Origin of the sequence: Streptomyces sp. NPDC056144, from assembly GCF_042264145.1 — a bacterium.
Taxonomy (GTDB): domain Bacteria; phylum Actinomycetota; class Actinomycetes; order Streptomycetales; family Streptomycetaceae; genus Streptomyces.
This window is the reverse complement of record NZ_JBHJVF010000004.1, coordinates 459,270-515,818: the sequence shown is the minus strand read 5'-3', so window position 1 is coordinate 515,818 and position 56,549 is coordinate 459,270. Positions and strand designations below refer to the sequence as shown.

Genomic DNA, 56,549 nt, shown 5'->3' with positions numbered 1-56,549 from the left:
ACCCGAAGAATCTCGACATCAACAAACCATTGAACTTCCACCATGAGGAAACTAGTATCCACTGTCCAGAAGCGCTTGTTTCTCGAAACGGCGCTCACGGCCGTATCTCGGCGCCTGCGGCACTCCGTGCCGTCCCGTGACGCCCGGCGGCCGTCTGGCACCGCCCGTGAAGTCCGCGAAGGAAGTGACAGTTCATGTCCGCACCCGCGCCGTCCCCCCTGGCCGTCGTCGATGCCGAGCCCCTCCCGCGTCAGGAGGAGGTGCTCACCGAGGCGGCCCTCGCCTTCGTCGCCGAACTGCACCGGCGGTTCACCCCGCGCCGGGACGAGCTCCTCGCCCGCCGGGCGGAGCGCCGCGCCGAGATCGCCCGCACGTCCACCCTGGACTTCCTGCCGGAGACCGCCGCGATCCGCGCCGACGACTCCTGGAAGGTCGCGCCGGCCCCGGCGGCCCTGAACGACCGCCGTGTCGAGATCACCGGCCCGACCGACCGCAAGATGACGATCAACGCGCTCAACTCCGGCGCGCGGGTCTGGCTCGCGGACTTCGAGGACGCCTCCGCGCCGACCTGGGAGAACGTGGTCCTGGGTCAGGTCAACCTGATCGACGCGTACACCCGGAACATCGACTTCACGGACCCGAGGTCCGGCAAGTCGTACGCCCTCAAGCCCGCCGACGAGCTCGCCACGGTCGTCATGCGGCCGCGCGGCTGGCACCTGGAGGAGCGTCACCTCACCTTCGACGGACGGCCGGTGCCCGGCGCGCTCGTCGACTTCGGCCTGTACTTCTTCCACAACGCGCAGCGCCTGATCGACCTCGGCAAGGGCCCGTACTTCTACCTCCCGAAGACCGAGTCGCACCTGGAGGCCCGCCTCTGGAACGACATCTTCGTCTTCGCCCAGGACTACGTCGGCATCCCGCAGGGCACCGTCCGCGCCACGGTCCTCATCGAGACGATCACGGCCGCGTACGAGATGGAGGAGATCCTCTACGAGCTCCGCGACCACGCCGCGGGCCTCAACGCGGGCCGCTGGGACTACCTCTTCTCCATCGTGAAGAACTTCCGTGACGGCGGCGCCAAGTTCGTCCTCCCGGACCGCAACGCGGTCACGATGACGGCCCCGTTCATGCGCGCGTACACCGAACTCCTCGTCCGCACCTGCCACAAGCGCGGCGCGCACGCGATCGGCGGCATGGCGGCCTTCATCCCGTCCCGCAAGGACGCCGAGGTCAACAAGGTCGCGTTCGAGAAGGTCAAGGCCGACAAGGACCGCGAGGCCGGCGACGGCTTCGACGGCTCCTGGGTCGCCCACCCCGACCTGGTCCCGATCGCGATGGCCTCCTTCGACGCCGTCCTCGGCGAGAAGCCGAACCAGAAGGACCGCCTCCGCGAGGACGTCTCGGTGGCCCCCGGCGACCTCATCGCCATCGACTCGCTCGACGCCAGGCCCACCTACGAGGGCCTCGTCAGCGCCGTCCAGGTCGGCATCCGCTACATCGAGGCGTGGCTCCGCGGCCTCGGCGCCGTCGCCATCTTCAACCTGATGGAGGACGCGGCCACCGCCGAGATCTCGCGCTCGCAGATCTGGCAGTGGATCAACGCCGGCGTCGTCTTCGAGAACGGCCAGGCGGCCACCCCGGAGCTGGCCCGCGAGGTCGCGGCCGAGGAGCTCGCGGCGATCCGCGCGGAGATCGGCGAGGAGGACTACGCGAACGGCAAGTGGCAGCAGGCCCACGACCTGCTCCTGCACGTCTCCCTCGACGCCGACTACGCGGACTTCCTGACGCTGCCCGCGTACGAGCAGCTGGTCGGCTGACCTTCCGCCGACCGACCCCTCTTGAGCCGTACGGGTGAACCGTGGGCTCGGCCGACCGGGTGAACCCCGACCGGCACGGCAGTACCCCGCGCGGCCCCGCCTCCCCGATGAAACGCACAGCTCCGGGGGGACGGGGCCGCTGCCGCGTACCTGTCACGTCACAGGCGAAGAGACCCAACCGAGACGCTCCTGTACCTAGCGGTAACAAGCTGCGGCAGATGGAATTCGGCCAAGCCACCGGCGCCGATGGCTGTACGTCCCCACGTCACTGCGCACTCCGCTGCGCATACCGCAGGAGCACAGCCATGCCTTCTTCCCCCCACCGTGCGCTGCGCGCACTCCTGGCTCTGTGTACCGCCGCCGGGATAGCCACCGTCGCCGCCGCGCCCGCCGCTCACGCCTCCCCGGGCACCGGGCCCGGCACCGTCGTCGCCATGGGCGACAGCTACATCTCCGGCGAGGCCGGACGCTGGTTCGGCAACAGCCTCACCAACTCCGGGAGCCGCAACGGCACCGACCGCGCCTGGACGGGCAGCGGATACGACCCCGCCAAGGTGTACGGAGCCACCGCCGGCGGCTGTCACCGCTCGGACACCGCCGAGGTCAGGAGCGCGGGAGCGATCGCGAGCTCGCTGGTCAACCTCGCCTGCTCGGGCGCGACCACGAAGAACGTCATCCGGGCCTCCCAGGGCGGCCAGAGCTACCGGGGCGAGGCCCCGCAGGCCGATCAGCTGGCCGCCCTCGCCGCCGCCAACGACGTGAAGCTCATCGCGCTCTCCATCGGCGGCAACGACCTCGGCTTCGCCGACATCATCACCACCTGCGCCACCGACTACATCGTCTGGTACTCGTACTGCCACGACGACCAGCAGGCCCTCGTCGACTCCCGGATCAACGGCGTGATGGCCGACGTCGGCCGGTCGATCGACGAGATCAGGGCCGTGATGACCGGCGCGGGATACGCGGCGGCCGACTACCGGATCGTGCTCCAGTCGTACCCCTCCCCCATCCCGCGCGCCGCCGAGAACCGGTACGCCGAGAGCGGCTGGTCCCGTACGAACACCGGTGGCTGCCCCTTCTGGGACAAGGACGCCGACTGGGCCCGCGACTCCCTGGTCCCGCAGCTCGCCAACCGGCTCAAGGGGGTCGCGGCGGCCAAGGGCGTGCAGTTCATGGACCTGCGGGACGCCCTCCAGGGCCGCGAGGTGTGCGCCAGGGCGAGCAAGCAGGTCTCGTCGACCGTGCCCGCGTCGGCGACGACCAGCGAGTGGGCGCGGTGGATCGACAGCCAGAGCACGCAGGGGCTCGTGCAGGAGTCCATGCACCCGAACGCGTACGGGCAGCAGGCCCTGGGCCGGTGCCTGGCGCTCGTCCACGCGGCGCCGACGGGCAACCACAGCTGCCGGAACACGGCGGGTGCGGGGGCGTCGGGGATGTACCTGACAGCGGGGTGATCCCCGTACCGCCCCTCAGGGCACGGTGATGCCGAGGGGGCCGAGGACCCGCGCGGTCTCGTGCGGGTCCGCCTCGGCCATCGTCCGTACGAGGGCGGCCGAGCCGCCGGGCCAGGCGGCCGCCGCCGCGTCGAAGGCGGCGCGCCGGGACTGCAGCGGCCCCTTCTTGCCGGGCAGTCCGTCGAGGACGTGCAGGGCACGCGCCGAGAGCGGGACCTGGAGGTGGTCGGCCGGTTCGCCCCGGGCGCGCAGCGCCTCGTGGGCGTACTCCCCGACCGCCGGGTCCCGCAGGGCCCCGCGCAGGGCGTCGGCGGGGGCGGCGCCCGTGTCCAGGACGCCGAACAGCGCCCGGGCGTCGGCCGCGTCGGAGCCGCCCCCGTGGGCGGTGCCGAGCGCGGCGAGGAGTGCGGACCAGGCCTCCGCGGTGTCCCCGCGCGCGTGGAGCCAGTCGGCGAGGACGCGCGCGGCGGACGCGGCCGGCCAGCCCGCGGCGGCGGCGACCAGGTCGTGCGCGGGCCAGGCCGCGGCCTCGGCCGCGTCGGGGGCGGCGATGCCCCGGACGCGGAGGAGATAGCGCAGGACACCGGCACCGCGCGGGGTGAGCCCGAACGCGTCGCCGGAGCGGAAGAGAAGCCCCGTGGTGGCGAGCCGGTCGACGACCCCGGCGAGGGAACGGGCCTGCCCGTCGAGCTCCTCCCGGTCGTCCTCGGTGAGTCCGCGCGAGCCCAGGAGGCGGCCGAGCTCGTCGAGCGACGGCAGCACGTACGCCTCCGACGCGCTCTCGGGGACGGCGACGGGCTGGTCCTCCAGGGCGGGGTCGACGGCCCAGTCCTCGTACTCGGCGGTCTTGCGGGCGACGGACTCGGCCGAGCAGCCGCGCTGGTAGACGACGTACAGCAGGTGGGGCGCCTCTCCGCCGTACGGGTCGAACGCGCCGTCCGTCAGGCTCTCGACGGCGGCGGCGAGCGCGTCGGCGCCCTCCTCGACGGCCCCGGGCGCGGCCGGGTTCTCGATCGCGGACGGCGGGGGTACGGGCACGGCGGGGTCGCCGTAGTAGTCGAGGTGTTCGTCGAGGAGCGCGTCGGCGAGGACCAGGTGGGGGAAGGCGTCGGGGCCGGGGGCGTAGCGGGCGTAAGGCCCGGCGAGCTGTTCGGCGAGACCGGCGGCGGTCCACCGGTCGAGGAGCGCGCCCGCGACCTGCCCGATGCCGGTCGCGACGGCGTGGTCGGTGAGGAGCGGTCCGGCGGCCGGGGCGTTCTCCGCGTCGCGTACGTAGGCCCGGGTGAGGGCCTCGGCGAGCAGGACGTCGGCGAGGGCCGTGCGGCCCATGAGGTCGGCCCGGCGCACCCCGTCGGGCAGCGGCGCGCCGTCGAGGGCGGCGAGCCGGCGGCGTACGTCCTCGGGATCGGCGAGATCGGTCCCGCAGGCGCGCAGGAGGGAGGCGTACCAGCGGTGCCAGGTGAGGTTGCCGGGGTCGTTCATGGCCCGCTCGAAGTCGGGCGCGGCCTCCACGACGACGGCGGCGACCCGCTCGCCCCGCCCGCCGTCGAACCGCGCGGCGAGCCGGCGCAGCACGGCGGGAAAGGCCCGCAGCTCGCCCGGCGGCGCGTACACGAACGTCGGCAGGTCCTCGACGAGCAGATGCCGTACGAGCTCGGGCGTCGGCTCCGGCACCCCGGACGCCCGGTCGGCACCGCGCAGCGCCAGCAGCCCGAGGACCGCTTCGGCCGCCCGCGCGAACGCGGGGTCGCCACGCTCGTCCGCTCCGTCGAGGAAGCCGTCGAGCCCGGTGTTGGTGAGAACGGTCCCGGCCACGCTTCCCAGGGTAATTCCGGGGACCCGAATCCGGCGGGCGGACGGCCGCCGTTAGGAGCGTCGTCGCAGGTCGCGGGCGGTCTTCGTGAGGTGCTGGAGGTGGGCGACGCGCCGCCAGACGGCCGGGTGGCCGGCCCCCTCGCTCCCCCGTCCGTGGGCGCAGGCGACGAGCCAGCGCTCGCCCGCGCCGAACCGGGAGCCCCGGAAGTCCTCGGCTTCCACGATCTCCCGGGCCGTCGCGCGGATCGCCTCCGCGCGGCCGTCGCCCCGGGTGGGGACGCGGCCCAGGAGGAAGGTGCGGTCGGTGGTGTAGCGGAGGACGCCCCAGGGCGAGCCGCCGCCGGCCTCGGCGGGCCGGTCGAGGGCGGCGGGGTGGTCGGCGCCGTAGTCCCCGTACGTGAGGGGGAAAGCGGGCCGTTCGGGGCCGTCGACGAGGAGGTGCCAGAGGTCCCAGTCGAGGCGCTCGGCCTCGGCGAGCGGAGCTCCGTACCCCTCGGGGACGCGGCGGGGAAACGCGCCGGCGAGCACGGCGACCGTGCGCCAGGGATGGAGCGGGCCGAGCAGGTCGAGGGCGCGCAACGCCCATTTCTCGGCGGGGAGATGCTCGTCGGCGACCGCGCCGAGGTCGAGGAGGAGGTCCAGCGGGGAGCCGGCGACCGCGGTTCGTTCGAGAAGGGTGCCGAGCGCGTCCCGTAATCGCTCGTCGGGGAGCTCGGGCAGCGGCACCCGTATGCCCAGGCCGTCTCCGCGCGCCCGGGCGGCCTCGGCACTGGCGAGCTGGTGCCGGAGGGGGCGGTCGACGCCGGTGACGGGGCGGAGCGGGGTGTCGGCGAGGGCCTGGGTGAACTCGCCGAGGAGGCCGGGTGCTTGCCTCTCGGCGTGGGGCGCGTCCAGCCAGGCGGGGGTTCCGCGCTGCGCGTGCGCCGCTCGCCGCAGGGCTTTGCGCAGGTGGTGGGCGAGGGCGGGCGGGTCGGGGTCGCGGGCGTCGGGGACGCGCGGGGGGATCGTCCAGAGGGGGGCGACGGCGGCGCGGAGGCGGGGGGCGAGGCCGGCGTACGCGAGGAACGCGCTGGAACGGGCTGGGAGGGCGGGGACGTAGAGCGGTGCGGACATCGGCACTCCCCCCGGTGGGCCTGACTTCCCTTGGTCGCAGGGTGAGGGGCGGGGCCGGGCGGCGAAAGAGGGCGATTTCGGCCAGGACCGCTCGTTGCGGGGTCTCGGCTCAGCGCACCACGACCGTGCGGGGTGCCGAGAAGTCGCCCCAGGTGCCGTCGGGGAGGCGGGCGCGGAGGGTGACGGTGTAGCGGGTGCCCGGGGGGTCCTGGACCGGGAAGGTGTAGGTGGCCCGGGCCGGGGGCGGGGTGGTGCCCCAGATGATGGTGGTGGCGAAGCGGCCGTTCAGGTGGAGTTCGTGGTGGGTGACCGGGGCGCCGGTGGTCGGCGGGGTCCAGGTGAGGGTGATCTCGCCGCGCCCGGCCGTGGCGGTGAGGTGGGTGGGGGCGGTGTTGGGCGGGGCCCCGGGGGCGGGGGCGGTGGTGAGTTCGACGCGGGGGCCGTCCGGGGAGGAGTTCTCGGCGGCGTCGCGGGCGCGGACGGTGAACGCGTAGGCGGTGCCGGGGCGCAGGCCGGTGACGTGGGCGGTGGTGGCGGTGCCGGGGGCGGTGTGGACGCGGACGTCGGCCTGGTAGACGTCGTACGCGGTGACGGCCCGGTCGTCGCGGGCGGGGGTCCAGGTGAGGGTGGCGGCGCGGCTGCCGTCGGCGGTGGCTCGGAGGGTGCTCGGGGTGGTGGGCGGTGTGCGGTCCTCGGTGGCGGCGGGGAGGGTGGTGGCGGTGACGGCGACGCTGACGGGTGAGACGTTTCCGGCGGCGTCGCGGGCGCGGACCGTGAAGGTGTGGCGGGTGGCGGGCGCGAGGCCGACGACGTCGGTCATGAGGGTGGTCGCGGGGAGGTCCTTGACTTTGCGGCCCTCGCGGAGGACCTCGTAGCCGGTGACCGCGCGGTCGTCGGTGGCGGCGCTCCACATGACGTGGACGGTGCTCGCGCTGCCGGCGGTGGCGGTGACGCCGGTGGGGGCGGTGGGGGCCCTGGTGTCCTTCGGGGGTGGTGCCGAGGTGCTCGCGCAGGCGGAGAGCGCGAGGGCGAGGGCGAGGGTGACGGCGGGCAACAGGCTTGCGGTGAAGCGGTGTTGCATGACGGTCCCTCCGTCCGGCGAAAAGGTCCAGACCTATATCCCACAGGCGGGGAGGAGTGGACAAGAGGGCCGGTCGCGGGGCGTTGTCAGTGGGGTGCGCTTCACTGGATCCATCACTCTCCGTAGTCGAATCCAGGGGGAAACATGACGGACCGTATGACCTATGTGACGCTCACCGGTGTCCGCCGCAGGGGCTGGACCGACTCGATGGTGCGGGACCTGCTCGGCTCGCCCGACGTGCAGGGGCGCGACCCGCGCCGCTGGTCCCTCGCGCCCGTCCGGCTGTATCTCCTGGCCCGGGTGGAGACGGTGGAGCGGACCGCCGAATTCGCCCTGGCCTCGCGGCTGTCGGCCGCCCGGTCCGCCGGGGTCGGCGTCCACGCCGGGCGGCGGCGGGCCGCCGTGCTCGCCGCGATCCGGGCCGAGCCGATCGAGGTGCCGATGCTGTCCGGGCCTGAGCTGGAGCGGCGCGCCGTCCGGCACCGGCGGCTGCTCGGCGCGCGGGGGCCGGGAGTGGCGGAAGGGCCGGGGGTGACGGGGAGCCCGGAGTCGCGGCGCCGGCAGGTGGACTATCTGCGGTACGCGCTCTCGCGGTACGAGTGGCTGCTCGACGGGCTGTACGGGGACACCGGCCGGGCCGAGGCCGAACGGCTGCTCAGGCGGCGGCTGTACGAGGCCGTCGCCGCCGCCTACCCGGACCTGGCCGAGGAGTGCGGGCGGCGCATCGCGGTGGAACGGTGAGCCGCGCCGGGCCCGGCCGGGGTCAGGCCGTGAGGAGGTGGGTGATCGCGGTGATCGCCGCCGGGATCGGGGCGATCACCGGGATCCGGCAGCGGGTGCGGAGCTCCTCGGCGGCTTCGCCGAGCGGGCCGCCGCCGATGACGACGACCTCCGCTCCGTCGCGTTCGACACAGGCGCGGACGGCTCGTTCGAGCCGGTCGAGGAGGAGGACGGGGTCGGCGGAGAGGCGTTCCGGGGCTCCGGCGGTCAGCCGGACCCCGGTGTACCGGTCGGCGTGGCCGAGGGCCTCGACGCGCTCGGCGAGGGCGTCGGCGAGGAGCGGCGTGGTGGTGGCGATGCCGAACGGGACGCCGTGGGCGGCCGCTTCGGCGAGGGCGGCCTCGCCGATCCCGACGACGGGGACGCCGACGGCGGCGCGGAGCTCCTCGACGCCCGGGTCGCCGAAGGCGGCGACGACGAGCCCGGCGCAGTCGCCGGCGGCGGCGGCGCGCAGGCCCGCGGCGAGGACCTCGGGCGCGGCGGCGCGGAGGGCCGCGGGGTCGGTGAGCATGCCGGGGCCGCGGGCGACGGTGACACCGCGGACGGAGAAGCCCGTCAGGGCCCTTCGGGCGATGGCGGTCATCATCGCGGTCGTCGCGGTGGAGGTGTTGGGGTTGACGAGGACGACCGCTGCCCCGGTCTCCGCGGCGTGCGCGGGGACCGGGGCGGGCGGGGGAACGAGGAGCGGGCTCAGTGGACGTGCGCCGCCTTCGCGTCGGCGCTGTCGGCGATCTCCTCGCCCGGCTCCATGGGCGCGGTGACCTGGTCGGCGTCCCTGCCCTTGCCGAGGTGGTTGAAGACCACGTTGAGCAGGACGGCGGCGACGCAGCCGGTGGAGATGCCGGAGTCCAGGATGATCTGGGCGGTCTCCGGGAAGGCGTGGTAGAAGTCCGGCTTCGTGATCGGGATGATGCCGACGGCCAGGGAGACGGCCACGATGAGGACGTTGTTGTCCTTCTCCAGGCCGGCCTTCACGAGGGTCTGGATACCGCTGGCGGCGACCGAGCCGAAGAGGACGACGCCCGCGCCGCCGAGGACCGGGCGGGGCACGACCGAGATCAGCGAGGCGGCGACCGGCGAGAGGCCCATCAGGACGAGGAAGCCGCCGCCGCAGGCGACGACGAAGCGGCTGCGGATCCGGGTCATGGCGACGAGGCCGATGTTCTGCGCGAACGCGCTGCACATGAAGCCGTTGAAGAGCGGGCTGAGGGCGGAGCCGAGGGTGTCGGCGCGGAGGCCCGCGGCGATGGTCTTCTCGTCGGCCGGGCGGTCGACGATCTCGCCGAGGGCGAGCATGTCGGCGGTCGACTCGGTCATGGAGACCAGCATGACCACGCACATCGAGATGATCGCGGCGAGGGCGAACTGCGGGGCGCCGAAGTGGAAGGGGGACGGGAAGCCGACGATGTCGGCCTCTCGCACCGGGCTGAAGTCGGTGACGCCGAAGGGTATGGCGATGAGCGTGCCGATGACGAGGCCGACGAGGACGGCGACCTGCTTGAGGAAGCCGCGGGTGAAGCGGCGGAGCAGCAGGACGACGAGGAGGGTGATGCCGGCGAGGGCCAGGTAGGTCGTCGAACCGTAGTCCTCGGCCTTGGGGTTGGGCCCCTGGGCCCAGCCGAAGGCGACGGGGAGGAGGGAGACGCCGATGAGGGTGATCACGGTGCCGGTGACGACCGGCGGGAAGAACCGCACGAGTCTGGAGAAGAAGGGGGCGGCGGCGAAGCCGAGGAGGCCCGCGACGATGATCGCGCCGAAGATGACGGGGAGGGCGTCGGCCTTGTTCTCCGTGGTGTCGACGATGGCGAGCATCGGGGCGACGCCGGCGAAGGTGACGCCGTTGACGAACGGGAGGCGGGCGCCGATCTTCCAGACCCCGAGCGTCTGGAGGAAGGTCGCGAGTCCCGCGGTGAAGAGGCTGGCGCCGGTGAGGAAGGTCAGTTCGGTGCCGGAGAGGCCGACGGCCGCTCCGACGATCAGCGGCGGGGCGACGACGCCCGCGTACATCGCGGCGACGTGCTGGAGGCCGCTGGTGGCCATCTTGAGGGGGGGCAGCGTCTCGTCGACCGGATGCTTCTCACGGTCTACGGGGGCGGAGCCTTCGTCTGGTGCATTGCGAACCTGGGGCGTGGCGGCCACGGCGGTTCCTCCGGTCGGTTACACGTCGGCGGCGACGAGGGGGTCAAGGAGGTGGTGCGATGCGATGCGGGTGCCGGACGGGGCGAGGTGCGGGGCAATGCGGGGTGCCGGACGGGGCGGGGTGCGGAGCGGACGTGCGGGGGGGCCGGACGGGGCGGATGCCCGGTGGGGGTGCGGGCAGGCGTCACCTTCCCGGGAGGTGCCGTACGTCTTCTGCGTACGGCACCTCCCGGTCGGGCTGCCGCGAACCCCGCTCGGGCTCGCGGCGACCGGCCGAGGGCCGTCCCCCTCGGTCGGACTCCGTGGGGAGGGTCAGCTCTGGGCCGTGATACGGGCCAGGCGCTGGGCCTCCGCGCGCGCGTCGCGCGCGATCTGCTCCTCGTCGGCGAAGAGAAGGCGGTTGTTCTCGACGATCTGCTTGCCGTTGACGAAGGAGGCGGTGACCGGGGCCGCGGCGCCGAAGACGATCGCGGTGACCGGGTCGGCGATCGAGGAGTGGCCGAGGCCGTCGATCTTCCAGAGGACGAAGTCGGCGAGCTTGCCGGCTTCGAGGGAGCCGATGTTGTCGGCGCGGCCGAGGACCTGCGCGCCGCCGTAGGTGCCGAGGCGCAGGGCCTGGCGGGCGTTGAGCGCGGCCTCGCGGTGGGCGCCGAGCCGGTTGATGAGGAGCGCGTTGCGCAGCTCGGTGTGGAGCTCGCCGGACTCGTTGGAGGCGGTGCCGTCGACGCCGAGGCCGACGGGGACGCCCGCCTTCAGCATGTCGGGTACGCGGGCGATGCCGGCGGCGAGGCGCGCGTTCGAGGAGGGGCAGTGGGCGACGCCGGTGCCGGTGCGGGCGAAGGCGGCGATGTCGGAGTCGTTCATGTGGACGCAGTGCGCCATCCACACGTCCTCGCCGAGGAAGCCGGTGGACTCGAAGTAGTCCGTCGGGCCCATGCCGAAGAGCTCGTGGCAGAACTTCTCCTCCTCCACGGTCTCCGAGCCGTGGGTGTGCATGCGCACGCCGAGACGGCGGGCCAGCTCGGCGCCCTGCTTGAGGAGCTGGGTGGAGATGGAGAAGGGGGAACAGGGGGCGACGGCGACCTGGGTCATCGCGTCGAAGGAGGCGTCGTGGAACTTCTTCACCGTCTCCTCGGTCGCGGCGAGCGCGCCCTCGGTGGTCTCGACGGCGAAGTCCGGCGGCAGGAAGCCGTCCTTCTCGCTCATGTCCATGGAGCCGCGGGCGAGGGTGAAGCGGACGCCCATGTCGGAGGCGGCGCCGATGATGGCGCCGGACAGGTCGCCGGAGTTCTTCGGGTAGACGTAGTGGTGGTCCATGGCGGTGGTGACGCCGCCGCGGGCCATCATCGCCAGGGAGCCCTGGGCGGCGACGCGGACCATCGACTCGTCGATCCGCGACCAGGTCGGGTAGAGCGCGACCAGCCAGTTGAACAGGTTGTGGTCGGTGGCGAGACCTCGGGTGATCCACTGGTAGAAGTGGTGGTGGGTGTTGACCAGACCGGGCGTCACCAGGTGACCGGTGGCGTCGATCCGGCGGACCACGTTCTCCAGGCCCTCGGGCGCCTTGCCGGCGCCGAGGGACTCGATCCTGTTGTCGGCGACGACGAGGTAGCCGGAGGCGTACTCGGTGTCGTTCGCGTCGACGGTCGCGATCGCCGCGTTCTCGATGACGATGCGCTGCGCTGCCGAAGGTGCTGCCATGGCGGTGCTTCCTTCATTCCTCGGGGGTGGTGTGGGCACGGCAGGACCCTAGGAGGATTTGAGTGCCGGGGCCGCGTGACGGCTCCGGGTGCCGAGATGGTGGAAGAACAGGTTGAGCAGGACGGCGACGAGCGCGCCCGCGCTGATGCCGGATCCGAGCACGGTCTGCGCCCAGGCCGGGAAGTCGGCGTAGAAGGTGGGCGCGGCGAGCGGGATGATGCCCGCTCCGAGCGCGACGGCCACCAGGATGATGTTGGAGCTGTCGTCGAGTCCGGCTTCCGAGAGGGTCCGGATGCCGCTGACCGCGATGGAGCCGAAGAGGACGATGCCGGCGCCGCCGAGGACGGGCATCGGGACCATGGAGACGACCGCGCCGAGGACGGGGAAGGCGCCGAGGACGATCAGGGCGCCGCCGGCGACGGCGACGACGTACCGGGAGCGGACCCGGGTCAGCGAGACGACGCCGACGTTCTGCGCGAAGGCCGAGGTCGGGAAGCCGCCGAAGACGGGGCCGAGGAGGGTCGCGATGCCGTCGGTGCGCAGGCCGCGGGTGATGGTCTTCCCGTCGCTGCGGCGCTCGCAGATCTCGCCGAGGGCGAGCATGCCGGCGCTGGACTCGGTCATCAGGACCAGCATGACGATGCAGAGCGAGAGGATCGCCGCGGGCTGGAACTCGGGGGCGCCGAAGGCGAAGGGGGCGGGGAGCGCGGCGACGGGCGCCTCGCGGAGGGCGGAGAAGTCGGCCATCCCGAAGGGGATCGCGGCGAGGGTGCCGATGAAGAGGCCGAGGAGCAGGGCGATCTGCTTGACGAAGCCCTTGCCGAAGCGCTGGAACAGCAGGACGACGACGAGGGTGAAGGCGGCGAGCGCGAGGTACTTCATGGCGCCGAAGTCGGCGGCGTTCTTGTCGCCTCCCTGGGCCCAGCTGACGGGCACGGGCATCAGGGTGACCCCGATGAGGGTGATGACGACGCCGGTGACGAGCGGCGGGAAGAAGCGCAGGAGCCTGCCGAAGAAGGGGCCGACGGCGAGGCAGAAGACACCGGCGACCATCACCGCGCCGTAGATGGCGGGGAGTTGGTGCCCAGGAGCGCTGGTCTCCGCGATGGCGAGCATCGGGGCGATGCCGGCCGAGGAGGCGGCGTTGACGAACGGGAGCCGGTTGCCGGCGAAGCGCCGGATGCCGAGCGTCTGCAGGATCGTGGCGCAGCCGGCGATGAGCAGTCCGGCGGCGATGAGCCGGGTCATCCCGGCGGCGTCCAGGCCGACGGCCTGGCCGATGATGAGCGGAGGGGTGACCACGCCGGCGTACATGGCGGCGATGTGCTGGAGTGCCGCCGGGACGAGCCGCGAGGCGGGGAGTTTCTCGTCCACCGGATGGACCTGCTGGGCCTGGTCCGGCGGGGTGGAACACGGGCCTTCGGCGTGCGCCGGCCCTGCGGGCTGTGCCATGGGAATCCCTCCGGTCCGGTGCGGGCCCCGCCCCACTGCGGGGTGGGCGGGGCCGGCACTCAGACGCCGCTTAGAGGTTGGTCATGTCGACCGGGATCAGCGCCGTGGCTCCGTCCCGGAGGACGGTGGCCTCGATGAGGCCGTACATGCGGTCGGCGGCGTAGTAGACCTCGTTGTCGTTCTTCAGCCCGAAGGGCTCGAGGTCGACCAGGAAGTGGTGCTTGTTCGGGAGCGAGAAGCGGACTTCGTCGATCTCCGAGCGGTGGTTGATGATGCGCGTGGCCATCTGGTACAGCGTCTGCTGGAGGGAGTACGAGTACGTCTCCGAGAACGCTTCGAGCATGTGCTTCTTGGTCTGCTCGTAGGACCGCTCCCAGTTGGGCATGCGCTGCTCGTCGTCGGTCCAGTTGAAGCGCCAGCGGGCGGACACCTGGGTGGCCAGGATGCGGTCGTACGCCTCCTGGAGGGTGGTGTACTGGTCCTTGATGTAGCCCCAGAACTCCGAGTTGGTGGAGTTCATGACGACGAGGTCCTTGAGGCCGGAGATGACCTCGAACTTCTCGCCGTCGTAGGTGATCTGGGTGACGCGGGTCTCCTGGCCCTTGCGGGCGAAGGAGTGGTTGACCTCGTCCGAGCCGATGAACTTGGAGTTGGCGTCCGAGGAGGCGATGCGCTCCCAGGAGTACTCCTCGATCCGGATGCGGGCCTTCTTGATCGGCTCCTGGCTCGTCACGAAGTGGCGGGCGAGGTGGATGCCGAACTGCTCGGCGGACTCGATGCCGTACTCCTTGGCGAACGCGAAGATGGTGTTCTTCGTCGTGTCGGTGGGGAGGCAGTGGGCGTTCGAGCCGGTGAGGTGGACGTCGTCGAGGTCGCCGGAGAGGGCGACGGAGACGTTCAGGTCCTTGATGTGGTGGGTGGCGCCGTCCCGCGTGATCTTGACGACGCGGTTCTCTGCTTTGCCGTACTGGTTCTGGCCGAGAATCGTGGGCATGTCTGCTAGCTCCCTCGGTAAACGGAGTAGCCGAACGGGTTGAGCAGCAGCGGTACGTGGTAGTGCTCGCCCGGCTTGACGGCGAACGTGATCGCCACCTCCGGGAAGAACGCACCGCTGTCCCTTACGCGGGGGGCGTCCTGCTGCGCCTCGGCTTGCTTCTTGGCGAAGTACGTCTCGGTCTCGAAGTCGAGACGTACGTGGGTGGTTTCTTCCGGCAGCGCCGGCAGGTCCTTGCAGCGCCCGTCCGCGTCGGTGGCGGAGCCGCCGAGCGTGACCCATGCGGCGTCGGAGCCGCTGCGGGCCGCGAGCGTGATGGCCACGCCCTCGGCCGGGCGGCCGATGCTGGTGTCCAGGATGTGCGTGGACACCGAAGCGGTGGTGTCGGTGCTCATGCGGAGCCTTCTTCCTCAGGAGTCTCGACGAGACGGGTCAGGCGGATGCGGTTGATCTTGCCCAGTTCGGTGCGGACGATCTCCCGCTCGACCTCGGGCGTGTTGCCGATCCGTTCCCGGACCGCGTCCCGCATCTGCTCGCCGGTCCTGCCGGTGGCGCAGATGAGGAAGACGTGTCCGAACTTCTCCTGGTAGGCCAGGTTCAGTTCGAGCATCTCGACCTTGAGCTCCGCTGAAGCTCCGGCCATCCCGCTCTGTTCGCGGGAGGAGGTGGGGTCCCCTGCCTTCGGACGACCGATCGGCGGGTGCCCCGCCATCGCCTCGGCCAGGTCCTCGGTGGTCAGCTCGGCCATGGCGGCGTCGCTGGCGAGGAAGAGGGCTTCGGCGGTGGTGTACGGGCGCTGGGCGAGCAGCTTGCTCCCCCACGCCGAGCTGGAACACACCTCGTGGAGCGAGGCGAGCGCCTCGCTGTCCGCCGAGGTGTTGAACCGGGCGAGGCCCGGTGTCGTACCTGAAGTCACGGGAAGCCTCCGTGGCTGTTTTTCGCTGTGCGTCGGACGGGCTGCGGATAGCTAACGCCCTCCGCAACACAACGTCAACACTTTGTTGAAAACTCGGCCACACGAAAGCCGCCGTCCCGACATCTGGACGACGGCTTGCCCGCGAAGGTGATCAACTAGCTGTTCTCGGCGGCCTTTTCCCTGTTCAGGGCGGTTTCGCGGTTCAGGTAGTTGTACACGGTGAACCGGCTGACACCCAATGCCCCGGCCACCGTCTCCACCCCGTGCCGCACCGAGAAGGCCCCGCGCGCCTCCAGCAGACGGACGACCTCCTGCTTTGCCTTGCGATCGAGTTCGGCCAGTGGCATCCCGTGCCGCCGCTCCATCGCCACGAGGATGTGGTCGAGGGACTCCGACAGCTGCGGCAGCCGTACGGCGAGGACGTCCTCGCCCTCCCAGGAGAGGACGACGTCGTCGCCCTCCGCCTGCGCGGGGCCGAGCATCTCGGCCCCCATCGCGTCCACGAGCGGCTTCACCGCCGTGACCAGCGGGTGTTCGGTCACTTCTCGCCCTCCCCGATCACGTTCACCTGGAGGGAGACCCGCGTGGCGCCGGCCGCGAGCGACTGTCGCAGCAGCGCGTCGACGGCGGTCAGCACCTCGTCGGCGCCCCCTTCCGCCGTATTGCCGAAGGGACCCACGTCGACCGCGTCCAATTGGGCCGACTGGATGACCTCACGCGCCACGACCGCGTGCGCCGGGGCCTCGTCGAGGTCGAACGGCTCGGTCGTGAACTCCACTCTCAAACGCACCATGACCCCACGCTACGGCCCCGATCCGGCCCGCGGGAGTCCCGGACCTGCGAGTACCGCTTGACAAGCGCGGCAACCCCCTTGCAACATTCCACCAGACAGAAACTTACTTCCGCGATACGGAAGGAGCGCACCCCTCATGGGATTCGAGAACCAGCGCTTCGATGTGAACCTGTCGATCCTCTTCACGGAACTCCCGCTCCTGGAGCGCCCCGCGGCCGCCGCCGCGGCGGGCTTCACCGCGGTCGAGCTGTGGTGGCCCTGGATCGACACCGCCACCCCCGAGCAGAGCGAGCTCGACGCCCTCAAGAAGGCCCTTGAGGACGCCGGCACCCAGCTGGTGGGACTGAACTTCTACGCCGGGCAGCTCCCCGGCCCGGACCGCGGAGCCCTCTCCGTACCCGGTGACGAGTCGGACCGCTTCCGCGCCAACATCGAGGTGGCCGCCGACTTCGCCGCCTCGGTCGGCTGCAAGGCGCTCAACGCGCTCTACGGCAACCGCGTCGAGGGCGTCGACCCGCAGATCCAGGACACCCTCGCCCTGGAGAACCTGGTCCTGGCCGCCCGCGCGGCGGACCGGATCGGCGCGATCCTCCTCGTCGAGACCCTCAACAAGCCGGAGTCGCCGCTCTACCCGCTGGTGAGCGCCCCCTCCGCGATCGAGGTCGTCGACAAGGTCAACGCGGCGACCGGCCTCGGCAACGCCAAGTTCCTCCTCGACATCTACCACCTGGCCATGAACGGCGAGGACGTCTCCCAGGTCATCGCGGCATACGCGGACAAGACCGGTCACGTCCAGATCGCCGACATGCCGGGCCGCGGCGCCCCGGGCACCGGTGAGCTCCCGCTCGCCGAGCTGCTCGACCAGCTCGCGAAGGCCGGTTACGAAGGCTGGGTCGGCCTGGAGTACAAGGCCGCCGACGCCGCCGCCTCCTTCGAGTGGCTGCCCGCAGAGGCCCGTCCGGCCCGCTGACGCAGGCCACCTCCCCGTACCACCTTGTTTTGAGAGGCACCCTCATGAGCAACCTTCCTAAGATCGCCTGGGTCGGACTCGGCATCATGGGCTCCCCCATGTCCGAGAACCTCCTCAAGGCCGGCTACTCGGTCACCGGCTTCACCCTGGAGCAGGACAAGCTGGACCGCCTCGCGAAGGCCGGCGGCACCGCCGCCTCCTCGATCGCCGAGGCCGTGAAGGACGCCGACGTCATCATCACGATGGTGCCCGCCTCCCCGCAGGTCGAGGCCATCTCCTACGGCCCCGAGGGCATCCTGGAGAACGCGAAGCAGGGCGCGCTGATCGTGGACATGTCCTCGATCACCCCGCAGACCTCGGTGGACCTCGCCAAGAACGCCAAGGAGAAGGGCATCCGCGTCATCGACGCCCCCGTCTCCGGCGGCGAGGCCGGCGCGATCGAGGCCGTGCTCTCGATCATGGTCGGCGGCGAGCAGGCCGACTTCGACGAGGCCCTCCCGATCCTGGAGGCCCTCGGCAAGACCATCGTGCTCTGCGGCCCGCACGGCTCCGGCCAGACGGTGAAGGCCGCCAACCAGCTGATCGTCGCGGTCAACATCCAGGCCTGCGCCGAGGCCGTCGTCTTCCTCGAGAAGTCCGGCGTGAACCTCCAGGCCGCCCTGGACGTCCTCAACGGCGGCCTGGCCGGCTCGACCGTGCTGACCCGCAAGAAGGACAACTTCCTGAACCGGGACTTCAAGCCCGGCTTCCGGATCGACCTCCACCACAAGGACATGGGCATCGTCACCGACGCCGCCCGCAACGTCGGCGCGGCCCTCCCGGTCGGCGCGGTCGTGGCCCAGCTCGTGGCCTCGCTGCGCGCCCAGGGTGACGGCGGCCTCGACCACTCGGCCCTGCTCCGCGCCGTCGAGCGCCTCTCCGGCCAGCAGGTCTGATCCTCCGCCCCGCCACCGGGGCCCCAGATTTCCGGTCGACGGCGTCGCTGACAACTGTCCTGTCGCGCCCAGGCGACGCCGTCGACCGGAACACCACACTTCCTTTTCAACAAACTGTTGACGATATTCGGAACGGCTCCTTACGCTCCTGACACCGTCACCAGTGCAGCTCCCGTACGGAAGGTCACGATGTCGAAGCGCGTGCTCACGACCGAGTCCGGCGCCCCTGTCGCCGACAACCAGAACTCCGCCACCGCCGGCGTCGGTGGCCCGATCCTCCTCCAGGACCAGCACCTCCTGGAGAAGCTCGCGCGCTTCAACCGCGAGCGGATCCCGGAGCGCGTGGTCCACGCCCGCGGCTCCGGCGCGTACGGCTACTTCGAGGTGACCGACGACGTCACCGCGTACACCAAGGCGGACTTCCTGGGCGAGGTCGGCAAGCGGACCGAGACCTTCATCCGCTTCTCCACCGTGGCCGACTCGCTCGGCGGCGCGGACGCGGTCCGCGACCCCCGCGGCTTCGCCCTGAAGTTCTACACCGAAGAGGGCAACTACGACCTCGTCGGCAACAACACCCCGGTGTTCTTCATCAAGGACCCGATCAAGTTCCCCGACTTCATCCACTCCCAGAAGCGCGACCCCTTCACGGGCAAGCAGGAGGCGGACAACGTCTGGGACTTCTGGGCGCACGCCCCCGAGGCGACGCACCAGATCACCTGGCTCATGGGCGACCGCGGCATCCCCGCCTCGTACCGCCACATGAACGGCTACGGCTCGCACACCTACCAGTGGACCAACGAGGCGGGCGAGGCCTTCTTCGTCAAGTACCACTTCAAGACGAACCAGGGCATCCGCTCCCTCTCCGCCGACCAGGCCGCCGAGCTCGTCGGCAAGGACGCGAACTCGCACCAGACCGACCTGCTCCAGGCCATCGAGCGCGGGGTCAACCCGAGCTGGACCCTGTACGTCCAGGTCATGCCGGCCGCCGAGGCCGCGGACTACCGCTTCAACCCGTTCGACCTCACCAAGGTGTGGCCGCACAGCGACTACCCGCTCCAGCGCGTGGGCCGCCTGGTCCTCGACCGCAACCCGGAGAACGTCTTCGCCGAGGTCGAGCAGGCCGCGTTCTCGCCGAACAACTTCGTGCCGGGCATCGGTCCCTCGCCGGACAAGATGCTCCAGGGCCGCCTCTTCGCCTACGCGGACGCCCACCGCTACCGCCTCGGCGTCAACCACACCCTGCTGCCGGTGAACGCCCCCAAGGCGACCACGGCCCAGAACTACGGCCGGGACGGCTTCATGGCCACCCGCAACGGTTCGCGCCACGACAAGAACTACGAGCCCAACTCGTACCAGGGCCCGGCCCAGACCGACGCCGCGCTCTCCGCGCCGCTCGCGATCCACGGCTGGACCGGTACGCACGAGGCGCCCGCGCACACCAAGGACGACGACTTCTTCCAGGCCGGCGAGCTCTACCGCCTGATGTCCGAGGACGAGAAGAAGCGTCTGGTCGCCAACATCGCCGGCGGTCTCTCCCAGGTGTCCCGCGAGGACGTCATCGAGAAGAACCTCGCGCACTTCGCCGCCGCCGACGCGGACTACGGCAAGCGCGTGGCCGAGGCCGTCCGCGCCCTGCGCGAGGACTGACCCTCAGGCAGTACCCAGACTGCGTGCGGCACCTGACGGGAGGTCGGTGCCGTGCGCGGTCCGGATCGCCGGCCCGGATGAGGGGTGGCCGGCGGTCCGGACAAGCGTGAGGACCGCGGTGGAGTCGAGCCAGTGCGGTGGTAAGGGCGGCGGGCCCTCCTTCTTGACCTGAAGGAAGGAGCCGGCCGGCCGACCCGTCGACACCACCGCGGTCCCAACGCCCAGCCCCTGCCCCGGGGGCCCCACAGACCGCCGTCCGGCGGCGCGAACGTCCTGTCGTGCCAGCCTCGCGCCGTCGGACGGTCATCAACGAGAGAGCGCGGAACCAGGTTTACGGTCCCTGGTTCCGCGCTCTTCTCCTTTTCCCGTACGGGTTCCAGCGCATCGTTTCTGCGGTGAAGTTCGGCACCCGCTCGGCGGAGCGCGCCGCGAGGCGGCCCCCCGACCGGGCGGCCACCGGGTTATCCCCGAGGGCATGATCAAGAACCTGATGCGCGGACTCGCGCCGCTCGCCCTGATCCTCTCCCCGCTCGCCCTCCCCTCCCCCGCCCTCTCCGCCGGCGTCGTCCTCTTCCCCGACGCGCTCGCCGAGCTCACCGAGGCCACCGAGGACCCGGACGGCTACAAGGAGTCGGCCTTCGCCCACTGGAACCAGGGCCTCGACCCCGCCGACGGCTGCGACACCCGCTCCGAGGTCCTCCTCGCCGAGGCCGACGAGGCCCCGACGGCCGGGGCCGGCTGCGTGCTCACCGGCGGGCGGTGGACCTCCCCGTACGACGGTCAGCGGGTGAGCGACCCCGCCGCGCTCCGCGTCGACCACCTCGTCCCGCTCGCGGAGGCCTGGGAGTCGGGCGCCTCCGGCTGGACGGCGGCCCGGCGCGAGAGCTACGCCAACGACCAGGGCGCCGCCGCGACCCTCGTCGCCGTCACCGCCCGCAGCCTGCGGCAGAAGGCCGGGCGCGACCCCGCCGAGTGGGTGCCGGAGGACTCCACCCGGTACTGCCGTTACGTCGGCGAGTGGGTGAGCACGAAGCTGCGCTGGGGCCTGTCCGTCGACAAGGACGAGATGGAGGCGCTGAAGCTGTTCGCCGACGGGCCGTGCGAGGAGACGGTCGTCATGCGGTCGAAGGCTCCGCAGTAAGAGCCGTCCTGCCCGTCCTGCCTGTCTTGTCCGCCCGGTCCGCCCGGTCCCCGCGCACCAGCGCCAGGGTGACGAGGAGCGAGACGACCGCGAGCGCCGCCATGCCCGTGCGCGGGGACGTGAACTGGGCGACGGTGCCGGCGAGCGCGGCGCTCACGCCCTGGAGCGCCGCCATCCCGGAGCCGTGCAGCCCGAGGGCGTGCCCGCTCAGCTCCTCCGGCACCAGCGTCATCAGCCGCTCCTGGTGCAGGAGGGACGCCCCGTACCCGATGGTCGCCAGGGTCACGAGGACGGCGGCGAGGGCCAGCCCCGGGTCGAGGGCGAAGGCGAGGAACGGGGCCGCCAGGAGGGCCTGGAGCGGGTAGCGGAGCCGTGCGCGCAGCCGTGGCGGCAGGAAGCGGCCGACGAGGGTGTCCCCGGTGAGCATCCCGAGCGCGCCGAAGGCGTAGAGCAGGCCGGCGTGCTCGGGGTCGTACGGCACGAAGAGCGACTCGGCTCCGGCGATGAGTCCGTTCGGCACCCACAGGGCGAGGTAGCAGCGGCGGCGGGCGGGCACGGCCCAGAGCCGGGCGTTGGTCCGCCAGGTCGCGGCGACCGAGGCCCGCCCGGTGGCGCGCGGCGGGCGGGCGCCGAGGCCGAAGCGGGCCACGAGGGCGGCGGTGAGGTAGAGCCCCGCGCCGACGAGGACCGTGCCGCGCGGCGAGAGGACGGCGAGCAGGACGCCGCCGGCGGCGAAGCCGCCGATCTGGCAGACGCCCGCGGACATGTTGACCACCGAGCGGCCCAGGAGGTACCGCTCGCGCGGCAGGATCTCGTTGAGGAGGCCGTGGCGGACCCCGCCGCCGAGCGAGGACGCGAGCCCCAGGACGAGGAGGACGGCGAAGACGGCCCAGGTCGGCAGGGCGGGCATCGCCAGGACCGTGGTGCCGAGCGCGAAGAAGAGGGCGACGCCGGAGATCACGGCACGCGGCGGGACCCGGTCGGCGGCGGAGAGCAGCGTGGTCGCGCCGATGAGCTGGGCGAGCGAGGGGGTGAAGAGGGCGAGGGAGGAGAGGAGGGGGGAGCCGGTCGCCCGGTAGACGAGGATCGCGAGCCCGAGCCCGGCGACGGTGTGGGCGGCGATCTGGGCGGCGCCGGTGAGGAAGAGGGGGGTGAACTCGGGGGTGCGGAAGAGCGCCCGGTACGAGGCGGGCTCACCGGACGGGGGGTGGCGGGCGGGCCGGTCGCGGTCGTTCGGGGACGGGGAGCCGGCGGCGGGCGTGGAGCCGCCGTGGGCGGGTTTGCTGGGCATCCCCGGAGTCTGCGGGACCGCGCACGCCCACCGGTACTGTTTCGCCTGGAGGCGAAACATGGGCTGGTGGCGGATTGGTGCGGACGCGCTCGCGGGGAGCGGCTTCGTGCTGTCCCCGCTCGCCGAGACGGTCGCCTCGCTCAAGACGCTGCACGCGGGGACGCCGACCCATCCGGGCGAGCGGTCCTGGCTCGACCGCCACCTTCCCGCGTACCGCGCGCGCCTCGCCGCCGAGCCGCTCGACGCGCTGCTCGTGCGGGCGGCGATCGGGCCCACCTGGAACGCGGACTTCCTCACCCCGACCCCGCTCGGCGACCGCGAGCGGACCTTCGAGGAGGAGGTCGAGGCGGTCGCGGCGACCTCGCCGGCCGACGCCGTGGAGCAGTTGGCGGTCGCGGTGGGCGGACGGGTGCCGGAACCCCTGCGCGCCGCGAGCGACCTGCCGGAGCGGCTCGCCGGGGTGCTCGACTGGGTGTGGCGGGAGTCCGTGCGGCCGGAGTGGGAGCGACGGCGGCGCGCCCTGGAGGCGGACGTGCTGGCACGGACGGCGCGCCTCGCCCGCGGCGGCTGGGCGGCCGCCCTGGACGAGCTCTGCCCGGGGAAGATGCGCTGGCTCGGTGACGGACGGCTCCAGGTCAACACCCGGGACTATCCCTCGCGTTCGATCGAGCGGGGCCGTCTGCTGCTCGTGCCGGTGACGCCGGCCACGGGCTGGGTCTCCTGGGAGGGGACGGAGCGGAGCGCGATCGTCTATCCCTGCACGGGAGTTCTGGCGGACACGTCGGGACCGGCCGTTCCCGACGCGCTCGGTGCGCTGCTCGGTCCGGCGCGCGCCGGCGTGCTCGTACGGCTCGGGTCCCCGCTGTCCACAAGCCAGTTGGTGGCCATGACCGGGCAGGGCCTCGGGTCGGTGGGCCGCCATCTGAAGGTGCTGCGGGACGCCGGGCTCGTACGGCGGGGTCGGGCGGGCCGCTCGGTCCTGTACGAGTGGACGGAGGCGGGCGCCGTGCTCGTACGGGCACAGAAGGCGTGAGGCCCCCGCCCCGGTGCTCCTCGGGGCGGGGGCCGGTCAGTCCTCCCGCGGCGCGTCGAGGCCCACCCAGGCGCTGAGGCTGTCGCCCAGGACGACGGCGTGGGTGAGGCGGGCGAGCGCCGCGGCGTCCGCCCGTACTCCCGGCGCACCCTCCTCGACGCGCGCGGCGAGGGCCGCCCAGTGGGCGGCCTCCACCTGCTCGCGCGTCTCGTCGCCGTAGGGCTCGTCCGGGCCGACGACGGTCCGGGCGGTGCTCTCGATGTCCTCGACGGTGAGGAAGGCCCTGATGTCCCCGTCGCCCACGACGCTCTCGGACCAGCCCCGGTCGTCGAGGAGGACCAGGGTCCGCCCGTCGGAGAGTTCCGCGTCCAGGCGGGCCGAGACAGAGAGCTGAGCGGGAGTCGTCCACGCCTCGTCCAGCTCGACGTGGGTGACGAGTCGGGTCACGGCGGCCATGGGTGCGTCCTTTCGGCGCGGCGCCCGGAGGGGTGCTCCGGGCGCCGTTCGATGAGGTCGCAGCCTATCCGCGAGCCGTCAGGTCGCGGGATCGCGGGATCGCGGGTCCACGCGATCCGGGGGATCAGACCTGGAGGGCCTTGATCGCGGTGGGCGCGTGGCCCGGCTCGGTGGCCAGGTCCTCGAACTCGGTGACGTCGCTCATGTCGACCGTCTTGCTCATCGCGATGTTCGTGATGCGCTCCAGGATCGCCTCGACGACGACCGGGACCTGGTGCTCGACGGCCAGCTTCTTGGCCTGCTCCAGGGCCTCGCCCAGCTTGTCCGGGTCGGTGACGCGGATGGCCTTGACGCCCAGGCCCTCGGCGACCTTGACGTGGTCGACGCCGTAGACGCCGATCTCCGGGGTGTTGATGTTCTCGAACTCGAGGTTGACCTCGAAGTTGATGCCGAGGCCGCCCTGCGCCTGCCGGATGAGGCCCAGGTAGGCGTTGTTCACGAGGACGTGGACGTAGGGGACCTTGTGCTGGGCGGCGACCGCCAGCTCCTCGATCATGAACTGGAAGTCGTAGTCGCCGGAGAGCGCGACGACCGGGGTCTCCGGGTCGGCGGTCGCGGCACCGATGGCGGCCGGGATGGTCCAGCCGAGCGGGCCGGCCTGGCCGCAGTTGATCCAGTGGCGCGGCTTGTAGACGTGCAGGAACTGCGCGGCGGCGATCTGGGAGAGGCCGATGGTGGTGACGTACCGGGTGTCCGGGCCGAAGGCCTTGTTCATCTCCTCGTAGACGCGCTGCGGCTTCATCGGGATGTTGTCGAAGTGCGTGCGGCGCTGGAGGGTGGCCTTGCGCTCCTGCGCGGAGGCGGCCCAGGCGGTGAAGTCCGGGAGGGTGCCCGCGGCCTTCCACTCCTTGGCGATCGCGACGAAGAGTTCGAGCGCGGCCTTGGCGTCGGAGGCGATGCCGTAGTCCGGGGCGAAGATCTTGCCGAGCTGCGTGGGCTCGATGTCGACGTGGACGAACTTCCGGCCCTTGGTGTACGCGTCCATGTTGTAACCGGTGTGGCGGTTGGCCCAGCGGTTGCCGATGCCGAGGACGAAGTCCGACTCCAGGAAGGTCGCGTTGCCGTAGCGGTGCGCGGTCTGGACGCCGACCATGCCGGCGGCGAGCTCGTGGTCGTCCGGGATGGTGCCCCAGCCCATGAGGGTGGAGATGACCGGGATGCCGGTGAGCTCGGCGAACTCGACGAGCAGGTCGGTGGCGTCGGCGTTGATGATGCCGCCGCCGGCGACGATCAGCGGGCGCTCGGACTCCAGGAGGAAGCTCAGCGCCTTCTCGGCCTGGGCGCGGGTCGCGGACGGCTTGTAGACCGGCAGCGGCTCGTAGGTCTCCGGGTCGAACTCGATCTCGGTCAGCTGGACGTCGATCGGGAGGTCGATGAGGACCGGGCCCGGACGGCCGGAACGCATGAGGTGGAAGGCCTGCTGGAAGACGCCGGGGACCTGCGCGGCCTCCAGGACGGTCGTCGCGGCCTTGGTGACCGGCTTGGCGATCGTGGCGATGTCGACGGCCTGGAAGTCCTCCTTGTGGAGCTTCGAGACCGGGGCCTGGCCGGTGATGCAGAGGATCGGGATCGAGTCCGCGATGGCCGAGTAGAGGCCGGTGATCATGTCCGTGCCCGCGGGACCCGACGTACCGATGCAGACGCCGATGTTGCCGGCCTTGGCACGGGTGTAGCCCTCGGCCATGTGGGACGCGCCCTCGACGTGGCGGGCCAGCGTGTGACCGATGCCGCCGACGTTCTTGAGCTCGCGGTAGAAGGGGTTGATCGCCGCGCCGGGGACGCCGAAGGCGGTGGTGACGCCTTCGCGCTTGAGGATCTCAACGGCCGCTGCGGCGGCGGTCATACGAGGCATGGGAGTGCTCCTGCTTCGGCCGGTCGGATGCGGGCGCGCGGGCGGCTCAGGGCTCGTTCGCGGCCTTGTTTCCGTAATGCGGAAATACTGTTCTGCTATACGGAAGCAATGTAGGTCGGCTTCCGGAGAACCGTCAAGAGAAGTCCGGGCGAACGCCCTCCTCCGGGCGGCCGTTGGGGGGACGATGTGGCGGGGCTGACGACAGGGGGGTTGGTGTTGTGGGTGAGTCGAAAGCGATAGAGATCCGGTGTCCGGAGTGCCTGCGGACGCAGATGTACGCGCCGCCCGCCTTCCCGTGCCCGTGCGGAGCGCCCGTGGCCCCGCCGGTGACGGCGGGCGCGGCGGCCGAACCCGTCACGGACCGGAACTGGGCCGACCTGTGGGTGACCGTGCGCTGCGGAGCCTGCGGGCGCGAGGACGACTGGCCGCAGCCGGAGCTGGGCTGCGCGTGCGGGACGGTGCTGCGGATCGTGGTGGAACCGACGGGTCACGACGGCGGGGACGGGGCGGGGGTTGGCGAGGCCGCGGGGCGGACCGGGGAGCCGGAGCCTTCGCGGCTTGAGGCCTCGCCGCGTGAATCCTCACCGCGCGAGCCCTCATCCCTTGAGCCTCCGCTGTACGAGGCACCCGACCCCCGTCCGCCGCTGCCGCCGCGAAGGACACCGCCGCCGCTGCCGCCGGCCGAGGCTCCGCCCGTACGCGCCCGGCCACTGGAGCCGGGCTCGGAATGGTTCGGCCCGGGCCCGACGCGCCACGACGGCGCGGACGGGGGGACGGATTCGGGTACGGGTACGGGTACGGGTACGGGTACGGGTGCAGGTACGGGTACGGGTACGAGTTCGGGAGCGGGAGCAGACACCGGCACCGGCACCGGCACCGGCCCGGACGCCTCCCCCGTCTCCCCCACCTCCCCCGCCTCACCGCCCCCGGCGGCGCCCCTCCCCGCCCCCCAGCCCCTCCCCTTCGCCGAACGGCACCCGGCGCGCGGTCCCGAGCCGTCGGCCGCCGGTCCGCGCCCGTCGCCGACGCGCGGCGCCTTCCGGCCGATGACGATCAGGACGGCGCGGGACGCGGTCACGGCGGCGGCGACGTACCTGGGATGGCTCGGGTTCCGTGACGTCGTCCAGCCCGAGGAGCGCCCCGCGTCCGGCATGGACCTGCGGGCGCCGGGGCTCGTCGCGGAGGTGGACCCGAGCACCCGTCCCACCGGGGTCCGCGCCGTGGAGTGCCTGTGGCTCACCGGCCTGAGCGCGCCCGTGGCGAGTGTCGGGGTGTTCTTCTCCCTGGCGGGCTACACCCCGGAGGCGCGGCGGCGGGCGACCGAGATCGGGCTCCCGCTCTTCGTGCTCGACCTGTCCGGTACGCCGCAGCCCGTCAACCCTCCGGCGGAGGACCTCGCGGCGGGAGGCGCGTAACCCCTCCTCCCTCCCCCGGACTCGCGCCGGATCCGGCCACGCGAGGGTGACGATCACGGTCCCCCGGGCAGAACACTCCGGGGGGTGGCGTCATGCCGACGGCGTTGTGGTGGTTCATCGGGGTGGCCTGCGGCGAACTGGCGCTCGCGGCCTGGCTGTTGCGAACACGCAGCCGGGAGGACGGGACGTGGTCGGCGGGCGCCGAGCCGCCGCCGCAGGCGCTCGCGCTGCTGCGGGGAGGGCGGCGGGCGGCCGTGACGGTCGCGCTCGTCGCGCTGCACCAGCGCGGGGCGGTGGCGGCGGGCCGCAAACGCACGATTCGGGCCAACGGCGGCCCGGGCCGGACCCGCGACCCCGTACAGCTCGGGGTGCACGGGGCGCTGCACCGGGCTCTCGGGCTGCGGAGGCTCGCCCAGCACCCTGAGGCGCGGCGAGCCGTGGACGCGCTGCACCACGAACTGGGCCGGACGGGCCTCCTGAGGCCGCCCGGCCGGCTGCGCGCGGCCCGGGCGCTGCTGGTCTGCGTACCGGTGACGGTCGGGGTGGGGGTCGTCGTGGCGTGGGCGGGCGACGGGTACGGGCGCGGGCCCGTCCCCGTACCCCTGGCGCTCGGCATCGCCCTCGTACCGGTGGCCGTGGCCGCACTCCTGCTGCGGCTGCCCCCGTCGACCCCCGCCGCCCACCGCCTGCTGGCCGCGCTGCGGGAGCGCCACCCCCTGCCCGCCCACCGTCGCGAGGTGACGGACGGACGCCTGGTCCAGCTGTACGTGGCCCTGTACGGAGACCCGGCGCTCGCGCTCTTCCTCCCCCGCTTCTCCCGCGACGGCGGCCTCCTCGACGCCCCTGACCCTCAAGACGCCCCCTAGGGGCCCTCGCGTTCACCGGGGTCGGGCCATACTGTCGTATGCGCATCAGAGCGGCCGCTCCGGCCGAACTTCCGCTGCTCCAGGACATCGAACGGGCGGCGGGTGAGCCGTTCCGTTCTCTCGGGATGGGGGATGTCGCGGATGACGACCCGCTGCCCCTGGACGTCCTGGAGGCGTACCGCCGCGAGGGGCGGGCCTGGGTCGCGGTGGACGCGGACGACCGGCCCGTCGCCTATCTGCTCTCCGACACCGTCGACGGCGCCGCCCACATCGAGCAGGTGTCGGTGCATCCCGACGCCGCCCGGCGGGGCGTGGGCCGGGCGCTGATCGAGCACCTGGAGGCGGCCGCCAGGGAGCAGGGCCTCGCGGCCCTGACCCTGACGACCTTCAGCGAGGTCCCGTGGAACGCCCCGTACTACACGCGGCTCGGCTTCCGCGCGCTCGCCGACTCCGACCCGGCACTGACGGACGGCCTGCGCGCGATCAGCCGCGCGGAGGCCGCCCACGGGCTGTCCGCCTGGCCCCGGATCTGCATGCGGAGAGAGGTCGGGAGGGCGGCCCTCCAGGCGCCGCCGCCGCACCGCTAGGCCGCCTCCGCACCGCTAGGCGCCGCCGCCGAACCTCTGCCGCAGCTCGATCTTCCGGACCTTGCCGCTGACCGTCATGGGGAACTCGGTGAGGATCTCCACCCTGCGCGGGATCTTGTAGTGCGCGAGCCGGTCGCGGCAGAAGGCGGTGACCTCCTCCAGGGTCGGCGGGTCGGCCGGGTCGCGGGGGACGACGCAGGCCAGGATCTCCTCGCCGTAGCGCGCGTCGGGAACGCCGACGACCTGGACGTCGGCGATCTTGGCGTGCCCGTAGAGGAACTCCTCGATCTCGCGCGGGTAGACGTTCTCGCCGCCCCGGATGATCATGTCCTTGATCCGGCCGACGATCTGGACGTACCCGTCCTCCCGCATCACGGCGAGGTCGCCCGTGTGCATCCACCGGCCCGCGTCGATGACGTCGGCGGTCTTCTCCGGCTCGTCCCAGTAGCCGAGCATCACGCTGTAGCCGCGCGTGCGGAGTTCACCGGCCTCGCCGCGCGGGACGGTGATGCCGGTGGCCGGGTCGACGACCTTCACCTCGACGTGCGGCAGGACCCGGCCGACGGTTCCCGTACGCCGTTCCAGGTCGTCGTCGCGGCGGGTCTGGGTGGAGACGGGTGAGGTCTCCGTCATGCCGTAACAGATGGACACCTCGGCCATGTTCATCTCGGCGACGACCCGCTTCATCACTTCCACCGGGCACGGCGAGCCCGCCATGATCCCGGTGCGGAGCGAGGAGAGGTCGTACGACGCGAAGTCGGGGAGGCCGAGTTCGGCGATGAACATCGTCGGCACCCCGTAGAGCGAGGTGCAGCGCTCCTCCTGTACGGCCCTGAGGGTGGCGGCCGGGTCGAAGGAGGGGGCCGGGATGACCAGGCAGGCGCCGTGGGACGTGGCCGCCAGGTTGGCCATCACCATGCCGAAGCAGTGGCAGAACGGGACCGGGGCGCAGATCCGGTCCCGCTCCGTGTAGCCGATCATCTCCCCGACGAAGTAACCGTTGTTGAGGATGTTGTGGTGGGAGAGCGTGGCTCCCTTCGGGAAGCCGGTCGTGCCCGAGGTGTACTGGATGTTGACCGGTTCGTCGCAGGAGAGCGGCTCGGGGCGCACACCCCCCGCCGTACGGGCGAGGAACGCGTCCCAGCTGGGGTCGCCGAAGTAGACGACCTCCCTCAACTCCTCGCACTCTCCCTGTACTTCGCCGACCATGGCGCGGTAGTCGCTCGTCTTGTGGCGCAGCGAGGCGAAGAGGAGGGAGATCCCCGCCTGGTGGAGCACGTACGCCAACTCGCTCGACCGGTAGGCCGGGTTGATGGTGACCATGACGGCGCCGATGCGGGCGGTGGCGTACTGCACGAGGACCCACTCGGCGCAGTTGACCGCCCAGATCCCGACCCGGTCGCCCTTGCGGACGCCACTGCCGAGCAGCGCGTCCGCCAACCGGTCGACGTCGGCGCCGAACTGGGCGTAGGTCCAGCGCCGTCCGCCGGGTACGTCGACGAGCGCCTCGCGGTCGGGCCAGGCGGCGACGGCCCGGTCGAGGTTGGCCCCGATGGTGTCGCCGAGGAGGGGCGTCTCGGAGACGCCGTGCGCGTACGAGAGTTCCGTACCGGTCACGTGGCTCACGCGAGGTCCCCCTCGGCGTACTCCTTGCCGCCGCCCTCGGCGGTCAGGCGGCGCAGCTCGACCCGCCGGATCTTGCCGGAGACCGTCTTGGGCAGCTCGGCGAACTCGATGCGCCGGACCCGCTTGTAGGGCGCGAGGACCGCGCGCGAGTGGGCGAAGAGGACGCGGGCCGTCTCCTCGTCCGGCTCCCAGCCGGCCGCGAGGACGACGTACGCCTTCGGGACCGCGAGCCGCAGCGGGTCGGGGGCGGGGACGACGGCGGCCTCGGCGACGGCCTCGTGCTCCAGGAGCGCGCTCTCCAGCTCGAAGGGGCTGATCTTGTAGTCGGAGGCCTTGAAGACGTCGTCGGCGCGCCCGATGTACGTGATGTACCCCTCCGCGTCCCGGGATCCGATGTCACCGGTGCGGTAGTAGCCGCCCGCCATCGCCTCGGCCGTACGCTCCGGGTCGCCGTGGTACCCGGTCATGAGGCCCACCGGGTGGGCGGAGAGGTCGAGACAGATCTCGCCCTCGTCCACGTCCGGGCGGCCGGTGACCGGGTCGACGAGCGTGACGCGGTAGCCGGGGCTCGGGCGGCCCATGGAGCCTTCCTTGAGTGGCTGGCCGGGGCTGTTGGAGACCTGGACGGCGGTCTCGGTCTGGCCGAAGCCGTCCCGGATGGTGACGCCCCAGGCGCGCCGGACGGAGTCGATGACCTCGGGGTTGAGGGGCTCGCCGGCGGCGACGACCTCGCGGGGAGGGGTCGCGAGCTGCCCGAGGTCGGCCTGGATCAGCATCCGCCACACGGTCGGCGGGGCGCAGAAGCTGGTGACCCCGTGCTTGTCCATCTCGGCCATGAGGCGGGCGGGGTCGAAGCGCGTGTAGTTGTGGATGAAGACGGTCGCCTCCGCGTTCCACGGCGCGAAGAGGTTCGACCAGGCGTGCTTGGCCCAGCCGGGCGAGGAGATGTTGAGGTGCACGTCGCCGGGCTTGAGCCCGATCCAGAACATCGTCGCGAGGTGACCGACGGGGTACGAGGTGTGGGTCTGCTCGACGAGCTTGGGGCGCGCGGTGGTGCCGGAGGTGAAGTACAGCATCAGCGTGTCCTCGGCGAAGGTCACGCCGTCGGACACGAAGTCGGCGGACTCGCGGGCCGCGTGCTCGTACCCCAGCCAGGTCACGCCGTCGCCGCCGATCGCGATGCGCGTGTAGTCGCCGGGGACCTCGTCGAACTTCGCGATGTCCTCGGCGCGCACGATCACGTGGCGGGCGCGCCCGCGCTCGACGCGGTCGCGGAGGTCGGCGGGGCCGAGGAGCGGGGTGGCGGGGATGACGACGGCGCGCAGCTTCATCGCGGCGAGCATGGTCTCCCACAGCTCGACCTGGTTGCCCAGCATGACGACGATCCGGTCGCCGGCGCGGACGCCCTGGCCGCGCAGCCAGTTGGCGACGCGGTTGGAGCGGGCGGACATCTCGGCGAAGCCGACCTTCGTCTCGGAGCCGTCCTCCTCGACGATGTGGAGGGCGGTCCTGTCGTTGCCGGCGGCGATGACGTCGAACCATTCGAGCGCCCAGTTGAAGCGGTCGAAGCGGGGCCAGGTGAAGCCCTCGTACGCCGTCTCGTAGTCCTCGCGGTGCCGGAGCAGGAAGTCCCGGGCGGTCCGGAAGTCCTCGGTCCCGCCGGTCGGGCCGGTCGGATGGGTCACGCTCGCTGCCGTCATGTGTCGTTCTCCTCGTTGCGGGACCTGTCCCCGACATCGTGTAATCGGTGACTCAGGTCTCACTACCCCCGTTCGGGGGTGATGAAGGAGTGGTTCCGTGCCCGAGCAGAGGGAAACGGCGGAGTTGCGGGCGGCGCTGCTGCGGTTCCGCCGCGCCACCGGGCTGCCCGTGGTCTTCGGCGGTCTGCTCCACGAGGGGCTCTCGATGCGGATCGCCGAGATGAGCGGGGCGGTGACGCCCGCGCTGCACGGCCTGACGATCTCGGCGGGCTCCGGGCTCGGCGGGAAGTGCCTCGCGCTGTCGCGGCCGTGCGCGGTGACGGACTACCCGTCGGCGCGGCACATCACCCACGAGTACGACCTGCCGGTCTCGGCGGAGGGGCTGCGCTCGGTGATCGCGGTCCCCGTGGTCGTACGGCGCAAGGTGCGCGGGGTGCTGTACGGCGCGCTGCGCGAGTCCCTGCCGATCGGCGAACGGGTCTTCGACGCGGCGGTGGCGGCGGCCCGCGACGTCGAACAGGCACTCGCGGTACGGGACGAGGTGCGGCAGCAGGCGGCGGACCCGGCCACCGGGCCGTCCTGGGAAGAGGTCCGCCAGGCCTACGGCGAGCTGCGCGAACTGGCCCCGCGGGTCGTCGACCCGGCGGTCCGCGACCGCCTCCTCGCGGTCTGCGGCCGCCTGGAATCCGCCTCGGGCGCGGCCCCCTCCCTCCCCGGCGTCCTCCTCACCCCACGCGAGACGGACGTCCTCGCGGCGGTGGCCTCGGGAGCGACGAACGCGGTCGCGGCGGAGCGCCTCGGCCTGCGCCCGGAGACGGTGAAGGGCTATCTGCGCTCGGCGATGCGCAAGCTGGGCGCGCACACGAGGTTGGAGGCGGTGGTGGCGGCGAGGAGGGCGGGGGCGCTGCCGTGACCTGTCCTGATCAGCCGCGATCCGGCGTGATCAGCCGTGCTCTGGCGTGATCAGCCGCGCTCTGGCGTGATCAGCCGTCCTCGGGGTCGCGGTGGACAATGTCGTACGGGACATCCGACCGCCCGAGCAGGCGCAGGGTCCGTTCCGCCTCGGCGGTGAGCTCGGCGCGCTGGGCGCGGGTGGGACGGGCGAAGGGTTCGAGGGTGAGGGTGGTGCGGTCCTTGGCCTCGTCGAGGAACCAGAGCCCGGCGAGGAACCCGTCGAGCAGGAAGACGCGGTGGGCCTGGTTGCCGGTCCAGGTGCGGGAGCGGTGCGCGGCGGGGACGACGCGGGTGCGGTCGGCGTGCGAGAGCAGCAGGTTGTCGAACTCGGGGAGGAGGCGCGCCGGGGCGGGGGTGTCCTCGTCGGGGCGGGGCGCGTCGGGGAGGTCGAAGAGCTCGGTGCCGCGCTCGCTCCGGAAGACGAGGAGCCGGGGCCGGAGCCGCTCGAAGGCCTCGGCGAGTCCGGTGAGTCCGCACCAGGTCTGCATGTCCTTGACGGAGGCGGGCCCGAAGGCGCCGAGGTAGCGCAGGACGGTCGCGTCGAGGTCGGCGGCCTCCGGGGCGGCCCCGTCGAACCAGGCGTCGGTGGTGGTGAGGGCCACCTGTCCACCCCTCCCCCACAGCCCGCGCGGGGTGACCTGGACGAGCGACAGGAGGCAGCGGGCGGCCAGGGAGAGGGACTGGGGGTCGGCGTCGGGCCACTCCTTGAGCAGTTCCTCGCGGAGCTGCTTGGGCGTACGGGGCTTCTCCTCGACGAGCGCCCGGGAGACGGCGGCAAGCCGGTCGAGGTCGACGCCGTCGAGGCCGCCGCGAGAAACGAAGATCGCGAGCTCGCGGTCGATGGCACCGGGCTGGACGAGCCGCCGCAGAGCCACGGCGTCCCCGGCCGTGTGCGTGTGCACGGTCGACCGCATGGTCACGATGCGGGCGACGGCCCGGGACTCCATGAGCCCGGACAGCTCCTCGGGCCGGAAGCCGTCGAGACGGGCGGCGAGGGCGTAGTAGGGAGGCTTGGTGTTCTGCGCCTGGAGCCCGAGCAGGTGGGCCACGGCGTCCTCGGCGGCGAGGGAGGTGCGGCGGAGCAGGAGCTGCCGGTCGAGGGTGGCGCGGTTGAGGGCGCGGGGGCTGAGGGTGGGGTGGTTCGCCGTGGTGACCATGGGGAGACGCTACGACGGCAGGTACGGAAGCCGCGCGTCCACGAGCTCCCGGACACTCCCGTATACCCTGCCGAAGACGCCCAAATCCCCCCTTGGACCGCCGGACAGGCCCTACACCGCCCGCAACCGGGAACGCAGAGGAGCCGAGACACGTGCCCGACCGCCCGGACCGCTCCGACCGCCGCCCCCGGGCGGCCTGGCGCCGCCACCCGGAGCCGCCACAGCCGGACCCCGACACGCCCCCGCCCGCCGCCGCGCGACAGAGCGTCGTCCAGGCGAGCCTCTACCGGGAGGGCCGCCGGGTGGCGTCCCCCGCGACCCTCGCGGACACGTTCCGCCAGCTGCGCGAACACCCCGACGGCATGGCCTGGATCGGCCTGCAACGCCCGACCGAGGCGGAACTCCACTCCTTGGCGGCCGAGTTCGACCTGCACGAACTGGCGGTGGAGGACGCGCTCGAAGCCCACCAGCGCCCGAAGCTGGAACGGTACGGCGACACGCTCTTCGTGGTCCTGCGCGCGGCCCGCTACCTGGACGCGCAGGAGGAGGTCGACTTCGGCGAACTGCACCTCTTCGTCGGCCCTGACTTCCTCATCACGGTCCGCCACGGCGCGGCCCCCGACCTCTCCTCGGTCCGCCGCCGCATGGAGGAGAACCCCGACCTCCTCGCCCTCGGCCCGGAGGCCGTCCTGTACGCGATCCTCGACGCGGTGGTCGACGGCTACGCACCGGTCGTCGCGGGCGTCCAGAACGACATCGACGAGATCGAGACGGAGGTCTTCGGCGGCGACCCGGCGGTCTCCCGCCGCATCTACGAACTCTCCCGCGAAATGGTCGAGTTCCAGCGCGCCACCCGCCCCCTGGTCGGCATGCTCCACGGCCTGATGGCCGGCTTCGCCAAGTACGGCACGGACGAGGAACTCCAGCGCTACCTCCGCGACGTCGCCGACCACGTCACCCACACCAGCGAACGCGTGGACGGCTTCCGCCAGGCCCTCGCCGACATCCTCACGGTCAACGCCACCCTGGTCACCCAACAACAGAACGCGGAGATGCGCGCCCTGGCGGAGGCCGGCTTCGAACAGAACGAGGAGATCAAGAAGATCTCGTCGTGGGCGGCCATCCTCTTCGCACCCACACTCGTGGGAACGATCTACGGCATGAACTTCGACCACATGCCGGAGCTGCACTGGGCGGGCGGGTATCCGTTCGCGGTGCTACTTATGGCGGTGGTGTGCGTGAGCCTGTACGTGGTCTTCAAGAGGAAGGACTGGTTGTAGCAGAGGCCCAGGGCATCTGATCAACTTCACAAGTGCGAACACTCGGGAGGAGGTTTTCCGTGCCTCTGGGGAGAATCTGGGGAGAATGCGCGGCGCTGGGGAGTGGACGCTTGCTGTCCTCTCCTGCGGCTCTGCGGCACGACGGGCACGTCCCAAAGGCAGGGTCGAGGATCAGTGGTCACCAAGGGTGTCGGGCGAAGCCCTGCGGGCCATCGCCTGACTGCTGTTGACTTCCAAGCGGGGCATCGCAGACAGGGAGGGTCTGTTGGAACCGAGGAGTGCTGCGGCTGCGGGAAGGGACTTCCCGTACACCGCAAGTACGACGTGCTACATCGAGGTCCACGAAGACGGCAGGGTGACACACGGGGATGACCGGGCCGCCTACGAACGGGCCCTGGCCGGCAGTTCGCGGCTCTTCGCGGTCTGGCCCGGTGAGTGGTCCAGCCATCTGTTCGTGATCGACGACCTGGACGAGTACGCCAAGGCCCACGGCATCAAGCACGACGCGGTGCGGACCGGCCTCGAGGAACACGTCCACGAGGTGCGGTGGGAGGAGACCTCGTACGGGAACGACAATCCCCGCAGCCCGTATCTGAGCATCGACGTCTCGCTGGACTGCGGCTGCACGATCCAGAACATCCGAACCTTCGCGGCCCAGATGAAGGCACAGAGGGGATGGGACGTCGCCACCAGCGTCGGCTGGGGCAGCAGCAGTGGACCTGAGGGAACGAAGTACGGAGTGCGGGTCCGCCGCAAGAGCCTCACCAGCTGAACTCGGCAGGCAGCCCAACGACAGCGGGGGCACAGCGTGTGCTGTGCCCCCGCTCGCTCACGCCAAGGTGAGGTTCTCCGGGACGTGCTCGGGGACCACGCCGAGCAGCGCGTCGACAGCTACCCTGCCCTTGCCGCCGGCCTGGGGCATGAAGTGGGCGTAGTGGTCGAGGGTGATGGTCGAGCTGGAGTGGCCGAGCCATCGGGCGAGGGTGACCACGGACTCACCGGCTTCGAGGATGATCGAGGCGTACGTGTGCCGGAGAACGTGGAAGCCGTCCTTGCGGGACGCCTTCCAGCGCCCGCCCTTCTCCCGCACGGGGATGGCCCCGGCTTTCGCGAGCGCGGGCTTCCACACCTAGACGTTGAAGATGTTCGCCCGGATGGCGTTCCCGTACGTCGTGGTCAGGACGAGCGGGAAGGCTCGCCTCTCCCGCTCGGGCTCCGGTCCGCCCCAAGGCAGCTCGACCTCCACGGCCGGACACTGCAGGAAATAGACGGCCAGCTCTGCGGCGACCGAGCGGGCATGTCGACGACGCGGGTCTTCCCACCCTCGGGCAGCGTGAAGTACAAGCGACCATTGAGCAGTTGCACCTGCCGTCGCACGCGGATGACACCGCGCTCGAAGTCGATGTCCTGCGGGAGGTGCCAGAGTTTCTGCCATGCCTCCTCATCGCTGGACGGCGATCGCAGAACCCGCTCGAGAACGGGCGGAACCTCGTCGTACGGCCCGCGCCCGTAACTCGGCAACTGCCATTCGATCATCCGCCGATTCAAGCACGGGCCGCACGGGTCCGAATCGGAGAGATCGTGCATCCTGACCGGATGACGCAGACCGGAGTCGAACATGTGAAGGTGCACTTCCGCCTTGAGACGGACGGTGATTGGCCGCCCGCCTCAGTAGAGAGTCTGTGGGCTCTCGACCGAAGCGATGGCACTGTGCGGCTCGACAACACTCCTTGGTTCGTACGCGGCGTGGCGTGCGGAGACGTCCTCACCACCGAACCCGACGAGGACGGCGTTCACTGGGCGGGCCAGGTGGTCTCGCCGTCGCAGAACTGCACCATCCGGCTGATCGTGCTGCATGACCAGGGATCTGGCCCGGCGCGGCAAAGCGTTCTGAACGCCTTCGCGGAACTGGGAATGGGTGGAGAAGGGATCGAGCGGTTCGGCATGGTCGCTCTCGATGTGCCGCCGGAGGTAGACCTCGCAAAGGTCCAGCGGCTCCTCGATCACGGCGTGGCCCAGGAGTGGTGGGACATGGAAGAGGGCTGCATCACCGACGCCTGGCGGGCAGCACGGGCCCGATGAGATGCGCGCGCTCCGGTCACCCGCCGACAGTGTCAGCACAAGTCCCGTCCGGGCAGAGGCAGAGCGGCCTGCGTCGCATCCGCCGGGCCGCCTCTTCGAGCCCAGCCCGCTCCTGGGCTCGGCGGGAGGTATCCGGGGCCGTGAAACTGCGCTCCTACGTTCCGCCGGCCGATCAGAGCGACGGGAAGCAGCGTCACATAGGCGGCAGTCCGCTTGAACGTCACCGCTCAGTAGTCGAATGCGTCGAGGTGCCGGCGCAGCAGGTCACCGATGTCTTCGCGGCCCCCTTCGACTGGCAGCAGCGAGGGAGTGTCCTCGCCGTTCGCCATGGCGAGGCTGCTGGCGAAGCGCACGAGGTTGGGCGCCGGAGCGAAGGAGTCGCGCAGCCAGACGGCGAAGACGCCGGCTTCGTCCGCGGTCACGTCGGTGAGGGTGATGTAGGCGTAGTCGGGCTCGGTGATGGCCGCGGTGCCGTCCAGCCACACGTCCGGCGCCAGCTCGATCTCGAAGTCCAGCACCGTCATCTCGTGGACGCCGGACCGCCGGTGCCCGATGGTGGGGTCGGGAAATGCCTCTCGCAGCGCCCGCTCCAGGGAGTCCAGCGTGGCGTGCCAGGCTCCGCCGTTCCCCTCGGGGGGATAGAAGGCGAAGTTCGTCCGGATGTTTCGTTCCGTGGCCATGCTCTTCCTTGTTCTCAGGGGACGTACCGCGTCGAGCCGGGCGTGCCCGTCATCGCCATCATGGACTGCCAGTAGACGGCGTTGTCCCGCCCGTTCGTCACGATCTCCAGGCCCCGGATCTCGCTGTTGGCAGGGTTGGCCATGGCTTGTTTGTAGCGGACGAGCTCCTTCTCGTCACCCGCGTACATGGAGTCGACGACGGGGTCCCATGAGATCTTCCCTTGATTGTTGATCTTGACGGGCTTCGCCAGTGTTTCCTCGACTCGGTCGAGAGTGCGGAAGCTTTTCTTCGTGCAGTCCGGGTCCCGTACGTGCTTCGCTTCGACGAGGTGGCCGTCGAGGGGGCGTATGCCGTCCACCATGAGCCCGCGCTTGCTCCCGAGCAACGGCACCTCGCGCTCGGGGTAGCCGGCCACGCGAAGCTGGTAGGCATTGTCCGGGGCCGCCGGGCCGGAGGGTATTCACCCACGCGCGGAACTGCTGCTGCTCTGCCGCGGTGAGCAGACGGGTCGTCCCAGGGACCGGCGGAATCGGGTCGACGAAGGAGATTCCCGGGTCGACGGGGTTGATCATCGGAGCCAGGGCCGGCATCTGCCCGGTGTACGACGCGAGGACGACCGGGACAGGTACGGGCACCGGCGCGGGAATGAGCGGCGGCAGGAACGGGAGTCCCGGGACGGCGGGCGCCGCTGGCGGATCGGCCGCGGGGAGCTTGATTCGTGTGGCGGACGAGTCCAGTGCATGGCCCACGGAGCCGAGGTCCCGGATCCAGGAGTCCCCGAGCACGGCATCGAGCAGTCCGCCGTCGTATCCGTTGCCCCCGAACATCGGCTGGTCCCAGGGCATGTCGACCTCGAAGAGGTCCATCCTGCGCTCGGCGATCTTCCCCTTGGCAGCCTCCACGTGCTCGGCGTACCGGTCGCACGCCTTGGCTATCTGCGTGCAGGCAGCGACGAGATTCGTCACCAGCGGCTCGCCTTCCTCCGCCTTCGCCGGCGGGCAGGTGAGGCCGACGCTGTGCTTGACGTACGTCTGGAAGGCGTCGGCGGCCTCGCCGGAGTGAGCCTTGCCCGCGGTGAGGGCGTACGCCTGCGCGTCCTCCAGGAAGCGTTGCATGAGCACCCCGGCGTGGCGCCAGGAGCCAGCGACGTCCCGGATCTTCTCCGGCGAGCCACGGAAGCGGTCACTGCCGCCGCCGGGGGCGTACTGCTCGTACCAGGCGGTCTCCCCCACCACCTCGGGGAGCTCCTGGCCCAGCCCGAGGTAGTTCTCGGTGCAGTCGGCGCCGGGGTCGCCCATTCCCGCCGTGAGGTCGGCCTGCCGTCCCAGAAAGGCAGAGACTTGTCGGCTTTCCTCGGCCATGAACTCGCGGGCGTTGCGCATCAGCCCCTTGCTCGTCTCGCCCAGGACGTAGGAGCTGAAGCCCATCTTGTCGAGCGTCGCGGAGGCTGCCGAGACGTACACCTTGGCAAAGGCTCGCCCGGCGTCGTCGTCCCCTGCCATCCCGCGTTGCCGCGCCAGTTCGTGTCCCACGGCGATAGCCGTGTCACGCGCTCCCCGCATCGTGTCGAGAAGCCCCATGGAGCCGCGGATCATTCCCTCCGCGATGAACTTGACGTCCGGAGCAAGACCGGCCACCGTCGCACCCCCTTGCAGACGTGAATCGTCAACCTATCTTAGGCGGATGCCATCGTCTGGGTGGTGTCAGCTGGTCGGCTCATTGCTGTCGGCAAAGAGGCGGAAACCGAGCAGTGGCACCACGTCCAGGTCGACGTCCTCGGGGGCGGGCCGGCCTTCCAGAAGGAAGCCGAAGAAGTCGCGCAGGGCTTCGTTGCCCAGTTCCAGGGGGTGGAAGGGCAGCGCGTACGGCTCCTCGTCCCAGTCCGGGTCGAACTCCACGGGACGGTCACCCGCCCAGTAGGGCATCTCGAAGGGGAACGGGTCGCCGATGTTCTCCACGATGCCACCGTCCGGGGAGAGGCTCAGCGAGCGGCAGAGACGGCCGTCCTCCCAGACCGCGAAGGCGAGCCAGTCCGAGACGCTGTGCATCGCGTGCAGGATCACGCGGCGTCCCGTTGCCGGTTCCAGAAGGTGCGCCGGCAGCTCCGACGGGCGGTCGAACATCAGGCGCCGGTCGCAGACCATGTCCACGCCCGTGAAGCTCGCCGCGTACGTGAGGCCGTCCGGCGGGTACGTCGCCTCTCCCAGGACCTCACCCTCCGTCGGCTCCGCACGACAGCCCGGGAAGACTCGGGCGATCAGTGCCGCCGTGTCCTCGGCTGTCGGCTCACCGGCCGCCTTCAGCACCGAGGCCACATCTCCGTCCGCGTACGCCAGTAGCGCCGTCTTCGCTCCCATGCTCCGTACGCCATCTGGAGCCACCGACAGTCCAGCCGTCCCGAAAACGCCCGAAGTCTTCGGCGGCGCCCGGCTACCGGCCGCATCCGCGCAGGTCAGAGCCGCCCAACGCCCCCACCCACCCAGTGCCTTCTAAGCACTGGCCCGGCACGCTTCCTCGTCCACTACATGGACGGTGGCGACCCTCGGCCGGACGGGCCACGGAACGCACGCCAGGGCGAGCCGGTTGCGGTGGATCTGGCCTACGACATCGCCAGGGACGGCACGGTGGTGCGACGCAGCCGAAGAGGAGCGCCGGGTGCGCGTCGCCATCCCAGCCAGCTGGCACTTTCACACGATGCGAAACCGCCGCACCGGCCGGGAATCGCAGGGCCCGTCAGGCTCCGCTGAAGATGGACGGATGCCCTGTTCTATCGAGCACCACCCGTGAAGGCTCACCGACCGTGCTGGCGGAGTAGATCGTCGCGGCCGGGTCGAAGGGCTTGCTCAGACCACGCTGCGTGCCGCTGAGGATGGCCGGATCTCGTCAGACGATCGGCTCACGACCACGTTGAGCCTGCCGACCATCGGCCATTCATTGCATGTGACAACCACCAGGTGGATAGGCTGCGGCGCAGCAGCGGGCAGGCGATCGGACCGGGCGGATCGGGGGCGGTAGGTGGGATGGCGCGAGGAGATCTCCTCGGCACTCGGCGAGTGGATCGCCGTCGAAGGAGGTGCGGGCAAGCAGCCACGCTGGCAGCTCGTCGGGCGGGCGGCCCGAGGCGGTGATCCGGGCCGGTATGTGGTCGATCTCCGAGGCTCCGACATCGGACCGGACCAGCTGGACTCCCTGAGGCTGGCCGGACCGGACAACGACGGCATCGAGACCAAGGGATTCGCTGTCTCCGAAGCCGTGCAGAACGGCTCCCTGCTCACACTGCTGGTACCGGAGTTCGCCGAGATTGCCGACCCTCACCTGTGGATGCTCAAGCAGCCGCCCACCTTCCTGATCGAGGCCCTGCGTGACGGCATCGCGGGGCTGGGTGAACATCCCCTCGCCACTGCTCTCGCGACCGCGACGATCGGCGGCCCCTCGACCCACGCCGTCGACCCGCCGGGTTTCCATCCTGCCCAGGCGGACGCCTACCGAGCATGCCTCGGCGAAGGCGTCCACTTGGTGTGGGGGCCACCGGGCACAGGGAAGACCACCGTCCTCAAACGGGCCATCGGCGACCTGATCGCTCAGGGCCAGCGTGTGCTGCTGGTATCAGCGACGAACATCGCTGTGGACAACGCCCTGCTGGGGGTGGTGCGGGAGAAGCGCCACGAGTTCGGTGACATCGTCCGGGTGGGGCCGCCTCACCTGCGCGAGGTGGCCGAGGACCCATCCGTGTCCCTGCCCCTGATGGTTCGGGCCCGGCTGACGGAGGCAGCGGCCCGGCGTGCGGAACTCGAGGCCGAACTCGTCTCCATCAGAGACCGGGCCGAGCAGTTGACGGTGCTGGAAAGCCGACTTGCGGGATTCGACGCCCCGTCGTACTTCGCGGCGCTGAAGTTTGTACGGACGCCCGGACAGAACGTGGCGGCGGCGCGAGCCCGGGTGACCGAGGCGGAAGAGCGGCTCAGCCGAGCGGTCCGACACCTAGACCGCCTCGGGGAGGCCATCGGGACAGCACACGCACGTCAGAGGGCCGCGGACGCGGCGAAGAACCGCTGGCGCGAAGTCGACGACCTCTCGGAGGAGATCACCCGCGTGCGGGAAGCGGCGGAGAACAGCGAGGCCGACGCCCTACTCGCGGACGACTACCGTCGCTCCCTGGAGCTGAGACTGAAGGAACTTGAGTCGAAGGGCGCCGTCGGCAGGTGGCGACAGCGCGACACGATCACCGCCCTTCAGGGCGAGCTGGTGAACGCCCGCCGGGCGGCCACCGACGCCCGTGTAGCAGCACAGGAGGCCCGTGCCACCGCGACCGCGCACATCGCCCGTATCGGTGCCCGAGTCAACGCACTGGTCGAGACGATACCGCTCACCCGGGACCAGATCTCCCGGCTCGAAGCCGACGCCATGTCGCTCCTAGCCGAGAGTAAGCAAGCTGAACAGCAGGCGCTCACCCTGGAGCAAGAGGCGATCCAAGCCTCCGAGACCGCCACCCGCGCCCGGCAGGCCCATGACCTGGCCGAACAGGCAGCCAAGCGAGGCTGGCCGGCCCAGCATGATCGGGCCGAACAGCTACGTCCCGCCGTTACCGCCGACCGCACCCGCCGCCCGGAACTCGAGAAGCGGTACGAGCTGGCGCAGGAAGAATACGAGCGACTCGCCCGCAACGCTCAGGGCGAGATCATTAAGTCGGCCAAGCTGGTCGCCACGACCCTGGCCCGGTTTCGCACCAACCGGACGGTCTTCGAGGGGCCGTACGACGTGGTCCTCGTCGACGAGGCGGGGGCCGCAACTCTCCCCGAGGTCCTGCTCGCCACTGGCAAAGCAGACCGGGCGGCCGTCCTGCTCGGGGACTTCATGCAGCTCGGGCCGGTGATCCCGCCGGCCCTCGGCAACAGCGATCGCCCCGACATCAAAAGGTGGTTGCATCCGGACGTCTTCCAGCACTGCGGTATCCACGAACCGTCGGACGCCCAGGCGCACCCGTCATGCGTCACGCTCACCGAGCAGCACCGTTTCGGCCCCGCCGTCATGCGTCTGGCCAACGACCTTGCGTACGGCGGTGTCCTCACGGGCGGCCCCCAGGTGCTGCGGGAGAGGCCGGACAACGACCCCGAGATCGTCCTCATCGACACCGACGGCCTGGACGAGCTGGCTCGCGCCCACCTGACCGGCAGCCGCAAAGGGTGGTGGCCTGCCGGGTCGCTCATCGCTCGGGCGCTGGTGGAGCTCCACCGCGAACAGGGCGAGGAGGCTGGCATCGTCACTCCGTACGGTGTCCAGGCCGACGCCACCCTGGAGGCGCTGCGCGACGTCGAAAGCGCGGGGCGCCCACTCGCGGAGGTCGGTACAGCCCACCGGTTCCAGGGCCGGGAGTTCGACGTCGTCGTCTTCGACACGGTGGAAGGCAGCGGCGACAGCCGCGAGCTGTGGATGGCCCTCGCTCACCGACAGCCGGGGGCCGACGCCTGGCACCGCAACGGCATCCGCCTGTTCAATGTGGCAGTGACCCGGACGAAGACCCGGCTGTACGTCGTCGCCGGCGGAGCCCGCGTCAGGAACGCCAAACCCGGCACGGCCCTGGCCCGGCTCGCCGCACTGATCGGATCCCCAGGCGTGCGGGTCCTGAAGGCCAAGCACCTCATCGCTCCGCCGACGGCCCCGGTCCCGCTCCGCGGTGAGTTCGGCACGGCTCTGGCGGAGGTGCTGGGGCGGCACGTGGAGGTGACCGACGTCCACGACGAGACGACCTTCTACGACACCTTCGCCGAGGAGATCAACCGAGCAGAGCACTCTCTGTGGCTCTGGGCGCCATGGGTCGCAAAGCGGCTCCGCTCTCTGTTGCCCGCTCTCGCGGCTGCCGCCGACCGGGGCGTACGGATCACCGTCTTCATCCGCGACGACACCGACCAGTTGCAACGCAAGCCCGCGAGCCAGACACTGATCGCGGATCTTCGCGCCGTGGCCCACACGGTGATCCCGATGAACGTCATGCACCAGAAGATCGCGGTCTTCGACGAGCAGACTGTGCTGCTCGGCAGCCTGAACGCTCTGTCCCAAAGCTGGACGCGGGAGGTGATGGTCGCAATGCGCGGCGCGCACTTCGCCCGCAAGCTGCTCGCACACGAGCACGCCGAGACCTTCGCCCGCCCCCCGAAGTGCGGCCGGTGCCAGGGCACAGAGATCGAGATCCGGCGGCGGAAGAACGGCAACTGGTTCTGGCGCTGCTACGCCACCGCGTGCAAGACGTCCCCTTCCGGGCGTTCCAACGCCTGGACCCAGGACATACGCCTACGGGGCAGCCACTAAATCCCCTCCGATCGGCACTCACTGATCGCTTCAGAATGGGTTGAGCCGTGGGTCATGGGGGTGGGTGACCACGCTACTGCCATCCGCTCCCGAACGACGCTGTCGGCATCCCGGCAGCTGAGCGTTCCGGACAGGACGACTCTCGTCGGCATCACGTACGTGCTGCGGACCGGCGTCGCCCGGCGCGATGTCCTGGCCGAAGCCGTGGGCTGCTCCGGTGTGACGGCCTGGCGTCGGCTGCGGGACTGGACCGAGGTCGGCGTGGGACGCACCTACACGCCGGCCTTCTGACCGAACTGCGCCTCTCGGAATCGTTGGGCCTGGACGAGTGTGCCGTGGACGGGTCGCACGTCCGGCCCCAGAAACGAGGGCGACCGATGCGCCCGGGGCGTGTTTGTGCGTGTTGGTCAGTACCCCCTGCGCCACGCAGAAAGGGGCCACGCCAGCCCCTCCAGCTCGGACACGACGGGCATGCCGAAGAGGTCCCAGATGCCCACGTGCTCGTACGGGTTGAACGGATCGAGGCCGAAGCTGTTGGAAAGCAACGCGAGCCGGTGACCGGCGGCTCGCGCGGCCCGCGCGAGTGCGACCACCGACGCGCGGCGGAACGTCGCCCCAGGCCCGCCCCACCAGGTTCACGGGGTCCACGTGCTCCCCCAGCAGCGCCGCCGCTCCTTCATTCCACTCGGCCTGCCCGATCTCCCCGATCTCCAGCACCGCGTACAAGCGCCACCCCTCGGGATGGTCGTTGAGGGTCGCCCGCCATGTCCCCCCGGCTCCAGCCCTTCGGACACGCACCAGGGTCGGTGGACCTCGATGGGACTGGCGGTGAGCACCCCCGCGAAATCCAGGATCAGCCCCAGCCGCCCATCCCCGTCAGCCCTGTTCCCGCGCACCATCCGGCGTTGGCCCTTCTGAGATCGGACGACGACCGGTGACCCGATCAATCGCTCAGCAGTTGTCTGAAGGTGGGGATCCAAGAGAGTCGCATCGGCGTGCCGGCGCCGCTAGACGCCAATGCGCGGAAGGTGATGATGGCCCAGCGCAGCCGAGACACGACGCCGGAGCTCGCCCTGCGGCGCGCCTTGCACGCATGGGGCTTCCGGTACCGCGTAAACCTACCCATCCCTGGAATGCCTCGGCGTCGTGCCGACGTCACCTTCACTCGATGGCGGACCGCGATCTTCGTCCAAGGATGTTTCTGGCATGCGTGCCAGAAACATCTGCACGCTCCGAAGCACAACTCCGAGTGGTGGAGCCGGAAGCTCCAGGGCAACGCTCTCAGAGACGAGGAGACCGATGCGCATCTCTTGCTCCTGGGTTGGCTGCCGCTGCGCATCTGGGAGCACGAAAGCGTGGAGGGTGCCGTGGGCAAAGTAACGGCAGCCCTCGCCACCCGTGGCCATCCTCTGGCCCTGCGGCTGCAGAAGAACACGAAGCGCTCCATGGGGCCAGACCCCTGAGCAATCCGATCGAACGGACCGGATTCACTTGCGGGCTGTGAGCTCGGCAAGGAGGGCCACAACCGTGGCAGCTCCCACGACAGCGGAACCCGCTTCTGGTGCGTACAGAGCCAGGATGGTGACGAGCACACCAACCAGCAGAAGGACGGCAACACGCACACTGGCGGGTTCCATTGGCATTCGCCTTCCGTACGGGAGAGAACGGGGGTGTGCACCCAGCGTGTGCCCCTCGCAGAAGACCTTGACGACCTGAGACGCCACCTGACGGCTTCGGCTAAAATCCCCGCCGTGCGACATGGTCTCGGCCGAGAATCGAAGATGTCGTGCATGCCTGTCGGCCCATCTGATTGACAGGACCTGACACAGGCCGACGAGGGGAATCACATGGCGGGCGTCCAGTCTTGGAGGAAGCCGGACCTACACGGACGCCCCGTGCTCAAGAAGCTCAACGACGGCCTGCACGATCTACGACTGGACGCCGGGCTCCCGTCTGCACGAAGCATCCGCGACCGGATCGGGAAGGATGCTCACGACTATTGGATCGTGAACCACCAGGCCGTGCTGGACACCTTCCAGAGACCGCACCTCCCCAAGCTGGGCCGCCTGGAGCTCATCGTCGCCGTCCTGTCCGAGGACGCGGGTCACGACGACCCCGAGGGCGAAGTCGGACGGTTCAAAGGGCTGTGGAAGCAGGCGTACGACGAGACGGTCGCGCAAGCATCCGTGCAGCCACCGACCGATGCCGCGGCTTCTGGCGTCGGTGACGAAGCGAGAACCCCCACCGATCCTGCGGATGCACCCGACCAGGATGCCGGGGGAACACATCAGCGAGGGACATCAGCCGAAGAGGAGACGCCTCCTGACCTCGACGAAGCGGCTGCACGCGTCAACTACGCCGAGGAGTCCCTGAAGGGGCTGATCATCAACGCGGCGCAGGCCCTGTGGGACGACAAGGATGCGCTGAGGGTCTTCCTAGGCGTCGTGCGCCGCGGTGAAGGCTTCGTGAAGATGGCTGACGCCGTAGGTGAGAGCAGGCCGGCGAACGCCACGTTCTACGGGGTCAAAAGCAGAGAGTTCGAGGTGGCCCCTTCTCCGGCAGGGCATGAGTTGGTCATGCTGCACCGCCTCCTCCGGAAGCACAGGGTCAAGCGACGGTGGTCGTTCACCTACCTGGGAGAAGAGACAGGCATTCCGTCAGATGACTGGATCCGTTGGTACACCCACGACGAGTTGCCGACTCGTGAGGCAGTCGTAGCCTTCTCTCACGTGGCGCACCTGATGCTCGAGGACCACGTGCTTCTCCTCGGACTGTGGGAAGCGGCCCACGAGGCGTTGAAGGCGCAACGTTGCTTCGAGGATGTATCGGAACGGATCACCTTCGACGAGGCATGGTCGATGCGGGATCCGGCAACACCAACCTTGTGGGCACTCGCGGGGATCACAGGAGAAGAGCGGCGTGCGTGCGGGCCTGACCTCGCAACAGGAACTGCTCCGGCATTCATCGTGGCAGGGCCACCGGGGTCAGGGCGATCCACAGCTCTGGTGAACATCTCGCGCTCTCTGCTCGCCGCCCATGCCCGCGTCGTTCTGGTCGCGCCAAAAGCGTCCCCCTTGCGAGAAGCGGCCGGCCAGGGCGGAGTGGTGGACTGCTTCGTACGCGACGACCTCAGCACCGCCGAACTCGAGGCAGCCCTGTCGTCGGCATCTCCCGAAGAGCCGGTCGTCGTAGTGATGGACGACGCGGAGGTGCTCGACAAATGCGACGCAGGACGTCTGCTCAAGAGCGTCGTGCAGCACGGATTCGAAGAAGGTACGGCCCTGGTGGTGGGCTGTCGCGAAGACAAACTCCCGTTCGGCTTCGGCTGGCTCGAGGAGACGAAGAGGGCCCACCGCGGCCTTCTGTTGTCCCCGCAGGAGCGGAGCACAGGCGATGCGATCGGCATCAGAATCGGCGACTCCATCACTGGCTGGACCATCGCCCCTGGTCGCGGCTGGCTGCACCTCGGGGACGGCAAACTGGTGCCTGTCGCTGTGCCGGGGTGAGGCACCGCCGAGAATGGTCAGGAACGCCTGGACAAAGAGCGTGACCAGCCGTTGAAACTGCTGAACTTGATTGGGTGATGTCGGGGATGTTCGCCTGACGCCAGCCTGTCGGCTGCGGTAGCCGTGAGGTGCGCGCAAGGCGGCGGGCTGACCATCAAGGTCACGACAGCCGGCCGGTTCGCTGACGGGGTCCGCCCCTTCTCGATCCAGGCTCGGGCAAGCGCGCACGGCCCGCGCCGAGGGACGTCTCGGGCACGGACTCCGAGGACTTCGCGCTGTACCGGGAGAAGCTCCGGAGCCGCCTGCCGGAGTCGCTGGACGAGCTCCACGGGCCGACGCACGGTGACGTAGAACTGCCGCCGAACCTCGCTGTTCCGGGATGACCTCGTACGATCTAGGCAGACCTCGCCAGCACGTGGACCTGTACCGCACCGTCCTGCACGGCGACCTGTCCCGCTACCTCAATCAGGACCTCCTCCAGCAGTGGCCCGTACTGCGCCCCTTGTCGGCTGCACGGTGAGCACCCCATGGGAGGACGCCTTCCCCAACTCGCCTCCTACACCGCGGCAGCCGCTCAACGGACATACCGGAGCTGCACCTCCGGCTCCCGGCGGATGTGATCGCCCTGGGGCCGCCGGATTCCTTGGTCCTCACCGACGGCGCCGTAAGGGCGCACCGCGAACAGCCAAATGACGCGGCAGGGAACCGGACTTCCGGGGTCCGGGTTCCCTGCCGCACAGACTCACCCTGTAGCGCCCTGCGCCAGTTCTCGGGCCTTGCCGGCCCACTCCCCCATGCGCGTGATGGCGGAAGTCATCTCCTGCACCGCGCTGGAGACGTCCTTCACCGGTTTGCGGAGGTGTCGGCTCCAACGGACCAGGCCGCTCGCGGAGGTACCGAGAAAACCGAACTGCGACAGTCCCGTCCGGGCCACCTCGTCCAAGTCGATGAGCTGCTCCAGGAACGCGTCCGTTCCCTCGCCTCGTTCGTCAGGCGCTGTCACCTCGATCAGGCTCAACGCGGCCCTCACCCCGCTGTCCACTGTCGTCATCCGCTCCGCGAAGGCCGTGGCGACGGTCCTCATCTCCCCGGCAGGTGCGCTCAGCGACTCCGCGTAGCGGGCCGCCGCCGCGAGACGGGCGCTCGCGGGGGCGCTCGCCTGGGTGAGGTCGAGCATCTCGCCGGTGCTCTGTTCGGTCAGCGTCCGGATCGTCTGTATCACCTTCGTGATGGTCACCAGGTGAGCGGTCATCTCGTCCATCCCGCCTTCGATCGCGGCGAAGTCGTCCAGCAGGCCGGGGGGATCCTCGTCGGCCGTGGCGTCTGCATTCGTGCTCCCAGCGGAGGACGACGGTCCCTCGGCCGGTTGGAGCGCTCTCACGACCCGCGCCGGGGTGAGGGTTTCGAATCCGTCCCTGAGCCCGGCTTCCAAGGCGGTCTCGATCTCCCGGCGCGCTCCGGCCAGGTGGCTGCGTGCCCGTTCGTACCGGATCGTTCTGATCGACGCGATGTCGAAGGGCAACTGTCCGGCCTCCCCGATGTGGATGGTCGGCTTGCCTGTGATGTGACGCAGCCCCAACTCGTACATCACGTTGGGGTTGCCACCGCTGACGTCCGCGATGACCAGGTCGGACTCGATGACGTGCCGGCAGATCTGCTCGTTGATGTCACCGGCGTGCGCGATGCCGTCCGCACGTACAGCGTCGATCTCGTACTTCGCGCAGGCCGGCGCGATCACCTGCTCGAAGATCCCGAGATGGTGCTCGTAGGACTCGCGCTCGGGGGTGCCGTGAGCAGCGTACGCATCACCGATGGGGCCGATGACGAAGCACGTCCGGCACCGTTCGGGCTCCCGCCGATAGGCCGGCGACACGTTCATGAGGGATCCTCCGTTCCACGGATGTCGGTGGCGTCGAGCGCGGCCGCGTACGAGGCGCCGACTTCCAGGTCAACGGCGTACACGGGACGCTCCTCGATGCCGAGCGAGCGCAACAGGTACGCGGTCGGGATGCGGTAGCGCCGCCCGATGCGTAGCACCGGGCAGGGGAAGGCACCGCGGCGGATCAGTTTGTACGCCGTACCGGGACAGACCCCGAACGCGCGGGCAGCGGTCCGCAGGTCGACGCTCAGGGGCAGGTCGAACGCCTCCGCGAAGCTCAGCGGCGGGCCGGACCGGGGGCTCACCGCCGGGCTCCCACAGGGCGCAGCACGAGCGTGCCGACAAGGTCCGCTTCCTCATGACGCCGGGCCCGGAACACCACGTCGGGCAAGCCCGCACAGTGCGCGAGTGCCCCGAGCCGCTCCCCTTCCCGCCGTGTGCGCGACTCGGCGAAGCGGAGCGTCGCGCACAGACCGTCGGGACGGGGCGGGGGTACGAGGTGCAGTTCCCACGTCTCGACCGACCGCTGCGGCTCCTCCCCCGCAGCCGTAGCGATGCGGGCGTCCGCGAAGCGCGCGACGTCCACGACGGGCACCTCCCTCCTGATGCGGTCGGCGTAGGCCCACATCCGGTTCACCGCCTCCTTGATCAGACGTCCGCCCGTGTCCGGACCGTCCGGATCCGCGGTGTCGAGGGCGGCGAGTAGGGCCAGTACGGCCTCCGCCTCCAAGTCGGCGCGCTCGACCCTCAAGCGGCGCAGGATCCGGTACAGGTTGCGGTGCAAGCCGGGCATCGCCAGCCAGACCACCAGCAGTCTCCCCTCGGCGTCGCCACCCGGAGGCTCCTGCTGGGCCTCCGTCACGGCCTGTCGCCAGATCGCCGCCCGCAGCCCCTCGTCGCGCCGCGGCCCGTACAGAGCGTTCCTGCAGTCCTCCGGGGACAGCCGCACAGGGCGGTGGCCGTCATTCACCACGAGGAGGCGCCGCACACCTCCGGGGTCCCTGAAAAGCGTCGCTGCGATCAGGGCGAACACACCGTCGGGGTCAGTCCTTCTCATCACTTCTCCTTTCCGGCCCCATCAGGCCCGGGTACGACAGCGCCTCGGCAGCCCGCTCACAGGCGCTCGCAAGGGCAGTCAGCGCCGACCGCACTGCGACGAGGCGCTCGACCGGGGTCGGGCTCGCCGTTCCGGGCCGGAACCAGGACGGGTCAGCCGCAGCGGCAGGCGGGTGGATGCAGATGTCGCCGTACAGGTCGTTGCCGACGTTCACCCCGTAGTCCGCCAACTGGGTTCTGTCCCCTTCGAACCGGAACCCGGCTTTGTGGGGGACCGTCATCGGGCGTGCCCGGGACCGTCCGCCGTGGGCATCGCGGGCAGGCCGAGATTGAGGCCGCCGCGGACGTCCCGGCCTACGGCGACGCCATGGCGAACGTGCTGGGAGAGGTTCGCCCGATCCACCACGGGAACGTTCGGCAACGGCAGCGGTTCGTGCCCGCCATCGACGGCCGCTCGCATGTCGTCCGGCTCGTGGCCCGGCACGCGGATCCAGCCGTACCCTCCGAACTCCTTGACCTGTACGTGGGCGCGAACGTACTGCGCCGGCTCGAGGCCGGGTTGTCCGGACCGTACGACGTCCTGGTACAGCCGGTCGGACACGATGACGGCGAGATCCGCCGAGGTGAGGGCGGCCAGCACGGCCTTCACCTGGGGCGCGTTCACGTAGCGCGCCACGGCAACGGGCGCGGGGCCGGCGTGGCCGAGGGCGGCATCCGGAGCGACACCGGTGTCGACGGCCAGCCGCAGCCTGACACGCGGGGCTGCGGAACGCGCGTTGAGGGCGCCGAGACGGACCGCCAGGTGGTGTACGAAAGGCCCCAGGACTACAGCTTCCGGGGTGGTCTCGGGGAGGACGGCGAACTCCATGTCGCCCTGCGGCTGACGAGCCCAGGCCCCACGGTCCAGTCCGGTCAGCGTCGCCGCTTCGTCCAGCACCCGGACCAGGTCGGACTGCACGGCAGACTGGGTCCGGGTGTCGAGGAGACTGTACTGCTCCATGTCCGCCGCCAGGCACAGCCGACGGCGCGGGATGCTGCCCGAAGGCAGGGGGAAGAGGGGTTCACTCATACAACTCGCCACCTTCCAGTGGTTGTTGGGTGCGCTGCACGCCAACTGTCCGAGGAAGGGGTCCGGGCGGTCCAGAATCCCGCTTTTTTACGGATTTCTTGACACGTCACCACGTCACCACGTCACGGCGGGCAGAGCCGAGCCGCCTGCCGCAGTCCGGCCACGTCACGTACGAAGGTCTGCCGTTCGCCCGTGGAGATGAGTCCGTCCGCCCGCAGCTGAGCAAGCATCTTCTGCACGGTGTTCGTTGTGGACGCGACGAGGTCGGCGAGCTCGGACTGGGACAGGCTCACCTCGATGCGCACCGAGTTCCTGTCCGGCTTCCCGTGCGACTGCGCCAGCTCGACCAGCAGGCGCGCCAGCCGAACCGGGACCGGATGCCTGCCGTAGTCCAGTGGCCAGCGCTCGGAACGGCGGAGTCGGCGGCCGATCACCCCCTTGAGGGCCGACTCGGCTTGCGGATTTTCGCAGAGAAAGGGCAGCAGTTCGTGACTCGGGATGACGGTGGCGATCACCTCGCGGTCGGCGGTGACAGTCGCCGACCTCGGCCCGAGGCCCATCGCCGCCACCTCGCCCACGACGTCCCCTTCGTTCTTGACGTCCATGAGCACCGCCCGGTCCCCGTCCAGCCCACCGGTCACCTTCACCACCCCTTGGTGCAGCACCATCAACTCCTGCGAGTGATCGCCCTCCTGGATCAGCACGTCCCCCACGGCGAAGCTGCACCGCGTCCCGAGCCGTGCGAAGGCCTTGCGCGCCCCGGCCGTCAGCGTGTCGAGAAAGGTCGCGCGACCATCCATGTCCGAGCCATGAATCATGCGCACAGCACAGCACGCGCTCGGTGCGGCGGTCCGCGACTTCCGCTCGGACAGCCGGTACCACGAGTGCACTTCAGGGCGCACGACGGCGCACACCCGGAGCACCTTCCGTTTCTCTTCACGGAGTGCCTCAGCCTCGGTCGACACTACCGATCGCTTCGGCCACACCATAGGCCCCACGGAGCAGCAGCTGGTCCAGCAGATCGAGAATCTCGGACCGGCGGGCAGCCGAGGTGGCCTGGGCATGGGCCCGGACCAGTAGCTCCCCGATGTGGTGGGCATCGGCAGCGGCGCGAGTGGCCAGATCGGCCGAGGCGGCGCCGAACACGGTGAGGAACCGTCGTACGCAGGCGAGTACCAGCTCGTCGACCCGGTCGGGGGCCTCTTCGAGAGTGATCAGCAACTGTGGCAGGGCCAGTGCGAAGGCGTCGGAATCGATCAGTGCGGTCACCGTGCGGCGCACGGGCCCCAGACGTCGTCCCCTCAACGCGACGGCTACAGCGGCGGCGGCTTCTCGCACACCTTCTTCCTGGTCGTGGAAGAACTGGACGAGTGCGTGATGTGCCAAGGCCTGGTCCCCGGTGTTCACGAGACGCTGGGCACACACGTCCGCGGCGCCCTGCCGCTGTGCTCCGTCCTTCCCTGCGAGCACCTCCGCCAGTAGGTCCGTCGTCTCCCACTCCATCGCCGCCAGCGCCGCCACCCGTCCACCATTCCGGCGCACCGCTGGCACCGGGGAACGCAGCATTCGTTCCCTCACCGGTCCGCCCGCCACCGGGTCCCCGTGGCAGAGGGCCACGAACAGGCGAAACACCGTCCCTGAAGCCAGGAGCCGGTCGGGGGCCCGGACGAGCACGGCGAACGCCTCAGCCACTGCGGGACGGTCGTACCGCAGCGCCGCGTGCAGCAGATGAGCCGCGCACGCCCGGACGGGAAGCGAAGGGTCGGCGGCGATTCTCCGCAGGTGAGGTACGAGCAGGGCGGCACGGGAGCCGTCCGCAGCATGGATGAGCAGGTCGCCCAGGATTTCGACGGCGCTGCCACGCACGGTGTTGATCCCTGCGGTGAGGAGGTCACGCTCCGCGTCCGGTTCGCTCCCCACGTCCCCCTCGCCGATCACGTCACCGGCGTCGGCCTTGTCACCGGTGTCGTCGAAGCCGAGCGCGCGGTCCAGGAGCGTCTCCACGAGGTCGAGCGGCACTGAGGTGAGGTACTTCCGCATCGCCCAACCGAGCCAGCGGTCATGAGCCGGCCTGCACTGAACCGAGAGGTGACGGACCGCCGCGAAGACGGTATCCGGGTCGCCGTAAGGCTCCGCGTCTCCGAGGCCCAGAAGAAGCGATGCTCCGTAGGCCGGGTGCATCCCCGCATCCATCCGTACGGCGAGTCGCGAGAAGCGGCCGGGCGTAGCCGCCGTCATGCTCCTTAGCACGTGGGACAGTTCCCGGGCCCCACCGGTGAAGGTCTCCCAGTCGGTGCGGTCCTGACTGTGCTTCCTCATGGCGCCCAGCCACTGGTCGTCGCTCATGCGCTGGGCCGCCTCCGACGTAATGGGCGGCCCGATGGACCCGCCGGTCACCCCTTTAGGCTCGTCCGGTTGCCGCATGTCGCCGTGACGCCTGCGGAGTTCTCCGAGCCGGCGCACCGCCCGCTCGGACAGCCGGTCTTCGGGGAGCGCCGTCAGCAGCGTGAACTCATGCCAGGGCGAGAACTCGTCGTTCGGAGGAAGGCGCAGGTGGAGAAGCGTGTCGACCACCTGCCGGAGCGTGTCGTCGGGCAGGGCATTCCCAACGGCACACAGAACCTCGCGGGCCCCCCACACGATGTTGGATCCGTAGCCGGACAGGAGGCGGTGTCGGCCCTGCAGAAGGATCTCCACGGACCAAGAGGCGAGAGTGGGCCCCGCCTCGATCAGGACCTGGTAGAGGAGCCACTGAGCCGCCTCGTACGGCACGCTCGCGAGCCCTGTCACCAGACCACGCGCGCGGGCGGGGTCTTGGCTCGCCACGATCCGCAGTGCCTTGGCCGCGCCTTGGAACAAGGCGTCACCCAAGTCACTGGGCCGGTCGTCGGGATAGCGAAACGCGAAGTGCCTGTCGTAGACCGGGCAGCCCTCCTTCGGCGGGAGCGCGGTCGCGGCCATGGCGGCCAGGAGCAACGGCAGGACCCGAGCGCAGAATTCCTCCGGAGCGCCCGCCGCGGCAGCCGCGACGACACGCAGGGCCGAGTCGTCCCGGGTGAGCAAGAAGCCGACCCTTCCGTCGTCTTCGAGCCGGAGCGCGTCCGGGCGATCCGAGACCATCGCTCCGATCAACTCGACTGCCCAGGAAGGTCGTTTACCCGCAAGGTCCTGCACCGAGACCCAAACGAGGTGCTCGCGTCCGGCGAGGAGCCCCGATCGCGCCCCGTCCAGCAACAGGTCGAAGAGGCTCCTGCTGCCGGCGAGATCCGCGAAGCGGACGACCCGTTCCAGCCAGGATCCCAACCGAGGATCCGAGGCGTGCGGTTCCAGGAGGCGGGCCACCCGGTCGGGGAAGGCATCGGCCCCGGCGGCCATCATCCGTACCGCCCACTCGTGTTCCCTTTCGTCGGCACTGGTCAGCCAGTCGTCGAGCGCCGCCTCGTCATCCGCGCGCCGGAACCACGCCGCGTTGCTGACCTCGTTCACGAGCTGGTCCCGGAAGAGGGGACGGGTGTCCAGTACACGTGCGACGGCCCCCCACTCACCGGCGGTGGGAGCCTCCAGGCCGCGCAGCACGGCCAAGGTGATGTCTTTCAGGTGGTAGCGGATCTCCGGGCTGATGAGCAGTCCCTCGACCTCTTGGGTGAACCGCTCCGGGTCCAGGTCCCGCAGATGGTCGAGGACCTGCCGTACCTGTCCCCGCCGGAAGAGCTCCTGGTCCCCACCGGCGAGAAAGGTGACCAGATTCTCGTCCAGCCGATGCCAGTCGCGCGCGAAGGCGTAGTCGAAGAAGCTCTCGTGGAAGAAGGCCAGTTGCCGGCCTTCGCGCACGAGGACGTGCTCCGACACCAGCACGTCCGCACTCGATGCGAGGGCGTCCGCGTCGAGCAGGCTGTCAGGAACGGAGAGCCTTTGCCGCGCGCTCATGGCCGCCACGACGGCTGAGATGACCTCGTGGAAGCGTACGGAAGGCTGGCGACGTGCGCAGTCCTTTCGTTTAGTGTCCCAGAAGGCGTCGAAGAGCTGCCGAGTCGTGCGGAAGGAGAGGGCCGCCTCCTGGTCCGCGACCTCAGCCAGAAGGACCAGATGCAACGGTGACCGCAGCAGAGCACGCTGCGACGGTGTGACGCGTGAGGCGGCCAGGCCCATGCTCGCGAGCGCGGCATCGACCTGGGCATCGGTGAGCGACCCAACCGCAATGTGCGCACAGCGGTCTGATGCGGTGAGCCGACGGATCCGTGGATCGGCCTTGGCATCGAACTCCCGGCACACGAGGACGATACGCATGGCCGAGTACGCCATCGCCTCGTCCATCAGGTCGGCCACCGCGTCGAAGGTTTCCGGGATGCGGCCCGACGCCATGCTGATCGCGTCGAGCTGGTCCACGATCAGCACACAGCGACGCCCTTTCGCCGCGGCTGCGAGCGCGCTGACCGGTGACCCGGTCAGCCCGATTCGCAGACCCAGCTCGTGGGTAGAGGTGAAGGGCGCCAACCGGTCGAGACGGAAGGCGAGCACCGCGGTGTCCAGTTTGGTGAGGCCGTCCAGGGCCTGGTACAGCACCGCACTCTTTCCGCCGCCGGCCGCACCCGTCAGAACGGTGACCTGCTGTGCGTCGCTCAGGACCTGTTCCACCAACTGATCGGTTGTCTCTCGAGGGATGGCCGGGCGGAGCAACGCGCGTTCGACGCTCGACGCCCACCGACGCGTCGCCTCGCCCACCGCATACGTCGCCTCGGCGCCGTCCGTCCGGCTGACCCGCCTCAGCCCGTACTCTCCCAGCCGGGCGCTGATGGCCGACGCATCGAGCGTGGTCCCCAGACTGTTCAGCAGGAGATCACCGAGCCCGAGAGCCGCCAGGCGCCCCGGGGCCCCTGCAAGGACCTGCTCGGCCAGGACCGCGTTGGTGTGCACGAGGTCCCGCTCGTTGTGCCACTCCACCCAC

Annotated in this window: 49 protein-coding genes and 2 pseudogenes (1 of these 51 only partly in view); 21 read left to right on the top strand and 30 right to left on the bottom strand. The window is 70.7% G+C overall.

Features of this window, described 5'->3' with window-relative positions:
• Positions 1-194 precede the first annotated feature (194 nt).
• Together aceB and ACFC0Z_RS16325 are read left to right on the top strand one after the other, a co-directional pair.
• Positions 195-1,817 (top strand): malate synthase A, encoded by a 1,623-nt coding sequence (aceB, locus tag ACFC0Z_RS16330; RefSeq protein ID WP_376437759.1) that lies wholly within the window; start codon positions 195-197, stop codon positions 1,815-1,817.
• A gap of 305 nt (positions 1,818-2,122) precedes the next feature.
• Positions 2,123-3,271: a GDSL-type esterase/lipase family protein gene (locus ACFC0Z_RS16325; RefSeq protein WP_376437756.1), complete on the top strand. Its 1,149-nt coding sequence runs from the start codon at positions 2,123-2,125 to the stop codon at positions 3,269-3,271.
• Between the two features lie 15 nt (positions 3,272-3,286).
• Here ACFC0Z_RS16325 and ACFC0Z_RS16320 read toward each other — a convergent pair whose 3' ends face one another.
• The 3 genes from ACFC0Z_RS16320 to ACFC0Z_RS16310 all read right to left on the bottom strand — a co-directional run bounded on the left by ACFC0Z_RS16320 (position 3,287) and on the right by ACFC0Z_RS16310 (position 7,280).
• On the bottom strand, positions 3,287-5,086 hold the full coding sequence (locus ACFC0Z_RS16320) for a hypothetical protein (RefSeq protein ID WP_376437754.1): 1,800 nt from the start codon (positions 5,084-5,086) through the stop codon (positions 3,287-3,289).
• 51 nt (positions 5,087-5,137) lie between these two features.
• The gene (locus ACFC0Z_RS16315; RefSeq protein ID WP_376437751.1) at positions 5,138-6,199 is read right to left on the bottom strand and encodes a hypothetical protein; all 1,062 of its coding nucleotides are present in this window, start codon (positions 6,197-6,199) and stop codon (positions 5,138-5,140) included.
• A gap of 109 nt (positions 6,200-6,308) precedes the next feature.
• On the bottom strand, positions 6,309-7,280 hold the full coding sequence (locus ACFC0Z_RS16310) for a fibronectin type III domain-containing protein (RefSeq protein ID WP_376437749.1): 972 nt from the start codon (positions 7,278-7,280) through the stop codon (positions 6,309-6,311).
• A gap of 144 nt (positions 7,281-7,424) precedes the next feature.
• On the opposite strand from ACFC0Z_RS16310, the gene ACFC0Z_RS16305 reads away from it, so the two are divergent.
• Positions 7,425-8,021, top strand: coding sequence for a hypothetical protein (locus tag ACFC0Z_RS16305; protein ID WP_376437747.1), 597 nt, complete (start codon positions 7,425-7,427; stop codon positions 8,019-8,021).
• Between the two features lie 22 nt (positions 8,022-8,043).
• On the opposite strand, the gene ACFC0Z_RS16300 is transcribed toward ACFC0Z_RS16305, so the two are convergent.
• The 9 genes from ACFC0Z_RS16300 to ACFC0Z_RS16260 form a co-directional block, all read right to left on the bottom strand.
• Entirely contained in the window at positions 8,044-8,754 is a 711-nt protein-coding gene (locus ACFC0Z_RS16300) for an aspartate/glutamate racemase family protein (protein WP_376438002.1), read from the bottom strand.
• Positions 8,751-10,199, bottom strand: coding sequence for a nucleobase:cation symporter-2 family protein (locus tag ACFC0Z_RS16295; protein WP_376437744.1), 1,449 nt, complete (start codon positions 10,197-10,199; stop codon positions 8,751-8,753). Before ACFC0Z_RS16295 ends, ACFC0Z_RS16300 begins: the two co-directional genes overlap by 4 nt.
• A 312-nt stretch (positions 10,200-10,511) precedes the next feature.
• The gene (locus ACFC0Z_RS16290) at positions 10,512-11,900 is read right to left on the bottom strand and encodes an 8-oxoguanine deaminase (protein ID WP_376437742.1); all 1,389 of its coding nucleotides are present in this window, start codon (positions 11,898-11,900) and stop codon (positions 10,512-10,514) included.
• Between the two features lie 48 nt (positions 11,901-11,948).
• Complete coding sequence (locus tag ACFC0Z_RS16285; protein ID WP_376437739.1) at positions 11,949-13,352, bottom strand: nucleobase:cation symporter-2 family protein; 1,404 nt, start codon at positions 13,350-13,352, stop codon at positions 11,949-11,951.
• Positions 13,353-13,422: 70 nt separating this feature from the next.
• Positions 13,423-14,346 carry a factor-independent urate hydroxylase gene (pucL, locus tag ACFC0Z_RS16280; RefSeq protein ID WP_376437737.1) on the bottom strand — a complete coding sequence of 308 codons (924 nt, stop codon included), beginning with the start codon at positions 14,344-14,346 and terminating at the stop codon, positions 13,423-13,425.
• Positions 14,347-14,351: 5 nt separating this feature from the next.
• The gene (gene uraH, locus ACFC0Z_RS16275; RefSeq protein ID WP_376437735.1) at positions 14,352-14,741 is read right to left on the bottom strand and encodes a hydroxyisourate hydrolase; all 390 of its coding nucleotides are present in this window, start codon (positions 14,739-14,741) and stop codon (positions 14,352-14,354) included.
• Entirely contained in the window at positions 14,738-15,262 is a 525-nt protein-coding gene (gene uraD / locus ACFC0Z_RS16270) for a 2-oxo-4-hydroxy-4-carboxy-5-ureidoimidazoline decarboxylase (RefSeq protein WP_376437732.1), read from the bottom strand. Before uraD ends, uraH begins: the two co-directional genes overlap by 4 nt.
• 155 nt (positions 15,263-15,417) lie before the next feature.
• Positions 15,418-15,756, bottom strand: coding sequence for a helix-turn-helix domain-containing protein (locus ACFC0Z_RS16265; RefSeq protein ID WP_376438000.1), 339 nt, complete (start codon positions 15,754-15,756; stop codon positions 15,418-15,420).
• 44 nt (positions 15,757-15,800) lie between these two features.
• Positions 15,801-16,055: a thiamine-binding protein gene (locus ACFC0Z_RS16260; protein ID WP_376437729.1), complete on the bottom strand. Its 255-nt coding sequence runs from the start codon at positions 16,053-16,055 to the stop codon at positions 15,801-15,803.
• 136 nt (positions 16,056-16,191) lie between these two features.
• On the opposite strand from ACFC0Z_RS16260, the gene ACFC0Z_RS16255 reads away from it, so the two are divergent.
• From ACFC0Z_RS16255 to ACFC0Z_RS16240, 4 genes are all read left to right on the top strand, one after another.
• Positions 16,192-17,025 carry a TIM barrel protein gene (locus ACFC0Z_RS16255; protein WP_376437727.1) on the top strand — a complete coding sequence of 278 codons (834 nt, stop codon included), beginning with the start codon at positions 16,192-16,194 and terminating at the stop codon, positions 17,023-17,025.
• A 44-nt stretch (positions 17,026-17,069) separates the two neighbouring features.
• Positions 17,070-17,960 (top strand): 2-hydroxy-3-oxopropionate reductase, encoded by an 891-nt coding sequence (locus tag ACFC0Z_RS16250; RefSeq protein WP_376437725.1) that lies wholly within the window; start codon positions 17,070-17,072, stop codon positions 17,958-17,960.
• A 189-nt stretch (positions 17,961-18,149) separates the two neighbouring features.
• A complete protein-coding gene (locus ACFC0Z_RS16245) occupies positions 18,150-19,607 on the top strand; it encodes a catalase (protein WP_376437723.1) in 1,458 nt (485 codons plus the stop codon).
• A gap of 475 nt (positions 19,608-20,082) precedes the next feature.
• On the top strand, positions 20,083-20,748 hold the full coding sequence (locus ACFC0Z_RS16240) for an HNH endonuclease (protein WP_376437720.1): 666 nt from the start codon (positions 20,083-20,085) through the stop codon (positions 20,746-20,748).
• Here ACFC0Z_RS16240 and ACFC0Z_RS16235 read toward each other — a convergent pair.
• Positions 20,723-22,039: an MFS transporter gene (locus tag ACFC0Z_RS16235; protein WP_376437718.1), complete on the bottom strand. Its 1,317-nt coding sequence runs from the start codon at positions 22,037-22,039 to the stop codon at positions 20,723-20,725. The two genes, ACFC0Z_RS16240 and ACFC0Z_RS16235, sit on opposite strands and share 26 nt — an antisense overlap.
• Positions 22,040-22,097: 58 nt before the next feature.
• Here ACFC0Z_RS16235 and ACFC0Z_RS16230 point away from each other — a divergent pair, with 58 nt between their 5' ends.
• Positions 22,098-23,072: an ArsR family transcriptional regulator gene (locus ACFC0Z_RS16230; RefSeq protein ID WP_376437716.1), complete on the top strand. Its 975-nt coding sequence runs from the start codon at positions 22,098-22,100 to the stop codon at positions 23,070-23,072.
• Positions 23,073-23,108: 36 nt separating this feature from the next.
• Here the strand turns inward: ACFC0Z_RS16230 and ACFC0Z_RS16225 are convergent, their stop codons facing one another.
• Both ACFC0Z_RS16225 and gcl read right to left on the bottom strand, forming a co-directional pair.
• Positions 23,109-23,528, bottom strand: a complete 420-nt coding sequence (locus ACFC0Z_RS16225; protein ID WP_376437713.1) for a hypothetical protein — start codon at positions 23,526-23,528, stop codon at positions 23,109-23,111.
• Between the two features lie 124 nt (positions 23,529-23,652).
• On the bottom strand, positions 23,653-25,440 hold the full coding sequence (gcl, locus tag ACFC0Z_RS16220) for a glyoxylate carboligase (RefSeq protein ID WP_376437710.1): 1,788 nt from the start codon (positions 25,438-25,440) through the stop codon (positions 23,653-23,655).
• A gap of 314 nt (positions 25,441-25,754) precedes the next feature.
• On the opposite strand from gcl, the gene ACFC0Z_RS16215 reads away from it, so the two are divergent.
• From ACFC0Z_RS16215 to ACFC0Z_RS16205, 3 genes are all read left to right on the top strand, one after another.
• Positions 25,755-26,855: a hypothetical protein gene (locus tag ACFC0Z_RS16215; protein ID WP_376437707.1), complete on the top strand. Its 1,101-nt coding sequence runs from the start codon at positions 25,755-25,757 to the stop codon at positions 26,853-26,855.
• Between the two features lie 92 nt (positions 26,856-26,947).
• Entirely contained in the window at positions 26,948-27,721 is a 774-nt protein-coding gene (locus tag ACFC0Z_RS16210) for a TIGR04222 domain-containing membrane protein (protein ID WP_376437704.1), read from the top strand.
• A 38-nt stretch (positions 27,722-27,759) separates the two neighbouring features.
• Positions 27,760-28,308 carry a GNAT family N-acetyltransferase gene (locus tag ACFC0Z_RS16205; protein WP_376437701.1) on the top strand — a complete coding sequence of 183 codons (549 nt, stop codon included), beginning with the start codon at positions 27,760-27,762 and terminating at the stop codon, positions 28,306-28,308.
• Between the two features lie 15 nt (positions 28,309-28,323).
• On the opposite strand, the gene ACFC0Z_RS16200 is transcribed toward ACFC0Z_RS16205, so the two are convergent.
• Together ACFC0Z_RS16200 and ACFC0Z_RS16195 are read right to left on the bottom strand one after the other, a co-directional pair.
• A complete protein-coding gene (locus tag ACFC0Z_RS16200) occupies positions 28,324-29,934 on the bottom strand; it encodes an AMP-binding protein (protein WP_376437699.1) in 1,611 nt (536 codons plus the stop codon).
• Positions 29,931-31,634, bottom strand: coding sequence for an AMP-binding protein (locus ACFC0Z_RS16195; RefSeq protein ID WP_376437696.1), 1,704 nt, complete (start codon positions 31,632-31,634; stop codon positions 29,931-29,933). Before ACFC0Z_RS16195 ends, ACFC0Z_RS16200 begins: the two co-directional genes overlap by 4 nt.
• Before the next feature lie 97 nt (positions 31,635-31,731).
• Between ACFC0Z_RS16195 and ACFC0Z_RS16190 the strand changes: the two genes are divergently transcribed.
• Positions 31,732-32,547 (top strand): response regulator transcription factor, encoded by an 816-nt coding sequence (locus tag ACFC0Z_RS16190; RefSeq protein WP_376437693.1) that lies wholly within the window; start codon positions 31,732-31,734, stop codon positions 32,545-32,547.
• Between the two features lie 70 nt (positions 32,548-32,617).
• Here the strand turns inward: ACFC0Z_RS16190 and ACFC0Z_RS16185 are convergent, their stop codons facing one another.
• Positions 32,618-33,745: a winged helix DNA-binding domain-containing protein gene (locus ACFC0Z_RS16185; protein WP_376437690.1), complete on the bottom strand. Its 1,128-nt coding sequence runs from the start codon at positions 33,743-33,745 to the stop codon at positions 32,618-32,620.
• 152 nt (positions 33,746-33,897) lie between these two features.
• On the opposite strand from ACFC0Z_RS16185, the gene ACFC0Z_RS16180 reads away from it, so the two are divergent.
• Together ACFC0Z_RS16180 and ACFC0Z_RS16175 are read left to right on the top strand one after the other, a co-directional pair.
• A complete protein-coding gene (locus ACFC0Z_RS16180; protein WP_376437687.1) occupies positions 33,898-35,025 on the top strand; it encodes a magnesium and cobalt transport protein CorA in 1,128 nt (375 codons plus the stop codon).
• Positions 35,026-35,380: 355 nt separating this feature from the next.
• Positions 35,381-35,797 (top strand): hypothetical protein, encoded by a 417-nt coding sequence (locus tag ACFC0Z_RS16175; protein ID WP_376437684.1) that lies wholly within the window; start codon positions 35,381-35,383, stop codon positions 35,795-35,797.
• A 57-nt stretch (positions 35,798-35,854) separates the two neighbouring features.
• On the opposite strand, the gene ACFC0Z_RS16170 is transcribed toward ACFC0Z_RS16175, so the two are convergent.
• A complete protein-coding gene (locus ACFC0Z_RS16170; protein WP_376437681.1) occupies positions 35,855-36,154 on the bottom strand; it encodes a tyrosine-type recombinase/integrase in 300 nt (99 codons plus the stop codon).
• Between the two features lie 467 nt (positions 36,155-36,621).
• On the opposite strand from ACFC0Z_RS16170, the gene ACFC0Z_RS16165 reads away from it, so the two are divergent.
• Complete coding sequence (locus ACFC0Z_RS16165) at positions 36,622-37,107, top strand: DUF4265 domain-containing protein (protein ID WP_376437678.1); 486 nt, start codon at positions 36,622-36,624, stop codon at positions 37,105-37,107.
• A 227-nt stretch (positions 37,108-37,334) separates the two neighbouring features.
• Here ACFC0Z_RS16165 and ACFC0Z_RS16160 read toward each other — a convergent pair whose 3' ends face one another.
• Both ACFC0Z_RS16160 and ACFC0Z_RS16155 read right to left on the bottom strand, forming a co-directional pair.
• Positions 37,335-37,787 carry a hypothetical protein gene (locus ACFC0Z_RS16160; RefSeq protein WP_376437675.1) on the bottom strand — a complete coding sequence of 151 codons (453 nt, stop codon included), beginning with the start codon at positions 37,785-37,787 and terminating at the stop codon, positions 37,335-37,337.
• 14 nt (positions 37,788-37,801) lie between these two features.
• Positions 37,802-38,179: a restriction endonuclease fold toxin-2 domain-containing protein gene (locus ACFC0Z_RS16155; RefSeq protein ID WP_376437998.1), complete on the bottom strand. Its 378-nt coding sequence runs from the start codon at positions 38,177-38,179 to the stop codon at positions 37,802-37,804.
• A gap of 349 nt (positions 38,180-38,528) precedes the next feature.
• On the opposite strand from ACFC0Z_RS16155, the gene ACFC0Z_RS16150 reads away from it, so the two are divergent.
• Positions 38,529-39,449, top strand: a complete 921-nt coding sequence (locus ACFC0Z_RS16150) for a hypothetical protein (protein ID WP_376437673.1) — start codon at positions 38,529-38,531, stop codon at positions 39,447-39,449.
• Between the two features lie 42 nt (positions 39,450-39,491).
• Here ACFC0Z_RS16150 and ACFC0Z_RS16145 read toward each other — a convergent pair whose 3' ends face one another.
• Positions 39,492-40,145, bottom strand: coding sequence for a DUF6928 family protein (locus ACFC0Z_RS16145; protein WP_376437670.1), 654 nt, complete (start codon positions 40,143-40,145; stop codon positions 39,492-39,494).
• A 658-nt stretch (positions 40,146-40,803) separates the two neighbouring features.
• Between ACFC0Z_RS16145 and ACFC0Z_RS16140 the strand changes: the two genes are divergently transcribed.
• The gene (locus tag ACFC0Z_RS16140; RefSeq protein ID WP_376437668.1) at positions 40,804-44,094 is read left to right on the top strand and encodes an AAA domain-containing protein; all 3,291 of its coding nucleotides are present in this window, start codon (positions 40,804-40,806) and stop codon (positions 44,092-44,094) included.
• Positions 44,095-44,149: 55 nt separating this feature from the next.
• Positions 44,150-44,489 (top strand): annotated as a pseudogene (locus tag ACFC0Z_RS16135) (transposase); the annotation flags it as partial.
• Between the two features lie 39 nt (positions 44,490-44,528).
• On the opposite strand, the pseudogene ACFC0Z_RS16130 reads toward ACFC0Z_RS16135, so the two are convergent.
• Positions 44,529-44,993 (bottom strand): annotated as a pseudogene (locus ACFC0Z_RS16130) (HAD family phosphatase); the annotation flags it as partial.
• Positions 44,994-45,062: 69 nt separating this feature from the next.
• Here ACFC0Z_RS16130 and vsr point away from each other — a divergent pair.
• The 3 genes from vsr to ACFC0Z_RS16115 all read left to right on the top strand — a co-directional run bounded on the left by vsr (position 45,063) and on the right by ACFC0Z_RS16115 (position 48,120).
• On the top strand, positions 45,063-45,557 hold the full coding sequence (gene vsr / locus ACFC0Z_RS16125; RefSeq protein ID WP_376437665.1) for a DNA mismatch endonuclease Vsr: 495 nt from the start codon (positions 45,063-45,065) through the stop codon (positions 45,555-45,557).
• 432 nt (positions 45,558-45,989) lie between these two features.
• On the top strand, positions 45,990-47,600 hold the full coding sequence (locus ACFC0Z_RS16120) for a hypothetical protein (protein WP_376437663.1): 1,611 nt from the start codon (positions 45,990-45,992) through the stop codon (positions 47,598-47,600).
• A 379-nt stretch (positions 47,601-47,979) separates the two neighbouring features.
• Positions 47,980-48,120 (top strand): hypothetical protein, encoded by a 141-nt coding sequence (locus ACFC0Z_RS16115; protein ID WP_376437660.1) that lies wholly within the window; start codon positions 47,980-47,982, stop codon positions 48,118-48,120.
• 222 nt (positions 48,121-48,342) lie between these two features.
• Here ACFC0Z_RS16115 and ACFC0Z_RS16110 read toward each other — a convergent pair whose 3' ends face one another.
• The 7 genes from ACFC0Z_RS16110 to ACFC0Z_RS16080 all read right to left on the bottom strand — a co-directional run.
• Entirely contained in the window at positions 48,343-49,479 is a 1,137-nt protein-coding gene (locus ACFC0Z_RS16110) for a hypothetical protein (RefSeq protein ID WP_376437658.1), read from the bottom strand.
• A complete protein-coding gene (locus ACFC0Z_RS16105; protein ID WP_376437656.1) occupies positions 49,476-49,784 on the bottom strand; it encodes a helix-turn-helix domain-containing protein in 309 nt (102 codons plus the stop codon). Before ACFC0Z_RS16105 ends, ACFC0Z_RS16110 begins: the two co-directional genes overlap by 4 nt.
• Positions 49,781-50,536, bottom strand: a complete 756-nt coding sequence (locus tag ACFC0Z_RS16100; protein ID WP_376437654.1) for a hypothetical protein — start codon at positions 50,534-50,536, stop codon at positions 49,781-49,783. The genes ACFC0Z_RS16105 and ACFC0Z_RS16100 overlap by 4 nt, the downstream gene beginning before the upstream one ends.
• Positions 50,523-50,750 (bottom strand): hypothetical protein, encoded by a 228-nt coding sequence (locus ACFC0Z_RS16095; protein ID WP_376437651.1) that lies wholly within the window; start codon positions 50,748-50,750, stop codon positions 50,523-50,525. Before ACFC0Z_RS16095 ends, ACFC0Z_RS16100 begins: the two co-directional genes overlap by 14 nt.
• 62 nt (positions 50,751-50,812) lie before the next feature.
• On the bottom strand, positions 50,813-51,604 hold the full coding sequence (locus tag ACFC0Z_RS16090) for a hypothetical protein (protein WP_376437648.1): 792 nt from the start codon (positions 51,602-51,604) through the stop codon (positions 50,813-50,815).
• A gap of 122 nt (positions 51,605-51,726) precedes the next feature.
• Positions 51,727-52,518, bottom strand: a complete 792-nt coding sequence (locus tag ACFC0Z_RS16085; protein ID WP_376437645.1) for a Crp/Fnr family transcriptional regulator — start codon at positions 52,516-52,518, stop codon at positions 51,727-51,729.
• A gap of 34 nt (positions 52,519-52,552) precedes the next feature.
• Positions 52,553-56,549: the 3' portion of an NACHT domain-containing protein gene (locus ACFC0Z_RS16080; RefSeq protein ID WP_376437642.1), read on the bottom strand. 479 nt of this gene lie beyond the right edge of the window; the window shows 3,997 of its 4,476 coding nt (coding positions 480-4,476); its start codon lies beyond the right edge, outside the window; the stop codon is at positions 52,553-52,555.

What these genes read in the sequence shown, in the direction of transcription:
- aceB (WP_376437759.1), top strand. Translation starts at nt 195, where the DNA reads ATGTCCGCACCCGCGCCGTCCCCCCTGGCCGTCGTCGATGCCGAGCCC.
- ACFC0Z_RS16325 (WP_376437756.1), top strand. Translation starts at nt 2,123, where the DNA reads ATGCCTTCTTCCCCCCACCGTGCGCTGCGCGCACTCCTGGCTCTGTGT.
- ACFC0Z_RS16315 (WP_376437751.1), bottom strand. Translation starts at nt 6,199, where the DNA reads ATGTCCGCACCGCTCTACGTCCCCGCCCTCCCAGCCCGTTCCAGCGCG.
- ACFC0Z_RS16310 (WP_376437749.1), bottom strand. Translation starts at nt 7,280, where the DNA reads ATGCAACACCGCTTCACCGCAAGCCTGTTGCCCGCCGTCACCCTCGCC.
- ACFC0Z_RS16305 (WP_376437747.1), top strand. Translation starts at nt 7,425, where the DNA reads ATGACGGACCGTATGACCTATGTGACGCTCACCGGTGTCCGCCGCAGG.
- ACFC0Z_RS16290 (WP_376437742.1), bottom strand. Translation starts at nt 11,900, where the DNA reads ATGGCAGCACCTTCGGCAGCGCAGCGCATCGTCATCGAGAACGCGGCG.
- ACFC0Z_RS16285 (WP_376437739.1), bottom strand. Translation starts at nt 13,352, where the DNA reads ATGGCACAGCCCGCAGGGCCGGCGCACGCCGAAGGCCCGTGTTCCACC.
- pucL (WP_376437737.1), bottom strand. Translation starts at nt 14,346, where the DNA reads ATGCCCACGATTCTCGGCCAGAACCAGTACGGCAAAGCAGAGAACCGC.
- uraH (WP_376437735.1), bottom strand. Translation starts at nt 14,741, where the DNA reads ATGAGCACCGACACCACCGCTTCGGTGTCCACGCACATCCTGGACACC.
- ACFC0Z_RS16265 (WP_376438000.1), bottom strand. Translation starts at nt 15,756, where the DNA reads ATGGGGGCCGAGATGCTCGGCCCCGCGCAGGCGGAGGGCGACGACGTC.
- ACFC0Z_RS16260 (WP_376437729.1), bottom strand. Translation starts at nt 16,055, where the DNA reads ATGGTGCGTTTGAGAGTGGAGTTCACGACCGAGCCGTTCGACCTCGAC.
- ACFC0Z_RS16255 (WP_376437727.1), top strand. Translation starts at nt 16,192, where the DNA reads ATGGGATTCGAGAACCAGCGCTTCGATGTGAACCTGTCGATCCTCTTC.
- ACFC0Z_RS16250 (WP_376437725.1), top strand. Translation starts at nt 17,070, where the DNA reads ATGAGCAACCTTCCTAAGATCGCCTGGGTCGGACTCGGCATCATGGGC.
- ACFC0Z_RS16245 (WP_376437723.1), top strand. Translation starts at nt 18,150, where the DNA reads ATGTCGAAGCGCGTGCTCACGACCGAGTCCGGCGCCCCTGTCGCCGAC.
- ACFC0Z_RS16240 (WP_376437720.1), top strand. Translation starts at nt 20,083, where the DNA reads ATGATCAAGAACCTGATGCGCGGACTCGCGCCGCTCGCCCTGATCCTC.
- ACFC0Z_RS16235 (WP_376437718.1), bottom strand. Translation starts at nt 22,039, where the DNA reads ATGCCCAGCAAACCCGCCCACGGCGGCTCCACGCCCGCCGCCGGCTCC.
- ACFC0Z_RS16230 (WP_376437716.1), top strand. Translation starts at nt 22,098, where the DNA reads ATGGGCTGGTGGCGGATTGGTGCGGACGCGCTCGCGGGGAGCGGCTTC.
- ACFC0Z_RS16225 (WP_376437713.1), bottom strand. Translation starts at nt 23,528, where the DNA reads ATGGCCGCCGTGACCCGACTCGTCACCCACGTCGAGCTGGACGAGGCG.
- gcl (WP_376437710.1), bottom strand. Translation starts at nt 25,440, where the DNA reads ATGCCTCGTATGACCGCCGCCGCAGCGGCCGTTGAGATCCTCAAGCGC.
- ACFC0Z_RS16210 (WP_376437704.1), top strand. Translation starts at nt 26,948, where the DNA reads ATGCCGACGGCGTTGTGGTGGTTCATCGGGGTGGCCTGCGGCGAACTG.
- ACFC0Z_RS16205 (WP_376437701.1), top strand. Translation starts at nt 27,760, where the DNA reads ATGCGCATCAGAGCGGCCGCTCCGGCCGAACTTCCGCTGCTCCAGGAC.
- ACFC0Z_RS16195 (WP_376437696.1), bottom strand. Translation starts at nt 31,634, where the DNA reads ATGACGGCAGCGAGCGTGACCCATCCGACCGGCCCGACCGGCGGGACC.
- ACFC0Z_RS16185 (WP_376437690.1), bottom strand. Translation starts at nt 33,745, where the DNA reads ATGGTCACCACGGCGAACCACCCCACCCTCAGCCCCCGCGCCCTCAAC.
- ACFC0Z_RS16165 (WP_376437678.1), top strand. Translation starts at nt 36,622, where the DNA reads ATGACGCAGACCGGAGTCGAACATGTGAAGGTGCACTTCCGCCTTGAG.
- ACFC0Z_RS16160 (WP_376437675.1), bottom strand. Translation starts at nt 37,787, where the DNA reads ATGGCCACGGAACGAAACATCCGGACGAACTTCGCCTTCTATCCCCCC.
- ACFC0Z_RS16150 (WP_376437673.1), top strand. Translation starts at nt 38,529, where the DNA reads ATGGCCCACGGAGCCGAGGTCCCGGATCCAGGAGTCCCCGAGCACGGC.
- ACFC0Z_RS16145 (WP_376437670.1), bottom strand. Translation starts at nt 40,145, where the DNA reads ATGGGAGCGAAGACGGCGCTACTGGCGTACGCGGACGGAGATGTGGCC.
- ACFC0Z_RS16115 (WP_376437660.1), top strand. Translation starts at nt 47,980, where the DNA reads ATGACCTCGTACGATCTAGGCAGACCTCGCCAGCACGTGGACCTGTAC.
- ACFC0Z_RS16110 (WP_376437658.1), bottom strand. Translation starts at nt 49,479, where the DNA reads ATGAACGTGTCGCCGGCCTATCGGCGGGAGCCCGAACGGTGCCGGACG.
- ACFC0Z_RS16100 (WP_376437654.1), bottom strand. Translation starts at nt 50,536, where the DNA reads ATGAGAAGGACTGACCCCGACGGTGTGTTCGCCCTGATCGCAGCGACG.
- ACFC0Z_RS16090 (WP_376437648.1), bottom strand. Translation starts at nt 51,604, where the DNA reads ATGAGTGAACCCCTCTTCCCCCTGCCTTCGGGCAGCATCCCGCGCCGT.